We start from the raw sequence: 54,714 nt of genomic DNA, 5'->3' as shown, positions 1-54,714 counted from the left end.
CAATTTAAGGAAAGCATATGGAACAGCAAATGGAAACCACAGCAGGCAATATGGAACAGGAAATTGAGTCTTTTCTAACTAGCGGTGGCACCCTCGCGATGTTGAAAGAGGTTTCTGCTGACGAGCTAGAGCAATTTTATACCCTAGCTTATAATCTTTATCAATCCGGTAAACAACAAGATGCAATGGCGGTTTTTCAACTGCTGTGTATGTTAGATCATTATGATAGCCGTTTCTTTTTAGGTCTAGGCGCTTGTCGCCAAGCAACAGAAAATTGGAGTGCGGCATTAGAAACTTATAGCTTCGCCACTTTTTTAGATGTTAATGATCCCCGATTTCCGTTTCACGCCGCCGAATGTTTAATGCAATTGAGTGATTTCGATGGCGCGCAATGTGGTTTTGAATCTGCGCGTTTATTAGCCACCGATAAGCCGGAATATGAGGATATTATCTTACAGGTTGAAACCATGTTGGAAGTGATTAATATAAAAAGGGAGCAGCAAAATGAGCGCAATCACCACTAAACCGGATACCAGTAGTGTTCAAAGCCTGGTTAATAGTAGCCCTATTACGCCAATAGCAAAAAAGAGCACAGCTAATATTGCATTGGAAAAAAGTCCAGCTTTATCAGCAACAAAGCCATCATTGCAACCTAATCGTGTATTACTGCCAGAACCGAATGCCAATTTAGCTGCAAAATCAACTAATAGTGACACACTGTTAGCAAAATTGAATGTTTTGCAACAGGAGGTAGTACCGGCAATTGATGTGAAATCATCACTGAAACTACTTTCGCTGGCATTAACTTCACCCGCCTCGTTCGAGGTGGAATTAAGTAAAGTGACCAGTGAATTACAGACTAACCAACAAAAATTGAAATTAGAAGATATTCAACGTATTAAACAGCAAAATGCGTTAAAAATGGATGAAAATCAGACTAAAATTCAAGAATCGGAAGATGCCGTAAAGCAGTCGCAAAAATCGGGTTTGGCCGCCAAAATATTTGGTTGGATCAGTACCGCTGTTTCGGCCGTTGTCGGTGCTATTTTGGTCGCCACGGGTGTCGGTGCGGTTGCTGGCGCATTAATGATTGCCGGTGCGGTGGTCAGTGCGGCTAACCAAATTGTCCAAGAAGCGGCTGCCGCTGGGTTGATCAGTCCTGAAACGATGAAATGGTTAGGGCCGACCTTGATGGGAATACAAATTGCCGTGGGTATTGCTTCCATTGCGGTTAGTTTTGGCGGGCCAGCTGCGACCGCCATTGCCCAAGTTGGCGCCAAAATTGGCGGTAAAGCGGCTGAGGTTACCGCTAAATTGCCTGGTATGCTCTCTTCCGGTGTAACGGCGACAACTCAGTCGGTGGCCAATAATGTTAAGACAGGTTTAGAGGTCGGTAACTTAGTCGCTGATGTTGGAGAAACTGCGTCACAACTGGCCAGTTCCATCACGCATAGTATTGCCAGTGACAAAATAGCCGATGCTAAAATGCTCGAAAGTGTGATGACCATGAGTCAAAGTATTTTAGATAAACTCAATAGTGAGTTAGCAAAAATGACCGATGATTATCAGCAGGTGATGGAAACACTGACGCAGATGATCCATGAAAAAGGTGAAGTATTGCGTGAGTTAGCAGTGCGCCCGAAAACAATTTAATAGAAATTAATTGGCTGTCATTAGCTGTTAATAAGGAGATTAATATGGCTACTATCAATAATAATGTGCACCAACGTCCACTGGCTAATACTCACGATGCTGCACCCGTGGTAAAAAGTACAGCGGCAAAAAAAGTGAGGCTGTAAACAAAATCGAAATACAGACGTTACCAAAAACTCAGCCAGCGGCAAAACAATCAACTGACGGTGTCAAATTAGCGGCGCCTAAATTGGATCTAATTAATGCCAGTCAATTGTTAAGTACTGCCACGCAAATGATGGATTGTATTGCTTTGCTGGTTAAAGCCCAGCAACAGGTTCGCCAATCAAATGATGCTGTTGCCAGTAATCAGGCCACTGCGGCAGCAGAAAGTCAGAAAAAACAAGCGCAGGAGATGGACAAAAACTCAGATTGGCAGTTAGCCTTATCGATTGTTTCTGGGGTATTAAACTTTGGCATGACCGCATTAAGTGCGATATCAACTTTTAAAGCCAATAAAACCCAGCAGCAGAAAAATACGTTACAGCAATCAATTAATGAACGTACCGAACTGGTTAAGACCAAAACCAGCCAACTGAAAGATAAAACATTATCAGTCAAGCAAAAAGATAATTTGAAAGTTGAAATAGCTAAATTAAAGGATCTGAATAAAGCTGATAACCTGCAATTGAAAACGTTGAATGATGCTAGCGCAGCGAGTCAAAAGTGGTTTGATTTAGCTAACTCGGCACTTCAGCAAGGAAGCTCATTCGTTGATAAATTTAGTAGCGCAAAGGAGATAAAAACTCAACAGACCGTCACGCAAGAACAGGCTAAAGAAAATAGTGCTCAGCAAGTGCAGCAAAAAAGTCGTAATGAAACCGATTATTTGAACGGTTTAACCACGAAACTAAATCAATTGATGATTCAGCTTTCTCAAGGACAATCTCAGGCATTACGGGCTGCCACTCCGGCTGCTTAATATTTATTAATATCAGTTAAAGGCAGAATATCAATATATTCTGCCTTTTTTTAGTAAAAAAGTAGCAATATTTGACAGAAAAATGACAATTCACAGGTTAGCTTATGACTAAATTGCCGGGAGAGAAATATGGACGTTAAAGATTGCATTGATCAAATTTTTGGCCAGTTTAGTCAGAAATATCAATTGCCACTATTGATGCTTAATCAAGAAGGAATTGCGGCGTTACGCTTTGATGAAAAATTACAGGTTTGTTGTATCTTTCTGCAAGAACAAGAATTGCTTGCGTTGCAGATAGATATTGCTGATTTATCAGAAGTTAGTGAGGGAATTTTTCGTCAGTTAGCCAGTTTTAATCGCTACTGGTATCAATTTAATCTGCATTTTGGTTTCGACGAAACCAGTTTAAAAATACAATTATATAGTCAAATAACGATAGCCAATTTGACATTAGATAAATTTGAACATCGTTTGACGTCAATACTGGATCATGCCGAATTTTGGCAGGAATTATTGTGTGAACCGGTAAAAAAGGCAGTTTATAAAGGTCAATTTCAAGGAATGAAGGTATAATAATTATGCTAATCAAGCCAGTAACTTTAAAGAATGCATCTTATAGTGAGTCGGTTATTTCATCTCAGCCTTTCAATGGCAGAAGTGTATCGGTAGATAGACAGGTAAATCAAAGTAGAGGCCAATTATCTGCGCTGATGCTTGATCTAACTATACAGCAACAACAGCATTTGGCACGTTTACAGCAAGGAGATCACCCATCTCTGGCTACACGCCACATAGAAGTATTATGAAGCATTACGCTATATTAGTTGCTCTATGCTGTTTAAATGGTTGTATTCATTATCAACCAAATGATCCGTTACAAAAAGTTGTAACGGGTAAAGTCACAATGCCTGTGCGATTATATAAAACCGCAGAGGTTAATATTCGCTTTTACGCCCAAACTAATGGGCGGTTATTGCTCATTAATCATTTACAATACCGCTTAGATTTACTACCGCTCGCTTTTACTTTTACTGCATCTGAAATCTACCAAGCGCAGCAAAAAATTTATCTACAGGCAACCTTAGCCTGGTCGGATAGTCAATTTATCCAGGCAACTTATCAGCAAGTTATTGAGAATAAAAAAAAGCTCACTATCAATTTGCAGCCGAAACCCTGTTTTCCAGATTGCCAATATTAGAATCTCCCAGCCGCAGATGTAATAATGGAAAAGGGTTGCCTTCGCCATCTAATTCAGAGCGATCATAAACCTTAAAACCTTGCTGTTGATAAAAATCTATCGCTTGTTTATTTTGTTCATTAACATCGACTTCATTGACGGCGAAATGGGTTACCGCATATTGCAGCAGTGCTTTGCCAATGCCTTTTCTGCGTAAAGTGGGCGCGATAAATAGCATTTCTAACCGATTCTGTTCAATAGCCATAAAACCGGTAATACTGTTTTGCTCATCCACAGACATATAAACCTGCAAATTGGGTAGATAATTATTTAAAATTAGCGGTCGTAATGTGGCGATCATTTTTTCTAGCAGAAAATCATGGGTAGCCCGTACCGAATTTTCCCAAATTAAGATTAATTGAGCAAAGTCGTTGGTAGTTGCTCGTTTAATATGCATATGTTTTACCTTGCTATAAAGTTAGTTATATTACAGTCTATGATTTTAGTTTATGTTCTTTTAAGTTAAATTTTCGTTAATTGTGGTAGACTGGGTTTTAAGGTCAGCAATCCATGTATACAAGCAATTTTACATTGACCGCAACCATCACACTTTACTTCATCAATTATCGGCTCATTTGCTACTGAAAACGAGAGCGCTTGTTGTGGACAATTATGGACACATAAACGGCAACTATTATCAAGGCGACCGAAGCAAAATTGAGCGATATCTGGCCAAAGTGCGGTATCGGGTTTTATTTGCTGATTGAGCGCGCCGGTAGGGCAAACTGGCGTACAGGCTAAACAGTTGTCTGTCGTGCAGTAGCAAAAATCAATATTGATCTCGGCCAGATTATGATTAATTGAGATTAGGCCATAGGGACAAGCTTGCAGGCATTTGTCGCAGCCAATACATTGTTGCAGAAAATCAGTTTCACTAATCGCTTGTGGTGGGCGGCCAACTTGGCGAGCGATAGTCTTATTGGTGAGGTCAGGGATAAATGTCTTACTGGCGCTGAATAATCCTCGCAACAATCCGCGACGGCTCACATAACGATGTGACATGAATGCACGATAGTAGCTTTCATCTTGTTTATCTTTTGCCATACGGCTGACTCAGTAAGAAGGTGAATATTTATCCTTGATTAGTATTATTTTAACTATTTTTATTAACTAACAGGACTAGTTAGATCAATTTTTAGCTAATTTGACTAAAGCCAGCGGAATGTAATAAATCTTTACCGTAAACTTGATATTTCATTGCATAATATCATCTTATAGTGAGTGCCCTAACGGTATTCAGAGCTAAATAAGGCATAAGGATTTATGTATATCCTAATAGGGAATGCGGATTTTTACTTTGTTTACCGTTAGTTTCAATAACGCCTTGGTCTGCTATTAATTTCAATATAAATTGCCTTTCTGTCGTGTTAATCACTATATCAATACCAGCGCCAGTTGATATTCTATACTAGTAGTTCAGTTGCATAATTTCTGGTTAGGTATCATTAATGAGTTTATTAGATAAGAATGAAAACATTTAGCGATAGAGAAAATTTGTGTCTTTATTTTATCTGGTTCCTATGGGTACTAGTCGTGGTCTTGTATATAACAAATATGATTGCGAAGACATGGTTTTTTGTTTTAGTTTTTTCATTCGTTCTCATCCTGCAATTTATCGTTATAAGAGTGAGGTTGATCTCGATGTTTAGAAATAAAAAGTCAGATACTTCAGATACAAATATATTTGTGATGAAAGGTGATAAAAAAAGCGATCCTAAACAAAAAGATGTAACAATTATTTCAGAAGAGAGCTTTTTTAAAGGTAACATTACTATTTCAGGTGATATTCATATCTGGGGACATATTAAAGGTAATGTCACAGTAACGGAAGGGACAATTCACATCATGCAGGGTGGTAAAATTGAAGGTGAAATTGAAGCGCCTGATATGATTATTGATGGTTTAGTTGATGGCGCTTGCTTGGGAATTAATCTAGATATCCTGGAACATGGCGAATTGCGCGGGATCAGTCGTGTCAGTCATATGTCAATTAAGCGTGGTGGCATATTTATTGGTCAGTCTGAAAAAATTGAGCATCACTCTGAAAAAGTGATTAAATTAGAAACCATTGAAGATCTACCTAAAAGTAAATGAGCATTTTTCTGCTAACACGATAAAATGCCATGTCATATTGATGGTAAAATCTTTTTCAATCGGTAGTTAGTGCATGGTTATTATCTTAAACACTCCTCGTCTAATATTAAGGGAATGGCGAGAAGCGGATCGACATCCTTTCCATCGTCTTAATAGCGATCCTGATGTTATGCGTTATTTTCCACACTTACTTTCAAAAATACAAAGTGATGCATTCATTGACAGTATTAGGCAAAAGTTTATCCAACAGCAAGGTTGGGGATTGTGGGCAGTCGAGTTACGAGCAAAGAAACAATTTATTGGTTTTGTTGGACTCAATATTCCTGCTTATGCTCTTCCTTTTATGCCTTGCATTGAAATTGGTTGGCGGCTTGCTAAGCCATTTTGGCGGCAAGGCTTGGCTTATGAAGCCGCCCATCACGTATTAGATTTTGCTTTTCGACAGCGACAAATGCAGGAAATTATCTCTTTTACCGCTAAGATTAATCACCCTTCTGAATGTTTGATGAAAAAATTAGCCATGGAAAAAGATGCGCATAATTTTTTACATCCGGCGTTACCATCGGCTCATCCCTTACAGGAACATATTCTTTATCGGCTCAATCAGCAGCAATGGTTAAAAAAGCGCGCTAATTGATAGGTAAACACGTCGTGAGGATTAACACGCCTGCTGTTTCAGCAGGCGGATTGGCGTTATTTAAGTCTAATTTGTTGGTGAATAATACGCTGTATTTCATCTTTTAAATGAAGCTTTTCTTTTTTTAATTTGATGACTTTATCATTATAGCCTGCGCCATTTGGGCCTTCTAATTCAGTGATCTGTTTATCCAGTTGATGGTGTTTTTCAAATAGTGATTGGAAGCGTGGATGAAAGCGTTTTAGGTGGGAAAACAACTCTTGATCGGACAACAACATATAACCTCCGGCAAAATTATTGAGGGGCAATTTAAGTATAACAATAATTAAAATTTAATAACCATAATCACAATAATTTACATTGTTAAATGCTATACATAATTATTTGATTTTTAAAAATATTTACAAAATAAAGGACTGATTTACTCTTTACGATTTTTTACTTTCTGGCCCGACAGTTATACTAAAATAGAACTTTGATTTAGCTAAGCATAAAACTTATTGTTATCAGTTATAGTTAATATCTCTTTTATCACTATTTATAAAGTAGGATGTGGCAATGAATAAATATACCTTTCCATTACTGGCAATTATCCTAGCAGCACCCTATGCGATGGCAAATGATAATTTGACCAAAATAGCACCATATCCAACCGCTGAGAAAGATATGCACCGTTATGTTATTCAGCTCGCCAAAAAAGAAAATGAAAATAATTTTATGGTGGAACTGGTTATTGGTAAATCCATGCTGGTAGATTGTAATCACCATTGGTTTGGTGGGGATTTTGAGAAAAAAGAGCTGAAAGGTTGGGGTTATGACTATTACGAATTAAAAAAAGTATCCGGTCCAGCAGCAACCTTACTGGCTTGCCCAGATAAACAGCAAACCAAGAAGTTTATTACCACTCATCTCGGTGATGGCAATATTGTTCGTTATAATAGTAAATTACCGATTGTGGTATATGTGCCTAAGGATATGGAAGTTAAATATCGCATATGGTCAGCACCGGAAAAATTAAATAGTGCAGAGATCAAATAACGTTTTAATTTAACCAATAAGCCATCTTAATTAAGATGGCTACAGTCATTGTTGATTTGTTTCAGCGAGCCACTAAAACCGTTATTTTTGCATGACGAACAATGCTAGCTGCGGTTGATCCTAGTAGGTAACTAGAAGAATTGGGGCTATGAGAGGCAATAAGAATTAAATCGGCGTCAATATCTGACGCATAGCTTAGAATTTCCTCTTTTGTCGGGCCAATGCCAATTTTGTAGGTAATTTGCTTAGTCGGAATGTTTACTTTTTTGATGATCTGTTTGAGTAGTTCGAGTGCTACTCGGCTGCGTTCTTGGCAATCTTGTTGAGTCTCTGGTAAGGCCGCAATTTCAATACCAAAAAATATTTCTAAATTGGGTAGCACGGCTAGAAAGTGGACTTCTGGCTTGTTGGATTGGTTAAACGAAACCAGCGTTTCAACATGCTTAATCACTTTCTGATTTAATTCATCCTCAACAATATCGATAGGAACTAAGATCTTATTATACATGATACCCTCGCATCATATTGTTATTTAATTATATTGTAGCAATAGTAAAAAATGATGTCGTAATATTTTTATTTGCTTATTATTTTGCATAATTAACTTAATATGAACAAAGCATATTTAAAATAAGTAATTTATATTGGCTAAATTAACCTAATTGAAAATAAATATTATTTCTATTTAATTATAAATAGTAGTAGAAATAAATAAGCGAATAATTATCAATTATACTTTATTGAACTCCATGAATGTTAAAATGAAAAACCAAGACAAATATCATTTTTTATGTCATATTATAGAAAACTAGATTAATATTTTTTTTGAATAAAATTAGTATTAATAATAACAATATTGTTTTTAAGGTTTACTATTAATTTTTCCCTTATTTTACTGAAAATAATTAACTTTAGAATTTGAATATGACACAAACTAAACCCCGCAAAGAAAAACATCCACTTTTTGTTTCCGATGAGCAACAAATAAAATTTAAAGCTGCCAAAAAAAGCACTATTATTAGTATCGTTGTGAATTTTTTTCTCTCTTTATGGCAAATTATTATCGGCTTTTTGGCACACTCACAAGGTTTAATTGCTGATGGACTTCACTCATTATCAGATTTATTAGCAGATTTTGTGGTGTTGATTGCTAATAAACATAGCCATAAGCAACCAGATGCCGATCATCCTTATGGCCATTTCCGCTATGAAAATGGGGCATCTTTAGTACTGGGAACGATTTTGCTCGTGGTTGGTGGTGGCATGGTATGGAAAGCGATTGAAAAAATACTAAATCCAGCTGAAATTCCCGATGTGCATATTATTGCTTTGGTTGTCGCGCTATTATCACTTATTGTTAAAGAAGGTCTGTTTCGTTATATGCTTTGTGTGGCAAATAGGGTTAATTCAAGTATGTTAGTTGCTAATGCCTGGCATGCACGTTCAGACGCAGCTTCTTCTTTAGTGGTTGCTATTGGTATCGTTGGTAGTTTATGTGGTATTAAGATCTTTGACCCTATTGCGGCCTTAATTGTTGGTGCTCTGGTTATTAAAATGGGGTATAAATTTACTTATCAAGCGTTTAACGATCTGATGGATAAGAGGGCTGATGAACAGACACTTGCGGCTATCCGTAAACAGCTGTTGGCAATGGAAGGGGTGATTGATATTCATGATCTTAAGACGCGTAAATCTGGTGATTATTTGTTGGTTGATGTTCATCTTGAAGTGAATGGTCTTTTAACGGTAGAACAAGGCCATCAAATTGCTGTTGCCGCGAGAAAAAAATTACTTGAAAATCCTACTATCTTAAATGTCATGATTCATATCGATCCGGTTGAAATTCAATAAATCATTTCCTTACTAATAAGCAATGGTGATCCCATAAATATTATTGTCGCCTACTGAGTTTATACTGGCCGTTACAAGATTGATGAATATAATAGCTAATTTATAAGTATAAGAGATTATCTTGCTGAATAGCGAGACAGATTAATTCGCTAAAATGCCCGCTATATCGATAAATAATTGACTCAAAGAGTATAATATTATGCTTATTGTCGGTTATAGAGACAAACAAGCGGTAGGCTAATTTATTTAATTATGAATGAAAAAAGAGGTTAATGTGGAAATATTAGTAACAGGCGGTATGGGTTATATTGGTAGTCATACTTGTGTTCAGATGTGTGCAGCAGGTATGCAGCCTGTTATTTTAGATAATTTGTGTAATGCCAGCAGTGAAGTATTGACGCGAATGGAAACATTAACCGGTTGTCGTCCGGTTTTTTATCAGGGGGATGTGCGTGATGAAAAATTGTTAGACACCATTTTTTCCAACCATTCTATTCAAGCCGTTATCCATTTTGCTGGGTTAAAAGCGGTTGGTGAATCTGTCACAAAACCTCTTGAATATTATGATAACAATGTAAATGGTACACTGGTATTAGCGCGTAGTATGCAGCGAGCTGGTATAAAAAATATTATTTTTAGTTCTTCTGCCACTGTTTATGGTGATCCAGCAACGGTTCCTATCACCGAAGAATTTCCGATTGGCAATACCACCAATCCGTATGGTAGCAGTAAATATATGGTTGAGCGTTGTTTATCGGATCTACAGTTTGCTGATAATAGCTGGTCGGTTACATTGCTTCGCTATTTTAATCCGGTTGGAGCCCATCCGTCCGGCACCATGGGGGAAGATCCGCAAGGTATACCTAATAATTTAACTCCCTATATTACTCAGGTAGCCATTGGCCGGCAGCAGAAACTAATGATTTTTGGTGACGATTATCCTACACCAGATGGCACAGGCGTGCGTGATTATATTCATGTCATGGATCTCGCTGATGGGCATATTGCGGCGCTTAAAACGGTTGGTTTAAAATCCGGTTTACATATCTACAATTTAGGCACTGGTAAAGGCACAAGTGTATTAGCGATGCTGAAAGCATTTGAAGAAGCTTGTGGTAAAAAAATCGCTTATGAAATTAAATCCCGCCGACTAGGTGATATTGCTGAATGTTGGTCAAGCCCACTGAAAGCCGAGAGTGATTTTGGATGGAAAGCCACTCGCTCGATTCAAGAGATGGCTGCTGATGCATGGCGTTGGCAATGTCAGAATCCACATGGGTATGGTAAAAAATAATAGCTAAATTGTGGTTTAATTTTGTAATGGTAAATATCAATGCCCAGCATTTTAGCTGGGTTTTTGTATGGATTATTTATCAAAATTGATCCTTATTATTTGTATTGTAAGTTACAAAGTTATCTGTCTTCTTTTTTACTAATAAGGATTAATTAAATTATCATGTTAGGCGACTATAGTGATTTATCAATTTGCCTAATAAACAAATTTTTATAACATATTTATTTTATTATTATTTTTTATTAGTTGCTGTTTATTTTTGAGAGGTAACCACTCAGATCCTTTAATATAAAATATGTCACTAACTCTAGCAACATTAATATTATTTATTTATTCTTTAGTATATAATTTTTATCAGGTATGCCAGAAATATAAATAAATGGGTTAAATAAGTCATTCTGCAAAGTTAATAACTTTAATAACAATTTATTATTTTGTCTAGATTGAATAACATCTTTATTAAATTTAATAATGAGTTAATCTTTTTTTATATGAAATTACCATTGTTGGGAGTGATTTCTATTATAAATGGGTGCTACAATAAAGTATTTAATATACCAACATTAACAGGTATATTTAAATATCATTAATATGGCTAAAAGTTAGTTTTATTAACAAATTTAAATTTATAATAAAATAATAATCAAATATTTAAAATTAATTTTTACCTAGTAATAAATTATTTTTATTATTTTAAATTAACATAGTGAATTTAATCTTCGAATTTAAATAAAAAACAATAATACAATCATTTATGGAGAGAAAAAATGTTATCTATATATAAAGAAGAAATGGTATGGAATACCGTAAAAGATAAAATAGCCACTCTGTTTCAGTTACCTGCAATAAGTCAATGGACTTATCAGCAATTTAGCCAATCTATCCCGGTTATGGAAAAGAAAGGCTATTTGGCTAAAAATGATCAAAGTCTCCATCTGCTTAATAGTAAAAATAGTTATCTTATTGGATTTACTAGTGGCACCAGTGGCACCTTGAAACGTTGTCTTTATAAAATGAGTGGTGATGTTTATAACGTAAAAGGATGTGAAGAATATAATATATTTTGCTCAACCGATACATGCGCTAATCTTTTTACCATTAACTTACTTTTTTCCGCTCATTGCTTATTTAGTAATGTAGCGAGCGCTTGTGGTGCTAATATTATTTCGATCGGTGATTTTAATGTATTAGCAAGTGAGCATTTTGATGCATTAATTGATGTGAATACGAATGTTTTAATCGGTATTCCTTGTGAAATTATTCAATTTATTCAAGTTATGCAAAAGAAAGAAAAACTTCTTGCTATTAATAAAGTTATTTTTGCCGGCGAGGCGCTGAAAGCTTATCAAAGGGAAATAATAAAAAATACTTTTGGTAATGATGTGCATATTATTGGTGCTTATGCTTGTTCAGAAGCGGGGATAATCGCTTTTAGTTTGGGTGAGGATAACAATAGTTATGAATTACTGACAAACCAATTTTTTATTGAGCGTGATCAGGATCGATTATTAATAACCAGCCTCGATAATATGAATGTTATTCCATTATTACGTTATAATTTGGGCGATAGCGCAGATATTAGTCTAAAAGGTAATATTATTCGATTAACAAATATTAAAAGAAATAATATTAGTTTTAATTTTATGGGATATATTATTGAATATGAAACGATTGTTGCAGTTGTCCATAAATTTCATCCAGCGGATATTAGTATCCAAATCCATTTATCGGTTGCAAAAGATACCAGGGAAGTGATCACGGTGTGGGTTCCTACAGGTATTTTTTCTCCACAGCAAATTAAATTGTTAGAAAAAGAATTAACAGAAATTCCAGATATTTATGAGTCTAAACAGTTAAATCAAGGATATTTAGTCGTAAAAGAGGTTGACCCAATACAATATATCCGTTCTGTTAGAGGTAAAATTCTTTATATTGTCGATAATAGAGATTAAAAATTAAATGAACATCACTAAATTTTTAATATAAGAACCATCATATTTTCATTTGATGGTTTCTTATATTAAGGATTTTATTAAATTAATCATAGCAATATGAAGTAGAAAGCATTGCTAAAGATCAATAGCTTAGTTAGCGTAAGTGAAGTAATAGTTTGATGTAACTTTAATTCCATTTTATCGATATGTTAAAGGATTAACCAAACGGAAATTTTAATAATAATTTATCTTAACTTAACGAAGTCATTTTAAAATAAATGGCTAATGAAAAGTGAATCTAGGCCAAATTTATTTTGTACTATCATTATCATTCGCATGAATAGTGTATAATTCAGGTTCTTCATTACAATTAACGGCCGTTATTTTATTATTGCTAGTTAATAATCTATTAACTGTATAGGCTGTTGAAAACCCGTGACAACATTGAGCAAAGTTCGCATAGGAAGGCAGAGAATAGAATAGTAACAGCATGATAATAATGAAGATTTGAACGGGTGATTTCATAAGTTATTCTCCTAACATAATTAAATATTGATAATATTTTTATGAATGATTATCTGAATTTGCTTATCTGTGAAAAACAAGTGGCTCATGGCATAAAAAAGTAGGCAAAATAGAAAATAACTCTACTTAAATTATTAATGACCCCTCTTTTATGACTATTAAATTAAAATTTTAAACCAATAACGTAAACACTTTGCCTAGCTTTCCCATTTATCGTTTCTATACAATTATGTCCCTCCTTTGCTGGTACGCAGTGAATGTAGTCTTTATTGGGATGATCATTGGCAAGGGAAAAACAACTAAAATTTGAGAAAAAAAGAGCAATAAGTGCTTCTTTAAAAAGTGGCATAAATTACCTCGATTAGGAAGTGACATAAATCGATATTAATAATACGCTTATTATTTAACATTTCAATAACATTCAATTGATTAAATTTTATAGATTGAAGAATAAGCGTATTGAGTTAGGTATCATTGATAGTTAGCGGAGAGGGTATGCAAGTTTTTATGATTTATAGTGATTAAGTTAAAAGGCAAAACAAACTTGCCACGCAGTGTTGCTAATATGGCAGTGAGATTGATTAACAACTTTTCTGTTAAATAAAAAGCGTTACACAAGGCTGTTTTTATCAATTCCAAGCCGTTTCATGCGTGATAGTAATGTCGTGCGTTTTAGCCCCAGCCGTAGCGCTGCACCTTTAGGGCCAGCAATAACACCATTCGTCTCTTTTAGTACACGGACAATACGTTGAAACTCATCTTCTAGCGGATGAAAATCACGATTTTCACACTTTGTCGGAATTTTTGTTTCATTGGTGTTGAAGCACATTTCAGCTAATGAAAGCTGAAGTACATTGCCTCGTGTCAATAAAACAGCACGTTCAATGACGTTTTCTAGTTCGCGTATATTGCCCGGCCAATCCATTTTACTTAATAGCTGTAAAGTTTGTGCAGGAATACTATCAATCTTGCGTCCAAGACGGTTGGCAATTTTAAAAGTAAACGCTTTCACTAATAATGGAATGTCTTTTGCCCGCTCGCGTAGTGGGGGCAGGTAGATAGGAAAAACATTTAGTCGATAATAGAGATCAGCTCTAAATTCACGATCTGCAACCATTTGTCTAAGGTCACGGTTAGTAGCAGCGATAAGACGTACATCTGTCCGAATGATCCTATTGCTACCCAGGCGTTCAAATTCTTGTTCTTGCAATACCCTTAACAACTTAGGTTGAAGTTCTAGTGGCATATCACCCACTTCATCTAAAAATAGCGTGCTTTTATCTGCTAATTCAAACCGACCAATACGCTGGGTATTAGCGCCAGTAAATGCACCACGCTCATGACCAAACAGATCACTTTCAAGTAAGCCCGCTGGCATGGCGGCACAATTAAGTTTTACCATCCGACGATTATTACGACCACTGAGTTTATGAATGGCACGTGCAATCAGCTCTTTGCCGGTGCCTGTTTCGCCTAAAATCAGTACGGTACTATTGCTGTGCGCTACCATTTCAACCTGTTTCATGACCGTTATCATGGCGTCACTTTGACCAACGATTTCACCAAAATCTGTGCTGACATTATTAATTTGTTCTGTCAGCGCTAAATTTTCATCAATCAGTCGCTCCTTTAAACGGCGGATTTCTTGATAAGCAAGTGCGTTATCTACCGCAATCGCAACGCGTTCTGCGATTTGGCGCAGCAGTTTCAGCGTCGAGGAGGTAAAAACCGGCGCTTGAACGTGTGCCAGTTTTAATACACCCAGTACCCGATCGCTAAAAATTAGTGGCAACAAACATAAGGTTTGCTCCTGCTTATCCCATAATTCAAATAGCATGCGAACGCATGCTGAGTGTTTGTCGTAGTGGTGAAGATTTAGCAAAAGCATCTCTTTCTTTTGCATGACTTTTTGGTATAAAGTCCCTTTTTCATCTATCTCACGTTGATCATGTAGCGGAATATTTTTATCGACATAATGGATTGAATATACGCTAAGTTTCCCTTTATGGTTACTGCGTAATACGATGCTAATTGAATCGATAGCAAAATTAGTCTGAATTTCTTGCGCAACCTCGGTGATCAGTTCATCCAAATTTAGCTTGGATAAGACGGCATTAGTGATAGCCACCAACAAGCGATAATCGTCACGTTCACGACATAGTTGGCCATAATTAATATTATTGTTCAACCGCGATTGGATCTGTTCCACTGCCAGGCTGATGATTTGAGCAAGTGTTTGTAGGCGCGAGAAGGCGTGTTCCGTCCAGGGTTCATTTGTGGTGCGCAGAAATTCGCAGCCACCAAATATTTTGCCTTCAGCGGTCAACGGCATCAGACTGTAATAATTGAAGACTGGATAGAGTTTTAATTCATTAAGTTGGGGCCAGGTTTGATTAAATTCTTGGTAGCGGCAATGGAGTACATCTGGACGTGACAGCATATGGCGGATTGGGCCACAGGCTAGCAAAGTTTCATCTTCATAGCGAATATCATGTTGCTGTTCGTCAACACTAAATAGGCAGACTCTCCGGCGTTCAAATTGCCACAGCAGGATATTAACGTGATCGGCCAGTTTCAGTTGCCTGACATGGGTTTTGACGGCTTGGGTTAGCGCACAGAGATCAGGTTGTTGCAGTAAGGTACGAGTAATATCAAATAAACCTTGTTCGTTGCTTATACTCGTCGGTGTATACGACATACCTCATATTCCGAAAGTTAATGGCCAATGAGTGGCGTGATTGGTTAGCAAATTCTGGGTAATGGTTCACTGTAGGGTAGATCAAGTGTACGTTTGATACCATAAAGTCCGGTTAGCTTCACGCCTTTTTGGCTAACGACTTCGCCAATAATTGCCGCGTCTAAGCCCAAAGGATGTTGTTGTATGTGCGTCAAAATACGTTCTGCCGCATTGCGTTCGACTGCGATGACCAGCTTTCCTTCATTAGCAAAATTGAGAGGATCCAGACCTAATAGCTCACAAATACCGCGCACAGCAGGTTTTATCGGTAGCGTGCTTTCATTGAGTTCAATCCCGTAGCCGCAACTGGCAGCAAATTCGTGAACCACGGCATTTACGCCGCCGCGAGTCGCATCTCGCATTGCTTTGATCCCAGGTTCATTATGCAATGTTTTGATTAGCGGGGTTAGCATGGCGCAATCGCTTTGTAAATCGCCTTCCATCCCAAGTTGCTCTCGTAGGTTGAGAATAGTTGCACCATGATCGCCTAGCGAACCCGTTATCAGTAACCGATCGCCAGCTTGGATCTGACGCATACCCCAGTTCAAATGGCAGGGGATCATACCGATGCCGGCCGTATTAATAAATACCTTATCGGCCGCCCCACGAGGAACTACTTTGGTATCACCGGTTACGATGCTTAATCCTGCTGCCTTGGCCGTTGCCGCCATACTATCGACAATGCGTTCCAATGTGGCGATGGTTAATCCTTCTTCCAGGATAAAACTACAAGAAAGCCAACGAGGAAAAGCACCACTCACCGCCACATCATTGCTAGTGCCACAAACTGCCAGTTTACCAATGTCTCCACCAGGAAAAAATAACGGATCAATAACATAACTGTCAGTGGAAAAAGCCAGTCTATCCCCTTGCTGAGTTAATAAATGCAATGGGATCCGCGCCTGATCTTCCTGCTCATTAAGTAACGGGTTATCAAAGGCTTGAATAAAAAGCTGATTGATGAGTTGCTGCATAGCTTGCCCACCACTACCATGGGCGAGAGTGACAGTTTTCATACTTCATACTCCTGAGAACGATACTGGTACCAAGCACTGCAAGCACCTTCGGACGAAACCATCAACGCCCCTAATGCATTTTGGGGGTTACATTGTCGACCAAAGCGTGGACATTGAACAGGTTTACAACGCCCGGTTAGTACTTGGCCACAATAAGTCTGCGGATCATCATAACCGGTTGGTGGACGTAAGTGAAAATGCTGCTCAGCATCAAATTGCTGATATTTTTTATTAAGGTAAACACCAGAGTGCTCTATCATACCAAGGCCACGCCACTCGCTGGTGCCTTTAATAGAGAATACTTGTTGCATTACTGTCTGCGCTTTACTATTGCCGGCGTCAGGTACCACACGGCGATACTGATTTTCTACCCGACTATTAGCCGCTATTTTTTGTTCAATTAACATTAATACCCCTTGCAGCAAATCAACTGGTTCAAAACCGGCGACAACAAGCGGGCGTTGATATTGTGTGGCGATAAAGTTGTAAGCGTAAATACCAATAATCATACTGACGTGTCCAGGCGCTAAAAATGCATCAATACTATTATCAGGCTGTTGTAATAAATTTTTTAGTACCGGGATCAAGGTTATGTGCTGACAAAAGAAATAAAAGTTATCAATGTTAGCTGCTTTTGCTTGTATTAAGGTGAGCGCGGTGGTTGGCATGGTTGTTTCAAATCCAAGACCAAATAGAACCACTTTTTTGGTCGGATTTTGTTGGGCAAGTTTTAGTGCATCCATTGGTGAGTAGATAATCCGTACGTCAGCTCCGCCAGCTCTGGCTGTTAGCAATGAGCCATTTTTGCCCGGTACGCGCATGGCATCACCAAAAGTGCAGAATATGACTTGTGGTTGGTTAGCAATTTCCAGGCAGCTATCAATACGGGCCATTGGCAGTACACAAACAGGACAGCCTGGGCCATGGATAAACTCAACATTTTTCGGTAATAGTTGATCGAGACCAAATTTAAAAATAGCATGGGTGTGCCCACCGCAGACTTCCATAATGCGAAAAGGTCGTTGTTCACTGTAGGGTAGATGCTTAGCGCGCTGGTTAATGATTTCAATAAGCGACATCACTTTTTGTTGATCACGATATTCATCAATAAAACGCATTAGCCCTTCTCCTCACCATATAGTAAAGCACCCACATCAGGCTCTACGGCGTGCATATTTTGTAATGCAGCCAGTGTATCTAACGCTTCCTGTTCATCGATTACGCTCATGGCAAAGCCAACGTGGATTAGCACCCATTGGCCTAGGCGGCTATTACCCCTTTCGTCATGCTTACCAACAAGCGTTAAATCCACATCACGGCTCACCCCACCGATCACTACTTTGGCTAACATAGTGTCAGTTAGTTGACTAATTTTTCCGGGAATACCTATACACATCGCTGATTCTCCAACCAGGCTAACCAGTTGTCCATACCTTTACCCGTAGTGGCCGATACCAGCAAAATTTCAATCTGCGGATTCACTTGATGGGCGTAAGCTAAACATTTTTTTAGGTCAAAATTAACATAGGGCAGTAAATCGACCTTATTAAGCAACATTAGCGAGGCGGCCGCAAACATATGTGGATATTTGAGTGGTTTGTCTTCACCTTCTGTTACCGATAAAACGGCAATTTTGTGTTGTTCGCCTAAATCAAACCCGGCAGGACAGACCAAATTGCCAACATTTTCGATAAACATGATCCCGCCTGCGGCAAGGGGAAGTCGTTGCATGGCATCAAAGATCATCTGTGCATCAAGATGACACCCTTTACCGGTATTTACCTGAATAGCTGGGGTTCCTGTGGCGCGGATCCTTTCGGCGTCGTTAGTGGTTTGTTGATCGCCTTCAATAACTGCGCAAGGAATATCGTTTTGTAACCGCGTAAGTGTTTCTGTCAACAGCGTTGTTTTACCTGATCCTGGACTGGAAACCAGATTTAGCGCTAGCTGTTTGTTGGCGATGATTACGCTGCGCTAATCGGTTGTTTTTGTCCAGTACATCGATTTCAATTTCCAACATTTTGCGCTGACTTAAACCGGGCGCATGGGCACCGGCTTCACCTTGGCCATAATCCAGGTTAGTGGCCTTTGGCTCACTAGCACTGAGGCTAGTTTTATGAATGGCTTTTATTTGTAATGATTGACGAGGCACGAGAGAGAATGGGGCGCTGCGAAAAGCAGAATGTGGATTGCGTTCATCGCCTTCAATATATTGGTTGCCTTGTTCGCAACCGCAGATGGTGCACATGGTTTACTCCTATTCTATTTCTAACCGCATAATTTGTAGCCCATCATCCGCAACAATATGGAGATTATGGCTATTACATTTTGGACAGAGCCTTACACGATGGGTTAAGAGTTTTATAAATTGCTGACATTGACGGCACCAGCATTCTGCCTGCTGTTGTTCTAAATGAAGTTCGCAACCTTCAGCGACCGTATCCCGGCAGACTAACTCAAAGCAAAATTGCAGCGCACTGCTTTCTACGCAGGCAAATGCGCCAATTTTAAACCACACCTGGGTGACGCGTTTTGCATTGCTTTGTGCTACTTGTTGCTCAATAAGTTCCAATGCCTGCTGGCAGAGGGTGATTTCGTGCATAAAGCCTCCAGCATCTGTTTATATTGATTAATGCAATATGGATGCCATTGCTTAGCAATCATAGGCTTTTTATTGACATAAATGGGGATTCAAAAGTGCTATCCAACGATTGTGTAGCCGCTATGCTTAGTTTATTGCTCAAAACAAAATGAACAGCTAAAGGGCCATTAGCAGCCGCTGGCATTTCATGTCTCTGATATCTAAATAACAACTTAAATGGGCCAGCTTTTTGGCTGTTTTATTATTTAATTATATGAAAATAAAATAATTATATTTTGGCATGAGATCTGCTTAGTGAGGTTATTTTTTATAAATTGAGTCAATCACTATGATCTTTTCATCATTAAGCCAGAAAACCGATGTTATGGCTAAACACCTTCTTGCTCGTCTGGTGGCGCGCTATCACAACTATGACGGTTATATTATGCGCCAATTTATCGCGCTTGCAAAAGTAGAGCCTCAGCGCCTTAGCTTTTGTGGTTTTTGGGATGGATTAATTTACCGTTTATTTACTGGCATTTTGATTCTTATCATCTCGCCATTAACTGCCATTCGTCATACTTTGCAGCATACCATTGAAACTGGCAAGGCCTGGCAAACTAGGTTACGGCAAATGATCATGTTGAGTTAATTTACAGCTAGCTAACTAGGTTATTGGATAATGTCGGAAGTGACTATTTCGACATGGTTTAGTCAAAAATGACTATCACTAAAGGATCAAAAATGACTATCACCACAGGATCACCGGTGAATCGTTTTGTTATTGCTGACTCTACGCTTTGCATTGGCTGTCGTACTTGTGAAGCTTCTTGCTCGGAAAATCACCGCTTACAAGGGCTACAAATGCAAGCGCGTCTGAAAGTGATGCGAAATGAAAAACAATCAGCCCCTCAACTTTGTCACCAATGTGAAGATGCGCCTTGTGCGCAGGTTTGTCCGGTTAATGCCATTAACCGTATCAATAATGCTATTCAATTAAACGAAAGTTTGTGTGTCAGTTGTAAATTGTGTGGTCTCGCATGCCCGTTTGGTACTATCGAATTTTGTGGCAGTCGCCCACAGGGTATTCCTGCTGATAGTAATACGCCGATGGCCCCGCCGGCACCACCGGAACCGGCACGTGTTAGTCCCTTTTTAGACTGGATAGCTGGTGTTCGCGCCATCGCTGTTAAATGTGATCTGTGCTATTTCGATCAACGAGGGCCAGCGTGTGTACGCACCTGCCCGACCAAAGCGCTACGTCTGATTGATAACCATGATATTGCCAACGCCAATAAACGTAAGCGTGAGCGGACTATCCAAATGGCGTTAGGCGATTTGTCGTTAATTAACGGTCAAAATGGAGAGTTGTAATGAGTGTCGAGATGTTAATTAACGCAGCAATTTTTACCTTTGTCATCAGCGGGTTGTTAGCCGCATTACTGATGTTCAACAAGTCGTTAAGTGGGTTAATCGCAGGGCTTGGTGGTGTTTTAGCTAATCTTGCTATGCTATTGGCCGGCGGACAAGTGCTGTTGGGCATCGCCAATGCCAGCGATTTTATGTTAGCTGTCGGTAACTGGTCACTGCATATCACGGCACTTAATGGATTATGGTTAGTGGTTTTTGGTTTGCCAGGAATTTTTGTCAGCTTGTTTAATATCAGTTGGCATCGACATCATGCAACGCAGCCTAATGGGTGGTTAATAAATCTGTTATTGGCAGCGGCAACATTGGCGGTGGTGGCTGGGCATCTTGCTATGTTGGTGATGATGGCAGAAATTATGATGCTATGTGCGCTATTTCTGACCGGTTGCCAGCAGGCGAGTAAAGTGTGGTTTGTGTTAGGACGGTTGGGTACGCTGCTATTGGTTATGATGTGCGTCATGATCTGGCGAACTTATGGCACCTTAAATATTGCTGAGCTGCGTCTGTTAATGGTAACGCTACCAATGAGTAGTGTAACTTGGATATTGGGGCTAATTGGGTTTGGCTTATTAGCCGGTATTATTCCTCTGCATGGCTGGGTGGTGCCAGCTCATGCTAATGCTGTCAACGATCACCGAAAACTGATCCACTTTTTATCTAAATCCGATCAATCAAAATTGATCCACTGTTTTACTCAGTTATTGCTCCTGAGCGCCGCTTATCTTTCAATCGGTAGCTTTCACCGCTTAATTGCAGTACATGCGAATGATGAAGTAAACGATCAAGCATAGCGGCAGTTAATGTTGCGTCATCAGCAAAAGCACTTGGCCATTGCCCAAATGATAGGTTACTCGTCAATATGACACTGCCATGCTCATAACGCTTGGCAATCACATTGAAAAACAGGTTTGCTTCTTCTCGCCCAAACGGCAGGTATCCAATCTCATCGATAATCAACAACTTCGGGGCCATCACCGAACGTGATAGATATTGTTTGAGCTTATTTTGTCGTTTGGCAGTTGAGAGTTGCAACATCAGTTCAGCTGCCGTGGTAAAGCGGGTTTTCTTCTTGGCCTGTACTGCTTTTAATCCTAACCCAATAGCTAAATGCGTTTTGCCTACACCGCTTGGGCCAAGCAACACGACATTTTCATTACGTTCAATAAACGTTAATGCGCTTAATTCCTGTATGTGTTGTTTGGGGATCCCCGTTGCAAACTTAAAATCGAACGTATTAAGTTCTTTATGTGCTGGGAATCCTGCCATCCGACTCAAAAGATTACGAGTTCGTTCATCTCGTTGTTGTTGCTCACATTTTAACAGGGACAGTAAAAACTCTCCGTAGCTTTTGTCTTGGGCAATGCATTTTTCGGCAAGTGATGACCAATGAGTCGGAATAGAATTTAATTTCAATGACTCACACAGGTGTTCAATTTGTTCATGCAATAACATGTTCACCTCCCAGTAATGCTTCGTATACGCTGATTGAGTGTTGCAAACTGACAGATTCAAGGGGCGGTACGATAGGGATATTAAGCGTATTAGTCTGTGGGATAGATTGGCAAACCCTTGCTGGTAAGGGTAGAAGAGACTTAACTTCCTTAGCTAATCTATCTGCTGGCTTCTCTAACGTTGTTCCATGAATTCGCTGATGGGCAACGCGTTGTAACCATGGACCCACTTTTGCATTAGCTATTTCAATATCCAGTTCAAGATTATGAGCACGAAGGTCGGTGTTTAATGGCACGATAAAGCTGTTTTTTAAATAGTGGTTAAAGCGCTCTACTTTCCCTTTCGTTTTTGCCCTGTAGGGCTTGCAAGCCTTCAATTTAAACCCGTAATCTTTCGACATTTGAAGCATTTCGACATGTAATTTATGCTCACCTTCTGCATAAGCATCCCGTTCGATGATGAGGGATTTTGCGTTATCACACAATACTTCCTGTGGTACACCACCAAAGTAGTCGAAAGCTTCTCTTAAACCTTGCTGCCACGATTCTGCTCGTTCATTATCAAAGAACTTTACATAACTCGCACGCGAATAGCCTAGCGTTGCAACAAACGCTTTCAGCGATTTTTTACCTCGCCGGATGCTGGTGAAGTCGATTTGCATTTGTTGACCTGGCTGTGTTTCAAAACGGACGACTACTTCGGGAACAATGCTTGGTTTAAATTGACAAACAAATCGGCGTAATTGAGCAATACCACCTTGATAGCCGTTTTCAACTACCTCATCAAATAAGACTGTTGCAGGGATCCAATCAGGTTTAGCCAGTTCAATTCGCTGAAGCAAATAAGGTTTAAAGGGGGATAATTTAGTCGGTTGTTGACTTCTTTTAGCATAAGTTGGCATTGTCTGTTGTTGTAAATGATGTTTTACGGTGTTACGGGATATACCCAACTCACTGGCAATTTTTCGAAGGCTTTGTCCTTGTGCAAAGCGAACATGAATATCCACAAATATCTCCTTGGTTAACATAAATTATCCGTACAAAAATGTGCGAATAATACCAAGTGGATCAGTTTTAGATGATCGTTAGTGGATCAGTTTTGCATGATCGGTGACAATGCTACTGCGCCAGCGGCAGCGCTATTTTCTACTGTGGTATTGAAAGTGGGTGTGTATGGCATTTTGCTACTTTCATTACTCAATGCGACATTACCATTATGGTGGGCAATTGTGGTGTTATTGCTGGGTATGGTCACGGCATTTGTTGGTGGACTTTATGCATTAATGGAGCACAATATTAACCGATTACTGGCTTATCACAGCCTTGAGAATATCGGCATCATACTGTTAGGGCTTGGAGCCGGACTTGTTGGTGTCTCCCTGCATGACCCCCTTTTGATAGCACTTGGCATGGTCGGGGGATTATATCATCTATTTAGCCATAGCCTATTTAAAACTACGTTACTGCTTGGTGCGGGAGCAGTATGGTTCCGTACTGGTTATCTGGATATTGAAAAATTGGGTGGCATTGGTAAACGTATGCCGCTTCTCGCGTTGGCGATGCTGGTTGGTTTAATGTCAATGGCAGCGCTCCCTCCTCTCAACGGTTTTGCCGGCGAGTGGATTATTTATCAATCCTTTTTCCGCCTGGGTGAACAGCCAGCGTTTATCAGCCGTTTGCTAGGGCCGTTATTAGCGACGGGGCTTGCCATTACCGGCGCCTTAGCGGTGATGTGTATGGCAAAAGTGTATGGCGTTATGTTTTGTGGTGCGCCTCGCACGCAAGCAGCTGAAAAAGCCTATCCTGCCCCCTGGTTAATGAATATTTCGCTCGTTGCATTAGCATTTTGTTGCGTTGTCGGTGGGGTAGCTGCGCCTTGGATTATGCCATTGCTCAGCTACGCCGTTCCCCTACCGTTAGTGACTAATCAAACAATGGTGTCGCAGCCGATGATCACGCTATTGTTGATTGCGGCAACGCTATTGCCGGTTGTTCTATTAATTATTTGCAAAGATGGACGTTTGCCATTTCACTCTCGTGGTTCGGCGTGGGTTTGTGGTTATCAATATGAACAGGCGATGAGTATCACTGCATCCGGTTTTGCCCAACCGGTAAAAGTGATGTTTGCTTTGGTATTTAAATTAGGACGGATACTCAACCCAGCGTCGTTGTTACCCGGTTGGCAAACAGCTAGCCTGCCTGTGTTGTTTCGTCGTGTGGCTTTTATCGAACTAGCGGTACTGCTGGTGGTTGTGATTTCTTAGGGAGCCTAATATGAATTCGCTGTTTTTTGCCCTTGTGCAGGCTTTAGTGCTATTTGCGTTAGCGCCACTACTATCCGGTGTCAGTCGAATGGCGCGTGCTCGTCTACATAACCGCAAAGGGCCCGGAGTGTTACAGGAGTATCGGGATCTCATTAAGTTACTTGGTCGCCAAAGTATCGCACCGACAGCATCAGGTTGGCTATTTCGACTTATGCCATTTTTAATGATCGGAGTAATGCTTACCATCGCGACCGCACTGCCCGTGGTGACAATAGCATCACCATTACCTGCGGTGGGTGATCTGATCACATTAATTTACCTGTTTGCTATCGGCCGTTTCTTTTTTGCGGTGGCCGGTCTGGATACCGGTAGTCCATTCACGGGGATTGGTGCCAGCCGTGAAGCGATGTTTGGGGTATTAGTTGAGCCAATTTTACTATTGAGCTTGTGGGTGGTTGCCCAACTGGCAGGTTCAACCCACATCAGTTTAATCACCGCGGCGATTTACCATTGGCCAGTAGAACAAAGCATACCTTTAGTGCTGGCATTTTGCGCCTGTGCTTTTGCCACGTTTATTGAAATGGCTAAGTTACCGTTTGATCTTGCCGAGGCTGAGCAAGAGCTACAGGAAGGGCCGCTTTCTGAGTACAGTGGTGCCAGTTTCGCGTTGTTAAAATGGGGCATTAGCCTGAAACAGCTAGTGATATTGCAGCTGTTTGTTGGCGTATTTATACCGTGGGGACAAATTGAGCATATGTCGATAGCAGGTTTGCTACTGGCACTGGTGGTGGCGTTGATAAAACTGTTGGCCGGAATATTGGTGATTGCGTTGTTGGAAAATAGCATGGCGCGGTTACGTTTTTTAGCCACATCACAAGTTACCTGGTTCGGTTTTGGCTTTGCCTTTTTAGCTTTCGTCTCTTTGTTAGCGATAGGATTTTAGAGAATTACCATGTCTGAAGAAAAATTAGGTCAACATTATCTTACGGCTTTGTGCCAGGCATTTCCCGGCGTTGTGTTGGAGGAAGGTTGGCAGACTAAAGATCAATTAACCATTACGATAAAAATCAACGCATTACCTGATGTGATAGCCTATCTTTACTACCAGCAAGGCGGCTGGTTATCGGTATTATTCGGTAATGATGAACGCAAATTATGCGGTCACTACGCGGTTTATTATGTACTTTCTATGGAGCAGGGAAGCAAATGTTGGCTCACTGTTCGGGTTGAGGTGGATGCCGATAAACCCGAGTTTCCATCGGTGACACCACGCGTTCCGGCAGCAGTATGGGGTGAACGTGAAGTCCGCGATATGTACGGTTTGATCCCCGTTGGTTTGCCCGATGAGCGTCGTCTGGTATTACCTGATGACTGGCCGGATGATCTCTATCCATTGCGTGAGGATAGTATGGATTATCGTCAGCGTCCTGCACCGACCACTGACAGTGAAACTTACCAATTCATTAATGAGTTGGGTAATAAGAAAAATAATGTGCTGCCCATTGGCCCATTACACGTCACTTCTGATGAACCTGGGCATTTTCGTTTATTTGTTGACGGCGAAAATATTATTGACGCTGATTATCGTCTGTTTTATGTCCACCGTGGGATGGAAAAACTGGCGGAAACACGGATGGGTTATAACGAAGTGACATTTTTGTCTGATCGGGTCTGTGGTATTTGTGGTTTTGCTCACAGTACGGCTTATGCCACCTCTATTGAAAATGCAATGGGAATTGTGGTTCCAGAGCGAGCTCAGATGATCCGCGCCATATTGCTGGAGATCGAGCGGTTGCATTCCCATTTGCTTAACTTAGGCTTAGCCTGCCATTTTGTTGGCTTTGATTCAGGTTTTATGCAATTTTTTCGGGTACGTGAATCTTCGATGAAGATGGCTGAAATCCTGACCGGGGCACGTAAAACCTATGGACTTAATCTAATTGGCGGTATTCGCCGTGATCTGCTGAAAGATGACATGAAAAAAAACCGCCAATTGGCCCAGCAGATGCGGCGTGAAGTGCAAGAACTAGTAGAGATATTATTAACGACCCCCAATATTGAGCAACGTACCGTCGGCATCGGACGTTTAGATCCGCAAGTCGCGCGCGATTTTAGTAATGTTGGCCCTATGGTACGCGCCAGTGGCCATGCGCGTTATACGCGCAGGGATCATCCTTTTATCGGTTATGGTTTACTACCGCTAGAGGTGCATAGTGAACAGGAATGCGATGTACTTGCTCGCCTTAAAGTTCGTATCAACGAAGTCTTTACCTCACTCAATATGATCGATTTTGGTTTAGATAATCTACCTGGTGGTGCATTAATGGTAGAAGGATTTACCTATATTCCGCACCGTTTTGCTTTAGGTTTTACTGAAGCACCCCGCGGCGATGATATTCACTGGAGTATGACCGGCGACAATCAAAAACTATGGCGTTGGCGCTGTCGGGCGGCAACTTATGCCAATTGGCCGACACTGCGCTATATGCTACGTGGCAATACTGTGTCTGATGCCCCACTGATAATTGGCAGTCTTGATCCGTGTTATTCCTGTACTGATCGTATGACTGTTGTCGACGTGCGTAAGAAAAAGAGTCAAGTGGTGCCTTATAAAGAACTAGAACGTTACAGCATTGAACGTAAGAATTCACCGCTGAAATAACTTTTGCTTTTGCGGCGGCGGTTTACCCCTGAACGTATTAGGGTTATGGCAAGCCGTTTATGGCTAACTAGCGCAATCTCTTTCGTCAGTTGCGTACAGTCAGTAAAAGCCAACTGGAGTTATCATGTTTAATTTTATTAAGAAAGCTTTAAAAACTGGGATAGTTACCGAAGATTATCCACTGACGCCAATTAAAGTGGATAAAAACTTTCGCGGTAAACCGCAACATAATCCGCAACAATGTATCGGTTGTGGGGCATGCGTCAACGCTTGTCCATCTAATGCACTGACCGCCGAAATTGATTTGCCAAAAGGCCAACTGTTCTGGCAATTGAACCTTGGTCGTTGCATTTTCTGTGGTCGTTGTGAAGAGGTTTGTCCAACGGCGGCCATTCGTTTGTCACAGGAATATGAACTAGCAGTATGGCGGAAAGAAGATCTTTGCCAGCAGGCACGATTTGCTATCTGTTATTGCCGGGTATGTCAGCGTCCTTTGGCAGTTAAAAAAGCGATCAACTATGTTATCGAGATACTGAAACATAATGGCGATCAACGCGCTGAACACCATCGAGAAAGCTTTGAAACTTGCCCTAATTGCAAACGCTTACAGGGATTGACTCCGGCAGATAAAATCGATTTAAGCCGTGAAATGAAGGAGACTATTTGATGAGCCAGTTTTTGGCATCGCGTGATCAGCAAGGTATGCCGGTACCGGTAGCAATAGAAGAGTCTATCGCAAGTATGAAAGCATTATTGTTGAAGAAAATTAAACGCTCTGCTTATGTTTATCGGGTTGACTGTGGCGGTTGTAATGGCTGTGAAATTGAAATTTTTGCCACCCTTTCTCCCATGTTTGATGCCGAGCGTTTTGGCATTAAAGTCGTTCCTTCCCCACGTCACGCTGATATATTGCTGTTTACTGGGGCGGTTACGCGCGCAATGCGGACGCCAGCATTACGCGCCTGGCATTCAGCTCCTGATCCCAAAATTGCCATATCCTATGGCGCATGTGGTAATTCAGGTGGCATTTTTCACGATCTGTATTGTGTTTGGGGCGGCACGGATAAGATCGTGCCTGTCGATGTTTATATTCCTGGCTGTCCACCGACACCGGCTGCGACCTTATATGGTTTTGCCATGGCTTTAGGCTTGCTGGAGCAAAAAATTCATCTGCGTGAACCCTTTGAAGAGGATAATCAACCGGCAGAAATTCTCCATTCAGATATGTTACAACCGTTGCGAGTCCGTATCGATCGTGCTGCCCGACGTTTAGCTGGCTATCGCTATGGTCGTCAGATTGCTGACAATTTTATCAATTATCTCATGCAGGGTGAAGATTGCGTGGCGCAATGGTTGGCTGACGAAAATGATCCGCGCTTAAATGAAATTGTTGCCAATCTTAGCCAAATTGTTGAGCAGGAGCGGATTAAATGAGTGATAAGGTGGTGTTCAGTCAGCTAAGCCGTAAATTTATTGATGAAAATGAGGGCACGCCACCGTAGGCACAGCAAGTTATCTATTATGGACTTGCCATTGGTCACCATTTAGGCGTGATAGATTGTTTACAAGCTGTACTTAGCTGTCCCTGGCCAGAATATCAGCTCTGGATTGCTACTCTCGAAGCAGGAAGTGAAGCGCAGCGAAAAATGGCGGGTGTTGCTCGTTATGGCGAAATTGTTATTGATAATAGCCATGTGGCAATGCTGGCAAAGGCTTTTAGCGCGGCGCTAAGCAAACAGACTAACCAACAGCAAAGTTGGAGCCAGCAGATGCGGAACATGCTAGCTAATATTCACCAAGAGAGTGCTATCTATTTGATGGTAAGGAGGGAGCGTGGCTGATGTCTTACTCTGTGTCGGCAATAGTATGATGGGTGATGACGGCGCAGGGCCATTGCTGGCAGAGATGTGTCGTAATACACCCCAAGGGGCATGGATAGTCATTGATGGCGGTAGTGCGCCAGAAAATGATATCGGGGTTATTCGCGAATTACAGCCAAATCGTTTGTTGATTGTTGATGCGACTGATATGGGACTGGCGGCGGGTGAAATTCGGCTGATCGATCCACAAGATATCGCTGATATGTTTATTATGTCGACCCATAATATGCCACTTAATTATCTTATTGAGCAGCTAAAAGAGGATACTAACGAGGTGATTTTCTTAGGTATTCAGCCAGATATTGTCGGCTTCTATTACCCGATGACGGCAGCGGTAAAAATAGCCGTTGAAACAGTTTATGCCAGTCTGGCTGATAATCAGCAGCTAAGGCAGTTCCGGCCACTATAAATATTGCATCGCATTGAGTAGCAAAAATGGGCTTGGCTAACGCAATTTTCTGGTTTCAGGCCCGCATTTTATTCTACTCATACGATCTAACTGTATTGCGCCAATATTTGTCATTGTCAATCGTGATAATGACAGGCACGTGCCAATTTTTTGTTAACTTAAAATTGGCACAGTTTATGAATATATTTCGCTATTGACTGTCATTGCTGGAGAAGTGAATGAATTGTTTCATTATTACTAATGCCAATAAATGTATTGGTTGTCGTACCTGCGAAGTGGCTTGTGTGGTATCTCATCAGGAAACCCAGGACTGTGCTTCACTCACACCGAAGACTTTCTTGCCACGTATCCATGTTATTAAAGGGGTTAGTGTCTCAACCGCCACGACCTGCCGCCAATGTGAAGATGCGCCCTGTGCCAACGTTTGTCCTAATGGTGCGATTACTCGTGAAAGCGATTTTGTCCACGTTCATCAAGCGCGTTGTATTGGCTGTAAAACTTGTGTTGTTGCTTGTCCTTATGGTGCGATGGAAGTGGTTTCACGGCCAGTCGTACGCAATAGTGGGGCTGGGTTGAATCTTGTCGTCGAGAAGGCTGAGGCAAATAAATGTGATCTTTGCCATCATCGCGCGGAAGGGCCGGCTTGTATTCAGGCTTGTCCTACCAACGCAATTATGTGTGTTGATCGTAACAAACTGGAACAACTCAATTTTGAGAAGCGCCGGCGGGCAGCGTTAAATGGTATAGCTAATCAAATTTTCTAACTAGTCAGCGCGGCATTAACCAACATGATAAGTGAAAATGGTACCTTATTGCGGATCTATGGCAAAGTTCAAGGGGTCGGATTTCGGCCCTGGATTTGGCAATTGGCGCAACGACTAGCCCTTAAAGGGGATGTTTATAACGACGGTGCCGGTGTAGTTGTGCGTATTGTTGGCGATGCCAGCAGGTTACTTGCTCAATTGCCAATCGATTGCCCGCCACTGGCTCGTATTGATCAAGTGCAGCAATTTCCCTGGCACTGGCGTCAATTGCCGCAGGATTTCACTATTCAGCATAGCGTGCCAGCAACGATGGCAACCCAAGTTGCTCCTGATGCAGCTACTTGCCAGGCATGTTTGCGAGAAATGAATGATCCAAACCAACGTCGCTATCGCTACCCATTCATTAATTGTACTCACTGTGGGCCGCGTTTTACCATTATTCGCGCGATACCCTATGATCGTCCGTTTACCGTTATGGCGGCTTTTCCGCTATGTGCGCCTTGTGCAGCAGAATATCGTGATCCTGCTGACAGGCGTTTCCATGCCCAACCTATTGCTTGTGCTGATTGTGGGCCGCAGGTGCTCTGGCTGGCAGAAAATGAGCGACAAGAAAAAGAGGCGGCAATTCAGGCCGCCATTAACGCATTGCAAAAGGGTAAAATTATAGCGATTAAAGGGATAGGTGGTTTCCATCTGGCTTGTGATGCTAATAATCCAATAGCAGTAAAGCGTTTGCGTCAGCGTAAACAGCGACCGTCAAAACCCTTAGCTGTGATGATCACTGATGCAATGGCCAGCCTTCTGCCTAAACAGGCTCAGTCACTTTTGCAGTTACCTGCGGCGCCAATTGTATTAGTGGATAAACAATGGCTATCGTTAGTTGATGAGATCGCACCACAGCTTAACGAGGTCGGTGTCATGCTGGCGGCAAATCCGTTACAACATCTATTAATACAGACTGTCGCGCGTCCCTTAGTGATGACTTCAGGCAATCTCAGTGGTTGTCCGCCGGCATTGAATAATGAACAAGCATTGACTGACCTAGTTGATATTGCGGACGGCTGGCTATTACACAATCGGGATATTTTACAGCGGATGGATGATTCCGTTATGCGCGTCTCGGGTGAAATGCTACGTCGAGCCAGAGGTTTTGTGCCCGACAGCTTGCCTTTACCGCCCGGTTTTAGCAAAGTACCCCCGTTGTTATGCTTAGGTGCCGATCTAAAAAATACTTTCTGTCTGATCAGGGATCAACAGGCGATTCTCAGTCAGCATCTGGGCGATCTCAATGAGCAAAATATTGAAGCTCAGTGGTGGCAGGTCGTGACCAGGATGCAGCAGATTTGGCAGTTCACGCCACAAAAAATCGTGACTGATAAACATCCGGCCTATCGTACACGACAACTGGCGCAGCAAATGTCTTTGCCGATAGTCACAGTGCAGCATCATCATGCCCATGCTGTCGCCTGTTTGGCTGAGCATCTTTGGCCAAGGCATGCAGGCGATGTTATTGCATTGATCCTCGATGGTATTGGTTGGGGAGATGATGATCAGCTATGGGGTGGGGAATGTTTGCGTGTCAATTATAATGAATGTGAAAAATTGGCGGGATTGCCTGCAGTAGCGTTGCCAGGGGGTGATTTGGCTGCACGCTAGCCCTGGCGGAATTTATTGGCCCAGTGGCTAGCATTTGTACCAGACTGGCAAATGCGTTCGGAAGCCAAAATATTGGCAGATAAACCCTGGCAGCCATTAGCACGAGCGATAGAACGAGGCATTAACGCACCACTTGCTTCTTCTGCCGGACGCTTATTTGACGCGATTGCGACAGCGCTTGGCTATGCGCCGGCGCAACAAAGTTATCAAGGCGAAGCCGCTAGCAGATTAGAGGCTTTGGCGCTAACCGTCAATCATATCAACCACCCAGTAACGCTACCGGTTAAAGATAACCAATTAGATATGATGACATTTTGGCAACAATGGCTCGATTGGCAGGCACCCGATGCTTGGCGCGCCTGGGCCTTTCACGACGCGTTAGCTAGAGGATTGGCTGAACTGGCCACCTATCATGCGCTGTTGCGAAAAATCACCACCATTGTTTGTAGTGGCGGTGTATTGCATAATCGCTTACTGCGTCAACGGCTACAGTTTTGGTTAACTGATTTTCAACTATTGTTACCAATGAATTTACCTGCTGGTGATGGCGCCATTGCTTTTGGTCAAGCGTTGATTGCCGCAGCAAAATTTTCTTAATCGCCGGTGCTAAACGTCAAAAGATTACCCATCCATTGCGGTGACAACAGCAGTTTTATTCACGCTGTCATAACGGTAGTTTGTTAGTGACTTGTTTGTCATGTCATTTATGTCGAACGAATGACACTATCAGTCAGAATTAATATTTTTTCTTTATTTTCCAGCTAGTTAATCATTTTGGTATGAGTGGCACGCTTCATGCATCTTAATGCTTAATCCTTTTCCAATTATGAAGTTAACAGGAGTAATGCGGATGAAAAAAGTCGTCACGGTTTGCCCCTACTGTGCATCAGGTTGCAAAATCAACCTGATGGTTGATAAAGGCAAAATTGTCAAAGCGGAGGCGGCGCAGGGGAAAACCAATCAAGGTACTTTATGCCTAAAAGGTTATTACGGTTGGGATTTTATCAATGATACCCAAATCCTTACCCCGCGCTTGAAATCACCGATGATCCGCCGTCAACGAGGCGCTAAGCTGGAGGCTGTTTCATGGGATGAAGCACTGAACTATGTGGCTAACAAGTTGGGTGCAATTAAAGCCCAATATGGGCCGGATGCCATTATGACAACGGGTTCCTCCCGTGGCACTGGCAATGAAACCAATTACATTATGCAAAAATTTGCCCGGGCGGTTATCGGAACCAATAATGTTGATTGCTGCGCGCGCGTCTGACATGGCCCATCGGTTGCAGGTCTGCACCAGTCGGTCGGAAATGGCGCAATGAGTAATTCGATTGTCGGTATCGAAGATACTGATTTAGTTTTTGTTTTTGGTTATAACCCAGCTGATTCTCACCCTATTGTGGCTAATCGGGTGATCAAAGCCAAGCAAAAAGGTGCCAAAATTATTGTTTGCGATCCGCGCAAAATCGAAACTGCCCGTATCGCTGATATGCATTTAGCTTTAAAAAACGGCTCTAACATCGCGTTATTGAATGCAATAGGACATGTCATCATTGAAGAAGATCTTTATGATCATGCCTTTGTCGCTGCGCGAACGGAAGGTTTTGCCGAATATTGTAAGATTGTTGCCGGTTATACGCCAGATTCAGTAGAAGCGATCACGGGGGTTAGCGCGCAGGATATTCGCCAGGCCGCGCGACTTTATGCGCAAGCGGAACGAGCCACCATCCTCTGGGGCATGGGGGTAACCCAGTTCTATCAAGGAGTGGAAACCGTGCGTTCACTGACCAGCCTGGCACTGCTAACGGGTAATCTGGGCAAACCCAGTGTCGGTGTCAATCCAGTACGTGGGCAAAACAATGTGCAAGGTGCCTGTGATATGGGGGCATTGCCGGACACCTATCCCGGTTATCAGTATATTAATGTAGCAGAACATCGTAACAAATTTGCCGAAGCTTGGGGTGTTGAGAGTCTACCGGCAAATGTGGGTTATCGCATTAGTGAGTTACCTCATCGGGTAGAACATGGCGAAGTTCGTGCTGCTTATATTATGGGTGAAGATCCATTACAAACCGATGCTGAGTTACCTGCGGTACGTAAAGCATTTGCTGATTTAGAATTGGTCATTGTACAGGATATCTTTATGACCAAAACTGCTGCTGCGGCCGATGTGATCCTGCCTGCGACTTCTTGGGGCGAGCATGAAGGCGTTTATACTGCGGCAGATCGGGGTTTTCAGCGTTTTTTCAAAGCGGTAGAACCAAAATGGGATCTAAAAACTGACTGGCAAATTATTTGCGAAATTGCTACTCGCATGGGTTATCCGATGCACTATAACAATACGCAACAAATTTGGGATGAATTGCGGCGTTTGTGTCCTGATTTCTATGGTGCTACTTATGAAAAAATGGGTGAACTAGGCTATATTCAATGGCCATGCCGTAGTGAATCTGATGATGATCAGGGAACGGATTATCTGTTTGAAAAAACCTTTTCCACACCCAATGGCTTGGGGCAGTTCTTTACTTGTGACTGGGCACCACCCTTAGATCGCATCAACGAAGAGTATCCGCTGGTACTATCCACCGTGCGTGAAGTGGGGCACTACTCCTGCCGCTCGATGACCGGTAACTGTGCGGCATTGGCCGCTTTAGCCGATGAACCGGGTTATGTACAAATCAATACGGCGGATGCTAAAAAACTGGGTATTGAAGATCAAACCTTGGTTTGGATCCAGTCACGGAAAGGGAAAGTGATCACCCGCGCGCAAGTCAGTGAGCGTCCTAATAAAGGTGCAGTATATATGACTTATCAGTGGTGGATTGGGGCTTGCAATGAATTGGTGGCAGAAAATTTAAGCCCGATAACTAAAACACCGGAGTTTAAATTCAGCGCTGTTCGGCTGGAGCCTATCGCCGATCAACGAGCTGCTGAACAATATGTGATTGATGAATATCATAAGTTGAAAAGACAACTGCGTGAAAGCGCTTTAGGTTAGATAAAGATTGGTTGTTTTATTTAGTCAGATAAACAACCCCAATTGGGGTTGTTTATGTTTGTGGGTTTAAATTATATCGACCGCTATTAATAAAGTTAGCCAAATACTGACCCAATTTGCTTTTTCCCCCTTTGCATTGGTTTAATTGTTCTCTTTCTTGTCAGGAAAGTTTTTTAAAAATAAGGCAAAGCGGTTAATAAATTTGGGGTTATCACATTGTGGTGAATTATTAAATTTCTTCATACATATGTCTTTAATTTTGTCGTGTTTATTTTCTTGTAAGTTTATTATCTCTACTAAGTCGTCATTTTGATTTTCGGTAGTATAAATGAATCTACTATCGTTATTATTTGCCGAAGAAAGTGAGCTAAAACCGACTAACAAACTAATGGTAAAAATTTTCAATCGCCATTTCATCGTCTATCCTCCTAAAAGAGTAAAAATGAATATTGATAATAATTATATTTTTAACATTTTCATTACTATTTTGGTGTGTGGCTAGTTTTACAAGCGAAAAATAGAACATAGTACTCAACAAGTTAAATAGCGATAGCTCATTAGGTTACCAGCAATTAACGCTTAAAACAGAGATAAGTTTTGCCTTATCTCTGTTAAAAGATTGCTTAATATTATTTAATCTTAAATGAGTTTTTTGCTAGCACATAGCAAAGCAATTTACTCTGCTATCCGAACATCAATACAGCCTTCGCCGCCATATTCTTTAGTGGCAGAATTACAACTTGCCTCTACGGCTTTATCATCATCCTTAAAGACAATGGTATCTTTATCATCATCATCTTTAAAAATGATTGCATCACTATCTGTTACAGTGCTGTTGCTAGGTGTTTTGTCACCGGCTAAAGCAAAAAAGTTAGCGGACAAAAGCATAGTAAGAATAAGAATTTTGATGGTTGATTTCATAATTAATCCTCCGATAGATAGGTAAAAATTATGATATATATCACACTTATAATTTTAACATAAAATTAACATTTATGTTAATTGTTTTGGTGGTTATTGTTATTTTTGGTATATATTTCTGTATTGGATTTAGTGGGGTGGGTTATGGGGGTTTTTGGTGGTGCATGGGTAATTTGGTATTAGGGGGGAGATGTTTTAACTACTATGTTTTTTTTCTATTTATGGCGAAATTTTTAAAACTGATAAATTGAAAATATTAATCGAAAATCAATTTATTATTTTAATGATGAGTAGTAAGCAATTATTTTAATGTGAATCTGGTCTAATATTAGCTGAAGTAGATACTTTTAGTCTCAGTGGCGCTAAAGACTAGTGCAAAGTCAGAAAGCCAGAATTATGTAAACCAGGCAATAAAAGAGTTAAACATAACGCGCGTGATAATCGCCCACAGAGAAACTACTATTTCATCAGTAGACAGGGTGATCTCGCTTAATGCACTGCCCGTCAATTAAAATACCTAAAAAAGTATAGGGAATACATCCTATAAACAGTGCGGGACAGCGGTTTATACGACTGGATTTTATTAACTTATTGATTTTAAAGTATTCATGTTAATATTAATAAATTTTTGCGATCGAGGTGTCAGCACCTGAGCAGACTGACTTAGAAAGACAGCCACAACTGTTCTGTATTGACAATAAAATCAAATTAGAATCCGGCAAAACCAGTTCAGTATATGGTTAGGTTGCTGTTAAAAGTATAGCCCTAAAACCATGCTCAGCGAGAGAAAATGAACGCTACCACTAAACTGAAAACTAAAACGGCACAGTAGAAAAGGATGTTACCTGAGTATTGAGATAGGGCATTCAGATGCGCGCTACCTTGCTTTTTTAGTTTTTGAATAGCATCTTTTTCATTATTTGCTTCTATTGTGTAAGGATATTTAGTAAATCCCTTGCTTTTCATTTCCTTGGAAAGCTCACGCGTCACAAGATCCGCTGTAATTACTTTTGATTCTTTGTCTTTAATAAAAATTATATAGTTATTCATCGTCCCACCTAATACCAGAAAATATTATCCAACAACCCTCTGAACAAGCACTACTGTTTGTATTATCTTTAAGATCGCCGTTAAAGACATTTTTTATCTGAAGCGGATCCCCAGGCAGTAAAAGTTACCCAGCTCCCGACTCTTTTTTCTCCAGCGAGAAAAAATAACCTTTTAGTAAGTATTGTTCGTGAAATTTACCATCCCTTTTAGGGTTTAAGTAGTCAAGATACAGAATACCCTCCTTAATCAGAAGAAATCCAAAACTATATTCCGTGATCGAAATCACAAAAAAGTTTTTATATTTTCACCTGATACACTACTGGGCGAATAAATGTAATTGGAACAGGTAAATCAACATAAGGAAATGTATTATGAAAGAAATTTTAAGTAACCAGTATGACGACGTATCTGGTGGTTGGGCAGATAAGGATGGAAGTAGTCACAGTTCAGCAGACGATGGCGGATCTCGCTCCGGTGATGGCGGTAACGACAAGGGGGCCTCATCCCTTTTAGACAGAGCTGTTTCTGTATATTACAGCAACCCTTATGGTAGCGGTGCTGGTGCAAGTGGTTTCTGGGAAAACGGAAATTCCGAGAAATCCGGTAGTGGTGGTTACAATGGAAATGGCACAGGTTCTCTCGAGAGATAGCTTAGTGGTAAAAATCATTGATGCTACAGAAAAAAGTGCAGGCTGTCAGTCTGTGCTTTTCCAAAACCACAGTGAACAACGCCTACTACAAGACGTCTCATCATTCAGGGTCTGGGACAGTTAGTATTAAAGGTCCTCAGGTTCGGCGGTCAGTTTTTTACACTGAAAAAGATCAGATAGGTTTGGTTGACCTACTCCCTTTCTTTTAATATACAGTGATATGAGTGTACGAAAAAGCATTGTTTGACTACTGTATTAATAGATACTCAGCTTAGAGAAATTTTATTATATCCCGACAAAGACAAAGTTAAAAAAACAATAATGTTTATGAGCAAAATGGATAGAACCGTTGCGCTTAATATGCTATTGAGTTGATTGGTAGTGTCCATTTGAGTATAAGTAGTGGAAACAAAGTGGGCATTATATAATGCAAAAGGGCTACGTTTTCACGCAACCCCTTGATTTATTTGGTGGAGCTGGCGGGAGTTGAACCCGAGGGTAAAATCATATATCTTATTGATATTAAAAGTTTTTATATAAAAAATATATTGTAAGTGAATTTGACGTGCATTATATAGTCTGTTTGTAGGTGTATCATAGTCATTTTTTTGCTGATGCTTTTACGCTTTTTGTAGCATTGCCATCATATTCTTTTAGATATGATCCATAGTGTCTGAATAACATTTCAGGTCCCTTATGTCCCATTTGCGCAGCTAGCCAAAATAAATTTGCACCTTGGCTAATATGTCTGGTAGCAAAAGTATGTCTTGTTTGATAAGGGTTACGATATCTAATTCCAGCTTTCCTTAAAGTTGGCATCCATGCCTTCTTTCTAATCGCGTCCGCTCCAGCCCAAGGTTTTTTTGTTTTTGGATCTTCAAATATTTCTTTTGTCTTGAGAAAAGTGAATGGTTTCTGATTTTGTAAAGCTAAAATTGCCTGATCATTTAATTCTACTTTTCTTGTCCCTGATTTAGTTTTTGTTCCCTTAATAATACCTACAACACTAGCAGATGAGATATAAGCTAATCTTTGAACGAAATCGATATCATCCCAACGTAAAGCGCATAATTCGGAACTACGTAATCCAGTATTTATTGCAAACTGGAATAAATTTTCCCATTGCTTGTATTTTGTTGCTGATAATAGAAGCTCCACTTCGCTTGGGGAAAGTGGATCAATAACATATATACTTTCTTTACTTGTATTGTTTGAGTGATATCTTGCTGCGGTAACTTGACTAACAGGATTTATATTGATAAGTCCATCAGTTATTGCCTCATCTATAGCACTACGAAGAAACGACAGTTGATTTCTAATTGTTTTCAATGTTGTATTTTTTCTCTGTATCCAGTTTTTTATTACAGCTGGAGTTAGCGATCTTACTTGTATGTTATGTAATTCCATTAAAGCATTAATACATTTTTTATACCCATTAATTGTTGATGGTGATAGTTGTCTTTTTTTACAGATCATAATATATTCATTTAAATAATCGATAACACGCTTTTCCTTGGTTGATATTCCAAATAAAATTAATTTTTTTGAATGAGGAAAATATTTAACATAATTAAAATTATTAAGCTTTATATTATTCTGTATTTCTCCTAATAGCCTTTCTGCGTACTTTATATTTTTATTATTTACCTGTAACCCTGAAAGAGGTTCTCTACATAAAATCCCTTTATATGTAAAAGTTAAAACTATGGTTTCGCCTTTTTTATGTTGACGAATAGTTATACCTCTTGGCAATTTATTTTGTTCTTTCTGGCCCATTTGTTTACCTCCCTAATATCAATCCAGCGCTCTTTTGAACCTTCAACTTTTAAGACTTGCACACCTTCTTGCCAAAATTGCCTTTGCAAACGTTTATTTATTGCTTCGGTTGATTCACCAAATAACTCACAATATTTTGAGATTGGTACGCATTCGTAAAACATATTTACCTCTGTACATTTTCAGATGTATATCATTCAAAAACTCACACTATTCTCAGGCGCTTCATTGCCCCATAGATCCCAGCCCTGTACTTTGTCACAAGCAAAAAGTTCGATACGCTTCACATCACCGTAGAGCTTCTCTAATCGGTAATGGACTTCTTTTGGTTTTTGGCTATGTTCACCGAGACAGGCGTAGATAACTTGTTTGATGGAAGCGTCCTTGCGTTCTAGTCCTTTTCCCTTGATGGCAATTAAACAATCTTCTGAATTACTGCGGGTGTAGTTACCGCCATTCATGCGTGTTTCAGCATTGAGTAATGTCAGAAAGTCATCAGCATCAGATAGCTCAGCTTTTTTGATAGCTTTGGAGATCCGCTCTTTGGCTAACTTATTGAGCTTGACCCAGGTAAATCCCTTCATGGTTTTGACTTTAAATCCCCATGCTTCCGCCAACCGGATAGCTTCCAGCGCAAAGTTACCCGTATACCACATGCAGAGTACGGAGTTATCATTAACGATGGTTTCTATAGGTAGTCGAGTAAGGGAGTAAAAGTCAGTGGTGTTGTAGTGATTGTGTGCTGCGCCGTTTGATGCTTTGTTTTGGTATTGCCAGGGTGGGTCTGCGAGTATCAGGTCATACTTCACGTCATCTCCTAAACATACCCGCTTTTACTTTTATGCAAGTCGTCTATTTTTTCTAACACAGTGATTTTATTACCGCCATTTCCGGTTAATGTTCCGTTTTCTCCATCGGTATCAAATTGATATATCAATCCTTTGTTTGTTAATTTTTTCTCCTTCAATCTAATTATTTTCATCCTTTCACCATGATAAATAACCTGCATCCCTGCTTTGACATGGTGTAACGTTGTTCTGTATTCCTGGGTGTTATTCATACAGTTACGCCCATTACCAATCAAATGATTACCATTCTGATCAAAATTTGATCAACTTCAGTTAATTATGATATATTCATACCGTTGTGTGTTCGTAACCACAACATTTCCCTAATATTGCCAGCCTTGCGCTGGTCTTTTTTTGAGTGATTCAGAAATACCAAATAGTGGTCAATCTCTAGTGAATACGTTGGCTATTAGCAAATAACGATTTCAGATTGATACCGTATACCTGTAGCCATGATTCAGCAGGCCATGACTTAACCTGACCATAACGAATATCGGGTACTTCGGTTGCCTCCATCTGGTTCTCACGGCACCATCTGCGAAGTGGGGCAAATTTATACTCTTTTCCTGTGGCATTCTTTACTGCTGTGATAGTGGCATGTTTAACACTTTCTCCTAGTCGTTCTGTCAGTTCCTGATTTTTACGTGTAGCAACACTGAGTTTACCCATTGCAGAAGCTTCACGAGTGCGACTGATTTGTGATTTTGTCCTAATTGCTTTATCACGTTCATCTGAAATAACCAGTTTTTCTTTTTCTGACTCAACTAGCGCTTCCAATGCTTGAATATAATTTCCAGGTAATGTTTTTTGGTATTGGATAGGACGGAAATAGGCGTTTTCCATTTTTTCAAAGAAAGCCCACGCTTCGTCAGTATCAACAATTTTTGACATACGAGCTGCGCCTTTCTCTGTCCATAATGTCAACGATGTTGTATGTTTATTAACCGAGTCGTTAATAGTCACGCGGTTTCTAAATTCATGTAATTCCTTACCTTCCAGCTTAAATACATGAACTCCTTCTATAAATCTATTTCGATTACGTGACAGATTTTTTCTAATTCCTGCTTCTGATATAGCATACCCCTTAGCAAGGGTTTCAGTAGTTACCACTCGAACATTTTGCCACTCGATAACGGGTAATTGATTTGAATCGATAGTAATTAAATTTTGCATATAGCAATTCCTCAATAGTTAAAATTGATGAATGAATATAGATGTTGACTCAGTGGAATAGGTAAGGTGGGGTAATTACTTCTTAACGCAAATCGCTTTGGCATCTATATCTTTGAAAGTCTCAAATTCACGTTCAAACTGCTTAGCGGCGAATTGGCACATATTTTCAGTGTCAAATTCTTGAGTATGAACACTTGCAAAGTCATTTGACGCGTAAGGGCTGGCGTACATGGATAGGATTAAAACCCACATGGTAGGAACTCCTTGTCTAAAAAGGATTAAACTCATTATTTACTGGCGTATGGGTTGGTCTACGCTCGTCTCTATCTTTTAGAGTACGCAACAGGTTTTTAACTGCTTGAGCGGGTTTGTTTTCAACTTTTTCTAAAAGCGTTTGTCCAGTGTTTGCTACAAATGGCATACGGATATCAAAGCTGTAACTTTCATCGCCATTTTTCTTCGTTCTTAGAACTTTTAGCAAAACAAGTCCTACTTTTTTGCCATGGAATTCTGGCGCAACCAGGTTATTGTTGTGGACAACCGAGGTTACTCGCTGAATTCCAATACATCCCATCATGGCATTGACCATATTTTGACCGAAAGGGTTTACCGTGCCGTCATTTTTCTTACAACAAATACTTAGATAGTTAACTTTTCTGCCATCCTCCGATTCACCAGAGAATTCAATAAACTCAGCGCCTTTTTCACTTTTGCTTAATTTTGCCTCAGTAATCGTGATTACATATGCGCCTGATTCATTAATGAAACCTCCTTGATAAGCAGCAAGGGCAGATTCTTCTGTATAAGTAAAAATAATGTTGTGATTCATACTTTATTTTCCTCTTGTTGTGATGTAATGCCATAATAGTTGCAGATGACTTTATCTATTTTATTTAAGTCATTTTCAATGAGTTGAGAATCAAACATTCCCATAGGGCTTTTGCAGCAATCACTGCCATTTGATTGAGTTGAAAAAGAGTAAGAGCCGTTTGATACATGTGTTCGTAAAACGATAGTAAAATATCCTTCGGGTACAAGCGTTGAATCAACTAATTTACCGACCGTTTTCATCCGAACGCTGCCGAAGTCATCGGTTTGAGTGTGAGACAGGATGTAAACCCGCCGATGCTCAGAACCCTCACCAGCAGCTCTAAACACATCCCAGGCATTCTTACCAATAGAAGTGAATTTGTCGTATCCTCGTTCATTACATTTAGCCATGAGTTCATTAACCATCACAGCCTGATAGTCATCAATAACAATAATTTCATGTGGAGCTTTTTTAAGAACGGCTACGATATTATCGGTTTGGTCAGTGCGATATATATTGCCATCAGGATTGTCGCTATTTCTTAATTTCCATTGTTTTGTGGGAAATGGCAGCGGTTTATTTATGCATTGAACGATTAACGTTTTACTTGCATCAAGATTTCTTAAACTAGTGCTTTTACCTGTTCCTGATTCACCTAGGATTAAAGTTGCTGTTCCCATTTTAATCACCCCTTATTTTTCCGCCTAATGGTCCATCTCTTAGTTCCTGACCAATAAAAGGATTGTATTCTTTATTTTTAGTTTCTATCGTTTGGTGAGTATTTATCGATGACTGACTTATTAATTTTTCTAGCGCTTTTGCTTCTTTATCGTACATTTCCATTGCTTGACGTTTTTCTTTCATCGATGGCGATAAAGGTTCTTTTCCTTGCCTGATTGCGTCCATCTGTTGTATTGCATAGGCAATAGCGTCTTCTTTTGATAGGCATCTCCTTTTATCCGTTAGCCTCGGCATTTTCATGTAAAATCTCCTCGAAAATCCTGCCAGCTAACAGGGACGTTTAGGTGTCCAAGTACTTCACGTTGATGTTCATATTTGTTATGCTCCTTAAGCTCATTGCTTTTTCTTTGCACCTTGAGCAACTGAGTCAACTCAAATAAAGTCATCGGTTATTCCTATCTTGCTAACAGTAAAACGAGGGTTGCCAATGCGATGATTAGCACGGTGGGGATAATTTTTATGGCGTCTTTTCTGGCGAAGCTGTCACTATTTAAGACGTAGCGAAGCTCCTGCTGCTTAAGCTGGTTCATGTTTTTGGCTCTTAATTGATATTCAGATGTGATTAATTTGTAGAATACGGTCTTTATTCGTCCGATTTCTTTGATTGATATTTAAGTAGTGCCTGTGTTGCTCTGCGGTGTCGACGATGTGCGTTATAGAGTTCACGCTTTTTCTTCATTAACGCCCTATAGTGGGGCTTTGTATGCTCGATGACGCCTTCGTATTCTGGTTTTTCTGGGCTAAGTGAACCACAATGCGCTCTAGGGTCACCATTTTTGAGTAAATATTGGCGTATGGCAGAATGATAAATATCTTTCAGCGTCACGATGGCTTTTTCGCAAGCAAAAATATCTTTGGATGCCGCAATGATACGAGCAATAATAACGTCCTGATTCATCGTCATCTTAGGCCACCTGACTATATTTGTCGTGGGTGAATTCACCATTCCAGTCTTTCTTCATCGGTAGCTTACCTTTAAAGTATTGGTTATATAGCCATGTAGCCCCCTTTTTTAGCAGAACGATTTTGTAACACTGACGTTGCCCGTAATCGTTTGTCATGATGAAGGGGGATTCGGTTAGATACGTGTCTCTCGCATAGGAATGAACACGCCAGACATGAGCCTTGCTGATATCCTTTTCTGCATCGTAGAGAAAATGACGCGATTCGAGAAATAAATTAACCTGGTTAATGTTTACGCCATTAAGCTGCTTGCAAAACTGAACGGGTGTCATCCCAGCCTGAAACAGGTTTTTTAAACAATCAATTTCGGTTTTTTGTTCCTTGTTAACTAACGATAAGTGTTGAACTTTCTCTGCCATTTCAGCAGCAAGCCGTAGTGCATCAGGAAGTGTTTGTGGAATAACATGTGTAGCCGTTTTTGCCTGTCTTTCGCATTCAATGAAATACTGTCTGGCCTGTTTGCCTTTTTCATTACGCTCAACCATTGATAACTCTTTCGCCATATCGAAGGAAATGTGGTATTCCTTCGCTGGACGACCTCCGAAGGGGTTTTCGCCAGAATTGGCGAAAACTATATAGTCGATATTTTCTACAAATCCGTACTGCTTAATACGGTCTTTAATCCAATTTGAAAAATCCTTGCCAACTTCTAGAAATTGATGTAAGTCACGAGCATTGACTGTTTGGATTAATTCGCCGTTAATGTTTTTAGTTTCTATTGCAATCAGTTGATGTAATTTAGACATAAAAATATTTCTCCGTAATTAAACGAATTAAGGTGTTAACGTGAAAGATTTTGCAGATTGACCCCTAAACCCGTTATACTTACCAAAAAGGAGGATTTCCTATGGGTCAGGTTGCATTTGATACATTAAAATTTGTTGAAACGCTTGAAAGTGCTGGTTTACCAAAAAATCAGGCTAAAGCGATTTCTTTAGCTGTACGTGAATCACATGAAGCAGTTGATGTAGCGACTAAAGCTGATATTGCTGAAGTAAATCGCAATATTGCTGATGTTCGTAAAGACTTATCTGCTGAGATGAATTTACGTTTCGAAAGAGTAGACGCTCAAATATCTGATGTTCGTAAAGATATGGCGGTGCGTTTCGAGAAAACTGATGGTCAGATAGCGTTGATTCGTAAAGACGTTGAAACTATTGCTACTGGACTACTTTTAAAACTTGGTGGTGTAATCGTTGTGACTATTAGTGCTGCAACGGCAATACTCAAATTCTTCTAATTCTTCTAATTCTTCGATTGCAGGTTCAAATCCTGCACAGCCCGCCAATTTCACGATATATCTTCATCAGCCTACGATTCTCTTTCTCAAGACGATCATTTTCATTTGTTAAGCACCTGATAATTTCTTTGAAAGTGCGTATTTCTCTGTCATCATCATCACGAATATCAATACTGCTTAAGTATATTGAATCGCTCAAATCACGACTGCCATTAGTTACGCCAACCAGATTACCCATATTAGGGTGTTTTGCTGTTAAAATGCGTGGATTGTCCAGTCTCATCATTTGTACTCCTTTGTTTATTCTAATTATTTATTGCTGTGTTAGTACCCAATTCCAATGGCACCCCTACAATCTGGTGGGTTACTGGTTAAATCGCGATTTTGTTTTTCACGAATACTCATATTTGCACATTGACCAAGAATTAACTTATTATTTTCTAAGGCTACAAATGCGTCTCTAATCTTGTGGCTTAGAGTATTAATATCAACTTCGTTTAATGATAAATCGCGTTTGTAATTAATTTCTAACAGATTAGCTAAAACTTCACGTGCTTTGTCTTGTGATTTCTCACTTAATTCTTCAAATTTCATACTTCCTCTTAAATATTAATAAGCTTAAGGATGTGTGCCCAAGTGCCTCTTGGTGTCCGCTTACAGTCATCACGGACGGGTAAACGCAATCAAACTATATTTAGCTATATAAATAGATAATTTATAGTGTGTTGACTGTCCCACGAGCGCAGAGCCGCATTCACACATCCTTAAATTGATTATGGGTTAAAAATAATGCAAGTTTATTAATTACCCTGATTTAATTTTAACCTTACTATAAATAGGGAGGTTATTTTGTGTAATATACGATAAGTGATTAAGCGAGCTGTGATTTGGGCAGGAAAGTTACTGCAATTAGAGAATAATCATCAATACTAGTATTTTTATTTATTCTTCTTTGTAAGCTGGAAGCAAAGCGTATAGGGTTTTTTAGTGTTTCGATAGAGAATCTGGGGCGCTTTTCCCAAAAATGATGGGCACCATCTGACATGATGTACAAATTCAAAAGCCCATTATTTTCAATAAGTTCAGAAACTGGATAGCATAGCTTCTGGTATTGAAGCTCAACAATTCTTGATATAGCCGTTGTGAGTTTATTTTTTCCTTTAATATTTTTTAACTCTTTTTTTGTATATATTTTTTCATCTAATAGACTTTGATGTACGGTATGGTCTTTAGATAATTGGATTAGTTTATTTTTATTTTTTACATAAATTCTTGTATCACCAATATGACCTATATGGACATTATCGTTGTTAACATAACAAAAAGTTAGGGTTGTTGCAGAATGATATAAATCAGGATTTTCATCTGATATTTTTAATATCTCATCTTTGATAGTGCTGAATATAGAATCTATATCTATATCATGATCTAAAACCATTTTTGATAGGTTATTAATAGCTATTTGAGAAGCTAATTTAGCACCTTTATATGAACCGACACCATCAGCTATCGCAAAGATATAACCATTCCCTATTTTTAAAGGAGGTAAAATAGAATCCTGATTTTCCTTGAAATCGTCTTTACCATAAGAAAAGAGACCACAATTTAACAGCTCGATCATTGATTCCTCCTTTCAATTACGTTGTTTAAAGCAGCTAACATTTCTGAAACAGATTGGTACCTATCTTTACATCTTAGATTAGTACTCTTACGTATAATGTCATCAACACCGTCAATCGCTGAAATATCCATTTCTTCCATTATAACGCCAAGTGCGTAGATATCTGACTGTATACTATATTCTCCCTTCTTCGCTTCAGGTGACATATACTCTACAGTTCCTAACGCAATCTGAATCTTTGTTAATATCTCTGATTCAGATTCGTTATTTGAGTTTTTTATTAGGCCGAAATCTGATACTTTATAAACATCATTGTTAAATTTTAGAATATTAGCGGGTTTTAGATCTCTGTGAAGATAACCTTTCTGATGAACATAATTGACTCCCTTTAAGATCATTTTTGTTATTTCCATTTTTTTATTTATATCTAATATATTTTCAGAGAGTTCTTTTCTGAGGTCTGTTTGCGAAAGTTCCATGATAAACCAAGGATTTTTGATTTCCATGTGATGCATGCATATATAGACAACATTAGAATGTTTACAATTAGCTTGATAAAAAACTTCTCGTTTAAATCTTCTTCTCAATTCATCATGAGTAAATATTGAGCCAACATATTCTTTTTGAACGGATAACGTTTTTCTAGCATATTGCCCAGCTAATTTTCCATTCAAATTAAATAATTTTATTAATTCAACTTTCCCAAAAGTACCATTCCCAATTTCTTCAACTGGTTCTATTAAATAGTTCCCTTTTCTTTCCATACTTTTAGCCTTTTTTAAGTATGGACATAATTTACTATTAAATTAATGAGTAACCTGTTAATTAATTGCTTCAAAATTTTGCTGTAGCTTCCCTAGACATCAGAAAAGGGCGGCGTAGTTTTGGTTTGACTGAATACAAAGCTACTTTTGGCAGACAACAATTATCAAAAGAATCATAAACTTTAGTAGGACGAATTGAAATTGCCTTTTCTACACGATTAATCACTTTTCTTTTTAGTGAAAGGATAGGGCGTTTAGTGTTTGTTGGTGTTTGTTGCTGAGAGGGTTTGCTTCGATTTAAGGCTGCTTTCAGTGCCATATTAAGTGCTTTGTTATATTCATAAGCTGCCTGTCTGGCTTTTCTACGCTCATGTCTTCGACTACGAGCATTATCATAACCATGAAAGTTACACATATTACCTCCTGACAATGGGTTTTGGTGGTGTGTGCCGGAGGTATCCGGATTATATTTACAGTCATATTGGTAGTACCCTGGTGTTGGTTTTTAACTTAGCGGCTGTATTTTGGTTATTTCACACACCCCAAAACCGACTGTTTGGGTGTTTTGTGGTTACGCTTTTTCAGCGAAAGAGTGTTAAAGAGCGGTACTGCTTAATTGCATTTAAATTTATTGCGCCTGTCTTTTCACCACATCAGGCTCGGTGGTATCCTTGCTGTTCTCTACAACAACAAAGAAGAAAAAATTATGTCTAAAAAAAATGATATTCCCACGTTTCCTATTGCTGGTTGGAAAATCGGTCCTTTACCAGGTTACGATGCGCTGGCGTTGAAATTTCAATTTCTTTCGTCGCCTATGCAGTCAATTAATGAAGCTCAGGAAACTCAGTTCTTTATTATTAATCCACAGATGGCTCGAACACTCATTGCTGATCTAACCAAACATATTGACACCTTGGAAAAGGCTGCCATTCAATCTCCTCAAGGAGATACCCACTAACTAAAAACACAGTACTAACCGCTTTTTGTTCAAAGCGCCTAATTTCATAGGTGCTTTTTACATTCGTCATATCTTAAATCCTTTTGAATTACTGTCGTCACTTGCCTTCATGTTCATATGCCTCAGGCTGGCTACTTAGCAACGTCTGGCAAGGTTTCAGATAACTCGGAGTCTTGTCTGGCGTTTGCCTGTTGCAGTGAGTTGATGTGATAAATGTAATTTAAATTACATTTTATGTCAATCTTTAAGTAATAATAATTACACAGCAAGGAATAAAAAAGCTCCTTTCGAAGAAGCTTTTAATTTTTATTCTATTGTAATTCTTGAATTATTTTAGTAACACGTCCTTTAATGGTGTAGTTACCTTCTAGTTCAATTATTTTAAATGAGGGATTTAGAGGGATTAAATATTTATTAGGTCCATCTATAGATAGTTTTTTTATGGTTGGCTCTTTCGAGTCCTCTAACTGAATAACAATAATCTTACCATTGAGATCATCAATATCACCATAATCAGGATCTACTAAAACCTTAGAACCATCTGGTATTGAGGGTGATCCGTGAGGGTTTGCCATTGAGTCGCCTTTTACTAACATCATAAAAGTATTGGCTGATACATCAGACATGACTTCACTCCAAACTGTTACGTCACTTATTTCAGCAAAAGGAGTTATTCCATCCCACTTGCTGATCTGCTCCCCTGTTAATAAAGGGATCCTTTTAAAGGTTGCAGAAGATAAGCGATATAACTTTGTATCATCTTCAGAGCGTGAATCTTTGCCATAAAGCAGCCACTCTATATTGCATGCTAATACTTTTGTCAGTATATGAAGATTTTCTCCATCAGGTTTTGTGTCTCCATTTTCCCATTTTGTTACTGAAACACGACTGACACCGAGAGCTTTTGCTATCTCGTTTTGGGTTAGTCTTAATTCTTTTCGCCTATCGCGAATGCGGTTGCTGATGCTGGTACTGGTTTTCATGTAATCAATGTTACCATTATTGCTTGTAACATGTATTGACATATTAATGTAACTACTGTTACCATTTTCTCAGCTAAGTAATTCAGGAGGGAAGGAGTGAAAAAGAATGAAGTAATTAGATACTTTGGGGGCGTTCGTAATACAGCAAAAGTATTAGGGATAACACATGTTGCTGTTTCACGGTGGCCATTAGTTATCCCTGAAAAAAGAGCCATGCAATTAGAGCGCTTGACTAAAGAAAAGCTTAAATATGATTCTTTTTTATATAAAAAATAGACGAGTATTTTCATAAAAATTAATGAGTTATTAGATAAAATTTTTGAGATTTAGACTTTATATAAAAACAACCGCTCTTTAACAACCTGGCCTCCCTGAAATTGGGAGATTTTAAATTCCCAGCCCATCGGGAGGGATAACTATTATCTGAAACTTATGGAAGTAATTATAGACATGGAAACCACGATTACACGCAAATCAAATGCAAAAAACATTGAAGCCAAAATACGTAATGGCATTCAGGCACATTCAGCAATAAGAATTGCTGAGGCTATTGGCGTAAATCCATCTCAAATCACGAGATGGCAGTCAGAGGATGGAATAATTCCGAAGATGGCAAAACTGCTTGATTGCATTGGCTACGATTCACCGAAGCAAGATTTAGTCATAACAAATATCTCAGGTGAAGAGATACGCAAGCTGATTGACATGCTGGAGCATTTGAGATTGCCAAAAAAAGAAGCTTCAAGGCTAAAAAACGATGAAGCTTGTGAATATTTCAAGGAGCTTTGTATTTAATTAGAGATTTCAGGAAGTTTAATGAGAAGGGAAACTGCAAATTTCCCTTTTTTCTTTCAATTTCAGCGAGGTCATTATGGCAAAAAAACGCCGATTTATCAATAAAAACCATGAAGAAAAAGCTCATCCAGATAGTCCTGATGGGCTATTGGTTGCTGCATCAAAAAATAAAGATTTTGCCCGTCGGTTAGTATCAGAATTCAGGAAGTTACAAGGAGATAAAAATGGCTGCAACAGTCACCAGTCTTGATGATTACAGAGTTAAAAACGAAGTCAGGGAGAATGCCGTGGCTGAGATTGAAAATGGGTATACCAGAATAGCGAATGAGCTACTTGAAGCGATAGCAGGTGCTGATTTAACTGTCAGACAGATAAAAATCTTACTCACTATAGTCAGAAAAACTTATGGCTTCGGCAAAAAGCTTGATCGAATTACGAATACACAAATTGCAGAAATAACAGGTATACATCATACCCATGTTTGTAAAGCAAAGAATGAAATGATTTCAATGAATATCTTAATCTTGGAAAAGGGAAGAATAGGAATTAACAAAAAAATATCTGAGTGGAATTTTAATATTAGCCAAAATAGCAAAACATTAGCCAATTCAGCTAATGATAATAAATTAGCTAAGTCAGCTAATAAAAGTTTAGCCGAGTTAGCTAATGTTAGATTAGCTGAGTCAGCTAAACACAAAAGAAATCTTTTAAAGAAAAGAAAATACCCTTACCCCTCACGAGGGAATGATGAGAAATTAATTTCTAACAATCGAAAAAACAAAATCCCCTATCAGGAAATTCTACAGGTTTACAACGAGACAGTAGGTGACAGATTACCCAATGCTGAATCACTGAACGACAAACGAAAACAGGCTATTGGTAAATTCTGGAAAGAACTCAAAAACCCTTCGGTTGATGCTGCCAGAAATTATTTTGAAGTATTTGTTGAAACCGCTAATCCTTGGTATTTCGGTGAAAATGACCGAGGCTGGCGAGCAAGTTTTGATTATCTGCTAAGACCTGACACAGTAACCAAAACGAGGGAGGGTGCGCTATGATAAATCAGGTTCCCAATAACTTACCTGCTGAACAAAGTGTTATCGGCGGCTTGCTGATAGACCCCATGAGCGACAATGCCTTGAAGGTGTTTTCACTGCTAAGCCCTGATGATTTTTATGCAACACACCACCGATTGATTTATGCAGAAATGAGCGCGATGAGCCGGAAACGTCAGGCAATTGATATTATCACAGTGGATGAAGCGTTGTCTAAATCAGGGATGGCGCAAAAAGTGGGTGGATTTGCCTATCTTGCTGAGATAGCCAAAAATATCCCGAGTGCCGCAAACATCGTCAGTTACGCAAAAAGTATCAAAGAGTGTGCGGCAGGGCGTTATACCGTTGAAAAAGCCATTGAGATACAAAAACTGTTTATTCAGCCTAATGCTTTAGGATTTACTGATAAAATCGACATGGCGCAACGTCTAATTGATGAAGCGGCAAAGTTTGGCAAGATTGGAAATAAGGCAGGACTTCGTCGGATTGATGACGTACTGGATGGCGTATTCACAGATATTTGTGACCGTCAGGACAACCCTGAGAAACACTGTGGACTCAAAACAGGGTTTAGGGACTTTGATGACTTACTGAAACCTAAGCAAATCGTTAATGGCTCGTTGTTCGTGGTTGGCGCACGCCCAAAGATGGGTAAAACCACCGTGTTGACTGAAATGGCGAAAAACGTTTCCAATCAAGGGAAAACAGTATTGTTATTTAGTATGGAAATGACCGATTGTCAGTTAGCCGAGCGAACATTAAGCCAACAATCCAATCTTAATTCAAATCGGTTTTATGAGAAGCTGGAAGAGCATGAATGGGATGAGTTATGTAGTGCGATTGGTCGACTCAAACAGTGCCCAAATATCTGGATTGATGATACGCCAGCGATGACTTTGCATCACATACAATCAGAATGTCGAAAAATAAAACGTAAAACAGGCGATATTGGGTTTATTGGCGTTGATTATTTAACATTGATGCAGACTGAAAAAGCGGACAGAAACGATTTAGCCTACGGAAATATCACCAAAGGGTTAAAAGTCTTGGCAAAAGAACTCAATACTGTTGTCGTGTTATTAACACAATTAAACCGAAGTTTAGAACAGCGCACCAACAAAAGACCCATGCCCAGTGACAGCCGCGATACGGGGCAAATTGAGCAGGATTGCGATTATTGGTTAGGGATTCATCGGGAATCGGTTTATGACACGGAAGCAGATAAAACTCTAACAGAACTCATACTACGGTTAAATCGACATGGTAAAACAGGAACGGTTTACGTTGACCAGAAAGGACTAAGTATTTTCCCTGTTGACCAGCATGTAGCCGCAGCAAAAAGCCAACCACAAAAAGAACCTAAGCGCTATTCCGAGAAGAAATTCTAATCAGGACGCCCCCAATGAAATACCAAATTGAAGCAACCCTTGTTAAGGATGGTGGCGAGCCTGTGCATTGGTATCGCTTTAGCGACAAAGCACTATCAGAAAAAGATTGCCTGAAAATGTTATCCCAGCCGTCCATGTTCAAAATGCAATTTAGAGAGCTGGATTACTACTGGACTGTTGGCAGTGGCAAGGCTGGAAAATGTGACAAATTGCCAAAAGTGGTCATAGAAAATTTCACCTGTAATCCGCTAAATCCCACCAAATAAAAATCAAATAGGCAAAAATATGAACATGCAAAACATGGTGAATAACCGTGAAGTGCTTCTTTGTGCCCAAAGTGAGGACTCCGGTATTTTAATTCAACATAGAACGGAGCCAAGAATAGATAGCCGTCTGTTTGCCAAAAGGCTAAGTATTAAACATAAACATCTTTATGAATTAATTAGAAAGAATTCAAAAAACTTACGTGAGTTTGGCATCCTTCCGTTTCAAACGGAGCGATTAAATACTGTTCAACTGGGTGTGCGTGAACATAAGTATGTTCTACTCAATGAAAACCAGTTTGATTTTATGTGTCGCATTGTTCGTGGACGTAATCACGAGAAAATGACGCAATTTAAACTGGATGTCACAAAAGCATTTGCTAAAAAACGAGCCGCTGAACCTATTAGAAGGGAGTATTTACCGCATTACCATGAGTCCCGTGATGCTTTACGTGATTTAGGTGCGGAGAAACATCACTACATCAATCTGGCAAACATTGAGAACCGTTTAGCGGGTTTATGTTCAGGTGAGCGAAGTAAAGCCAATGACCAACAGCTTGGTATTTTGCTTTGTATGCAGAAGATAGAGCAAGCAACGTTTCAGTCAGCTGTCAACGATCACCGAAAACTGATCCACTTTTTATCTAAATCCGATCAATCAAAATTGATCCACTGTTTTACTCAGTTATTGCTCCTGAGCGCCGCTTATCTTTCAATCGGTAGCTTTCACCGCTTAATTGCAGTACATGCGAATGATGAAGTAAACGATCAAGCATAGCGGCAGTTAATGTTGCGTCATCAGCAAAAGCACTTGGCCATTGCCCAAATGATAGGTTACTCGTCAATATGACACTGCCATGCTCATAACGCTTGGCAATCACATTGAAAAACAGGTTTGCTTCTTCTCGCCCAAACGGCAGGTATCCAATCTCATCGATAATCAACAACTTCGGGGCCATCACCGAACGTGATAGATATTGTTTGAGCTTATTTTGTCGTTTGGCAGTTGAGAGTTGCAACATCAGTTCAGCTGCCGTGGTAAAGCGGGTTTTCTTCTTGGCCTGTACTGCTTTTAATCCTAACCCAATAGCTAAATGCGTTTTGCCTACACCGCTTGGGCCAAGCAACACGACATTTTCATTACGTTCAATAAACGTTAATGCGCTTAATTCCTGTATGTGTTGTTTGGGGATCCCCGTTGCAAACTTAAAATCGAACGTATTAAGTTCTTTATGTGCTGGGAATCCTGCCATCCGACTCAAAAGATTACGAGTTCGTTCATCTCGTTGTTGTTGCTCACATTTTAACAGGGACAGTAAAAACTCTCCGTAGCTTTTGTCTTGGGCAATGCATTTTTCGGCAAGTGATGACCAATGAGTCGGAATAGAATTTAATTTCAATGACTCACACAGGTGTTCAATTTGTTCATGCAATAACATGTTCACCTCCCAGTAATGCTTCGTATACGCTGATTGAGTGTTGCAAACTGACAGATTCAAGGGGCGGTACGATAGGGATATTAAGCGTATTAGTCTGTGGGATAGATTGGCAAACCCTTGCTGGTAAGGGTAGAAGAGACTTAACTTCCTTAGCTAATCTATCTGCTGGCTTCTCTAACGTTGTTCCATGAATTCGCTGATGGGC

68 protein-coding genes and 4 pseudogenes (2 of these 72 only partly in view) are annotated in these 54,714 nt (G+C 39.9%); 36 read left to right on the top strand and 36 right to left on the bottom strand.

The genetic code is table 11. The features are described from left to right. The 7 genes from ArsFIN_RS14400 to ArsFIN_RS14370 all read left to right on the top strand — a co-directional run. Positions 1-8, top strand: the final stretch of a protein-coding gene (locus ArsFIN_RS14400) for a virulence-associated V antigen (protein WP_051296962.1). It extends 952 nt beyond the left edge of the window; only the last 8 of its 960 coding nucleotides appear in the window; its start codon lies off the left edge, out of view; the stop codon is at positions 6-8. A gap of 9 nt (positions 9-17) precedes the next feature. Continuing rightward, a complete protein-coding gene (locus tag ArsFIN_RS14395) occupies positions 18-524 on the top strand; it encodes a SycD/LcrH family type III secretion system chaperone (protein WP_071846853.1) in 507 nt (168 codons plus the stop codon). Beyond that, positions 505-1,653 carry a type III secretion system translocon subunit SctE gene (sctE, locus tag ArsFIN_RS14390; protein WP_051296963.1) on the top strand — a complete coding sequence of 383 codons (1,149 nt, stop codon included), beginning with the start codon at positions 505-507 and terminating at the stop codon, positions 1,651-1,653. The genes ArsFIN_RS14395 and sctE overlap by 20 nt, the downstream gene beginning before the upstream one ends. A gap of 151 nt (positions 1,654-1,804) precedes the next feature. Next, positions 1,805-2,614: a type III secretion system translocon subunit SctB gene (gene sctB / locus ArsFIN_RS14385; RefSeq protein ID WP_135677915.1), complete on the top strand. Its 810-nt coding sequence runs from the start codon at positions 1,805-1,807 to the stop codon at positions 2,612-2,614. A 129-nt stretch (positions 2,615-2,743) separates the two neighbouring features. Further along, positions 2,744-3,187: a type III secretion system chaperone gene (locus tag ArsFIN_RS14380; RefSeq protein ID WP_026822315.1), complete on the top strand. Its 444-nt coding sequence runs from the start codon at positions 2,744-2,746 to the stop codon at positions 3,185-3,187. 5 nt (positions 3,188-3,192) lie between these two features. After that, positions 3,193-3,420, top strand: a complete 228-nt coding sequence (locus tag ArsFIN_RS14375; protein WP_026822316.1) for a hypothetical protein — start codon at positions 3,193-3,195, stop codon at positions 3,418-3,420. Continuing rightward, the gene (locus tag ArsFIN_RS14370; RefSeq protein ID WP_051296964.1) at positions 3,417-3,812 is read left to right on the top strand and encodes a YscW family type III secretion system pilotin; all 396 of its coding nucleotides are present in this window, start codon (positions 3,417-3,419) and stop codon (positions 3,810-3,812) included. Before ArsFIN_RS14375 ends, ArsFIN_RS14370 begins: the two co-directional genes overlap by 4 nt. Here ArsFIN_RS14370 and ArsFIN_RS14365 read toward each other — a convergent pair. Continuing rightward, entirely contained in the window at positions 3,769-4,248 is a 480-nt protein-coding gene (locus ArsFIN_RS14365) for an acetyltransferase (RefSeq protein WP_051296965.1), read from the bottom strand. The two genes, ArsFIN_RS14370 and ArsFIN_RS14365, sit on opposite strands and share 44 nt — an antisense overlap. A gap of 65 nt (positions 4,249-4,313) precedes the next feature. Beyond that, positions 4,314-4,895 carry a 4Fe-4S binding protein gene (locus tag ArsFIN_RS14360; protein ID WP_026822317.1) on the bottom strand — a complete coding sequence of 194 codons (582 nt, stop codon included), beginning with the start codon at positions 4,893-4,895 and terminating at the stop codon, positions 4,314-4,316. A gap of 597 nt (positions 4,896-5,492) precedes the next feature. On the opposite strand from ArsFIN_RS14360, the gene ArsFIN_RS14355 reads away from it, so the two are divergent. Together ArsFIN_RS14355 and ArsFIN_RS14350 are read left to right on the top strand one after the other, a co-directional pair. Beyond that, entirely contained in the window at positions 5,493-5,945 is a 453-nt protein-coding gene (locus ArsFIN_RS14355; protein ID WP_034249382.1) for a bactofilin family protein, read from the top strand. Positions 5,946-6,018: 73 nt separating this feature from the next. Further along, entirely contained in the window at positions 6,019-6,582 is a 564-nt protein-coding gene (locus ArsFIN_RS14350; protein WP_034249383.1) for a GNAT family N-acetyltransferase, read from the top strand. Positions 6,583-6,638: 56 nt separating this feature from the next. Here the strand turns inward: ArsFIN_RS14350 and ArsFIN_RS14345 are convergent, their stop codons facing one another. After that, entirely contained in the window at positions 6,639-6,860 is a 222-nt protein-coding gene (locus ArsFIN_RS14345) for a DUF465 domain-containing protein (RefSeq protein ID WP_026822320.1), read from the bottom strand. Between the two features lie 280 nt (positions 6,861-7,140). Between ArsFIN_RS14345 and eco the strand changes: the two genes are divergently transcribed. After that, entirely contained in the window at positions 7,141-7,620 is a 480-nt protein-coding gene (eco, locus tag ArsFIN_RS14340; protein ID WP_026822321.1) for a serine protease inhibitor ecotin, read from the top strand. A 61-nt stretch (positions 7,621-7,681) separates the two neighbouring features. On the opposite strand, the gene ArsFIN_RS14335 is transcribed toward eco, so the two are convergent. Continuing rightward, the gene (locus ArsFIN_RS14335) at positions 7,682-8,128 is read right to left on the bottom strand and encodes a universal stress protein (protein WP_026822322.1); all 447 of its coding nucleotides are present in this window, start codon (positions 8,126-8,128) and stop codon (positions 7,682-7,684) included. A 416-nt stretch (positions 8,129-8,544) separates the two neighbouring features. Here ArsFIN_RS14335 and ArsFIN_RS14330 point away from each other — a divergent pair, with 416 nt between their 5' ends. The 3 genes from ArsFIN_RS14330 to ArsFIN_RS14320 all read left to right on the top strand — a co-directional run bounded on the left by ArsFIN_RS14330 (position 8,545) and on the right by ArsFIN_RS14320 (position 12,717). Then, complete coding sequence (locus ArsFIN_RS14330; protein ID WP_026822323.1) at positions 8,545-9,471, top strand: cation diffusion facilitator family transporter; 927 nt, start codon at positions 8,545-8,547, stop codon at positions 9,469-9,471. A 274-nt stretch (positions 9,472-9,745) separates the two neighbouring features. After that, entirely contained in the window at positions 9,746-10,765 is a 1,020-nt protein-coding gene (gene galE / locus ArsFIN_RS14325; RefSeq protein WP_026822324.1) for a UDP-glucose 4-epimerase GalE, read from the top strand. Between the two features lie 767 nt (positions 10,766-11,532). Beyond that, entirely contained in the window at positions 11,533-12,717 is a 1,185-nt protein-coding gene (locus tag ArsFIN_RS14320; protein ID WP_051296966.1) for an AMP-binding protein, read from the top strand. Between the two features lie 670 nt (positions 12,718-13,387). Here ArsFIN_RS14320 and ArsFIN_RS14315 read toward each other — a convergent pair. The 7 genes and pseudogenes from ArsFIN_RS14315 to hypA all read right to left on the bottom strand — a co-directional run bounded on the left by ArsFIN_RS14315 (position 13,388) and on the right by hypA (position 19,579). Continuing rightward, positions 13,388-13,573, bottom strand: coding sequence for a hypothetical protein (locus tag ArsFIN_RS14315; protein ID WP_026822326.1), 186 nt, complete (start codon positions 13,571-13,573; stop codon positions 13,388-13,390). 261 nt (positions 13,574-13,834) lie between these two features. After that, on the bottom strand, positions 13,835-15,922 hold the full coding sequence (flhA, locus tag ArsFIN_RS14310) for a formate hydrogenlyase transcriptional activator FlhA (protein WP_026822327.1): 2,088 nt from the start codon (positions 15,920-15,922) through the stop codon (positions 13,835-13,837). 44 nt (positions 15,923-15,966) lie between these two features. Next, a complete protein-coding gene (gene hypE / locus ArsFIN_RS14305) occupies positions 15,967-16,977 on the bottom strand; it encodes a hydrogenase expression/formation protein HypE (RefSeq protein ID WP_026822328.1) in 1,011 nt (336 codons plus the stop codon). Further along, positions 16,974-18,095, bottom strand: coding sequence for a hydrogenase formation protein HypD (gene hypD, locus ArsFIN_RS14300; RefSeq protein WP_026822329.1), 1,122 nt, complete (start codon positions 18,093-18,095; stop codon positions 16,974-16,976). Before hypD ends, hypE begins: the two co-directional genes overlap by 4 nt. Continuing rightward, on the bottom strand, positions 18,095-18,373 hold the full coding sequence (locus tag ArsFIN_RS14295) for a HypC/HybG/HupF family hydrogenase formation chaperone (RefSeq protein ID WP_026822330.1): 279 nt from the start codon (positions 18,371-18,373) through the stop codon (positions 18,095-18,097). The genes hypD and ArsFIN_RS14295 overlap by 1 nt, the downstream gene beginning before the upstream one ends. Next, positions 18,364-19,225, bottom strand: a pseudogene (gene hypB / locus ArsFIN_RS14290) (hydrogenase nickel incorporation protein HypB). Before hypB ends, ArsFIN_RS14295 begins: the two are co-directional and overlap by 10 nt. Positions 19,226-19,234: 9 nt before the next feature. After that, positions 19,235-19,579 (bottom strand): hydrogenase maturation nickel metallochaperone HypA, encoded by a 345-nt coding sequence (hypA, locus tag ArsFIN_RS14285; protein ID WP_026822331.1) that lies wholly within the window; start codon positions 19,577-19,579, stop codon positions 19,235-19,237. A 328-nt stretch (positions 19,580-19,907) separates the two neighbouring features. Between hypA and ArsFIN_RS14280 the strand changes: the two genes are divergently transcribed. The 3 genes from ArsFIN_RS14280 (at position 19,908) to ArsFIN_RS14270 (ending at position 21,777) form a co-directional block, all read left to right on the top strand. Then, complete coding sequence (locus ArsFIN_RS14280) at positions 19,908-20,210, top strand: hypothetical protein (RefSeq protein ID WP_026822332.1); 303 nt, start codon at positions 19,908-19,910, stop codon at positions 20,208-20,210. Positions 20,211-20,326: 116 nt separating this feature from the next. Continuing rightward, on the top strand, positions 20,327-20,932 hold the full coding sequence (locus ArsFIN_RS14275; RefSeq protein ID WP_026822333.1) for a 4Fe-4S dicluster domain-containing protein: 606 nt from the start codon (positions 20,327-20,329) through the stop codon (positions 20,930-20,932). Next, positions 20,932-21,777: a hypothetical protein gene (locus ArsFIN_RS14270; protein WP_026822334.1), complete on the top strand. Its 846-nt coding sequence runs from the start codon at positions 20,932-20,934 to the stop codon at positions 21,775-21,777. The genes ArsFIN_RS14275 and ArsFIN_RS14270 overlap by 1 nt, the downstream gene beginning before the upstream one ends. Here the strand turns inward: ArsFIN_RS14270 and istB (ArsFIN_RS14265) are convergent. Next, entirely contained in the window at positions 21,677-22,438 is a 762-nt protein-coding gene (istB, locus tag ArsFIN_RS14265; RefSeq protein WP_135677409.1) for an IS21-like element helper ATPase IstB, read from the bottom strand. The genes ArsFIN_RS14270 and istB (ArsFIN_RS14265) overlap by 101 nt on opposite strands. Continuing rightward, positions 22,425-23,465, bottom strand: coding sequence for an IS21 family transposase (istA, locus tag ArsFIN_RS14260; protein WP_135677651.1), 1,041 nt, complete (start codon positions 23,463-23,465; stop codon positions 22,425-22,427). The genes istB (ArsFIN_RS14265) and istA (ArsFIN_RS14260) overlap by 14 nt, the downstream gene beginning before the upstream one ends. A gap of 87 nt (positions 23,466-23,552) precedes the next feature. Here istA (ArsFIN_RS14260) and ArsFIN_RS14255 point away from each other — a divergent pair. The 10 genes and pseudogenes from ArsFIN_RS14255 to fdhF all read left to right on the top strand — a co-directional run. Next, positions 23,553-24,701: pseudogene (locus tag ArsFIN_RS14255) on the top strand (proton-conducting transporter transmembrane domain-containing protein); the annotation flags it as partial. A 10-nt stretch (positions 24,702-24,711) separates the two neighbouring features. After that, the gene (locus tag ArsFIN_RS14250) at positions 24,712-25,644 is read left to right on the top strand and encodes a respiratory chain complex I subunit 1 family protein (protein ID WP_026823430.1); all 933 of its coding nucleotides are present in this window, start codon (positions 24,712-24,714) and stop codon (positions 25,642-25,644) included. A gap of 9 nt (positions 25,645-25,653) precedes the next feature. Then, the gene (locus ArsFIN_RS14245; RefSeq protein WP_026823431.1) at positions 25,654-27,363 is read left to right on the top strand and encodes a hydrogenase large subunit; all 1,710 of its coding nucleotides are present in this window, start codon (positions 25,654-25,656) and stop codon (positions 27,361-27,363) included. A gap of 124 nt (positions 27,364-27,487) precedes the next feature. Beyond that, a complete protein-coding gene (locus tag ArsFIN_RS14240) occupies positions 27,488-28,030 on the top strand; it encodes a formate hydrogenlyase complex iron-sulfur subunit (RefSeq protein WP_026823432.1) in 543 nt (180 codons plus the stop codon). After that, complete coding sequence (locus ArsFIN_RS14235) at positions 28,030-28,797, top strand: NADH-quinone oxidoreductase subunit B family protein (RefSeq protein ID WP_026823433.1); 768 nt, start codon at positions 28,030-28,032, stop codon at positions 28,795-28,797. Before ArsFIN_RS14240 ends, ArsFIN_RS14235 begins: the two co-directional genes overlap by 1 nt. Next, positions 28,794-29,204 (top strand): annotated as a pseudogene (locus ArsFIN_RS14230) (formate hydrogenlyase maturation HycH family protein). Before ArsFIN_RS14235 ends, ArsFIN_RS14230 begins: the two are co-directional and overlap by 4 nt. Next, complete coding sequence (gene hycI / locus ArsFIN_RS14225) at positions 29,197-29,652, top strand: hydrogenase maturation peptidase HycI (RefSeq protein ID WP_051297089.1); 456 nt, start codon at positions 29,197-29,199, stop codon at positions 29,650-29,652. The pseudogene ArsFIN_RS14230 and the gene hycI overlap by 8 nt, the downstream one beginning before the upstream one ends. A gap of 218 nt (positions 29,653-29,870) precedes the next feature. Next, complete coding sequence (hydN, locus tag ArsFIN_RS14220) at positions 29,871-30,416, top strand: electron transport protein HydN (RefSeq protein ID WP_026823434.1); 546 nt, start codon at positions 29,871-29,873, stop codon at positions 30,414-30,416. Positions 30,417-30,440: 24 nt separating this feature from the next. Continuing rightward, positions 30,441-32,669: pseudogene (gene hypF, locus ArsFIN_RS14215) on the top strand (carbamoyltransferase HypF). Between the two features lie 253 nt (positions 32,670-32,922). Further along, complete coding sequence (gene fdhF, locus ArsFIN_RS14210; RefSeq protein ID WP_081700678.1) at positions 32,923-35,070, top strand: formate dehydrogenase subunit alpha; 2,148 nt, start codon at positions 32,923-32,925, stop codon at positions 35,068-35,070. A gap of 141 nt (positions 35,071-35,211) precedes the next feature. Here the strand turns inward: fdhF and ArsFIN_RS14205 are convergent, their stop codons facing one another. The 3 genes from ArsFIN_RS14205 to ArsFIN_RS14195 form a co-directional block, all read right to left on the bottom strand. Further along, entirely contained in the window at positions 35,212-35,487 is a 276-nt protein-coding gene (locus tag ArsFIN_RS14205) for a hypothetical protein (protein WP_026823437.1), read from the bottom strand. Between the two features lie 258 nt (positions 35,488-35,745). After that, positions 35,746-35,991 carry a hypothetical protein gene (locus ArsFIN_RS14200; protein WP_026823438.1) on the bottom strand — a complete coding sequence of 82 codons (246 nt, stop codon included), beginning with the start codon at positions 35,989-35,991 and terminating at the stop codon, positions 35,746-35,748. Positions 35,992-36,768: 777 nt separating this feature from the next. After that, positions 36,769-37,041, bottom strand: coding sequence for a hypothetical protein (locus ArsFIN_RS14195; RefSeq protein WP_026823439.1), 273 nt, complete (start codon positions 37,039-37,041; stop codon positions 36,769-36,771). A 371-nt stretch (positions 37,042-37,412) separates the two neighbouring features. On the opposite strand from ArsFIN_RS14195, the gene ArsFIN_RS14190 reads away from it, so the two are divergent. Beyond that, positions 37,413-37,691: a hypothetical protein gene (locus tag ArsFIN_RS14190; protein WP_026823440.1), complete on the top strand. Its 279-nt coding sequence runs from the start codon at positions 37,413-37,415 to the stop codon at positions 37,689-37,691. A gap of 600 nt (positions 37,692-38,291) precedes the next feature. Here ArsFIN_RS14190 and ArsFIN_RS14185 read toward each other — a convergent pair. The 12 genes from ArsFIN_RS14185 to ArsFIN_RS27565 all read right to left on the bottom strand — a co-directional run bounded on the left by ArsFIN_RS14185 (position 38,292) and on the right by ArsFIN_RS27565 (position 44,749). Next, positions 38,292-39,467 carry a site-specific integrase gene (locus tag ArsFIN_RS14185; RefSeq protein WP_026823441.1) on the bottom strand — a complete coding sequence of 392 codons (1,176 nt, stop codon included), beginning with the start codon at positions 39,465-39,467 and terminating at the stop codon, positions 38,292-38,294. Next, a complete protein-coding gene (locus tag ArsFIN_RS14180; protein WP_026823442.1) occupies positions 39,428-39,631 on the bottom strand; it encodes a hypothetical protein in 204 nt (67 codons plus the stop codon). Before ArsFIN_RS14180 ends, ArsFIN_RS14185 begins: the two co-directional genes overlap by 40 nt. 33 nt (positions 39,632-39,664) lie before the next feature. Next, on the bottom strand, positions 39,665-40,276 hold the full coding sequence (locus ArsFIN_RS14175; RefSeq protein WP_135677913.1) for an MT-A70 family methyltransferase: 612 nt from the start codon (positions 40,274-40,276) through the stop codon (positions 39,665-39,667). Between the two features lie 8 nt (positions 40,277-40,284). Then, the gene (locus ArsFIN_RS14170) at positions 40,285-40,527 is read right to left on the bottom strand and encodes a hypothetical protein (RefSeq protein ID WP_135677912.1); all 243 of its coding nucleotides are present in this window, start codon (positions 40,525-40,527) and stop codon (positions 40,285-40,287) included. A 178-nt stretch (positions 40,528-40,705) separates the two neighbouring features. After that, on the bottom strand, positions 40,706-41,488 hold the full coding sequence (locus ArsFIN_RS14165; RefSeq protein WP_135677910.1) for an ORF6N domain-containing protein: 783 nt from the start codon (positions 41,486-41,488) through the stop codon (positions 40,706-40,708). Between the two features lie 75 nt (positions 41,489-41,563). Next, positions 41,564-41,740, bottom strand: coding sequence for a hypothetical protein (locus ArsFIN_RS26465; RefSeq protein ID WP_167876698.1), 177 nt, complete (start codon positions 41,738-41,740; stop codon positions 41,564-41,566). 16 nt (positions 41,741-41,756) lie between these two features. Further along, positions 41,757-42,317, bottom strand: a complete 561-nt coding sequence (locus tag ArsFIN_RS14160) for a DUF669 domain-containing protein (protein ID WP_135677908.1) — start codon at positions 42,315-42,317, stop codon at positions 41,757-41,759. Further along, positions 42,314-42,979, bottom strand: a complete 666-nt coding sequence (locus tag ArsFIN_RS14155) for an ATP-binding protein (protein ID WP_135677906.1) — start codon at positions 42,977-42,979, stop codon at positions 42,314-42,316. The genes ArsFIN_RS14160 and ArsFIN_RS14155 overlap by 4 nt, the downstream gene beginning before the upstream one ends. Before the next feature lies 1 nt (position 42,980). After that, positions 42,981-43,280, bottom strand: a complete 300-nt coding sequence (locus tag ArsFIN_RS14150; RefSeq protein ID WP_135677904.1) for a hypothetical protein — start codon at positions 43,278-43,280, stop codon at positions 42,981-42,983. Then, a complete protein-coding gene (locus ArsFIN_RS26460; RefSeq protein WP_167876649.1) occupies positions 43,277-43,426 on the bottom strand; it encodes a hypothetical protein in 150 nt (49 codons plus the stop codon). Before ArsFIN_RS26460 ends, ArsFIN_RS14150 begins: the two co-directional genes overlap by 4 nt. Positions 43,427-43,623: 197 nt before the next feature. Beyond that, on the bottom strand, positions 43,624-43,944 hold the full coding sequence (locus ArsFIN_RS14145; protein WP_135677441.1) for a hypothetical protein: 321 nt from the start codon (positions 43,942-43,944) through the stop codon (positions 43,624-43,626). Position 43,945: 1 nt separating this feature from the next. Then, a complete protein-coding gene (locus ArsFIN_RS27565; protein WP_246067245.1) occupies positions 43,946-44,749 on the bottom strand; it encodes an antA/AntB antirepressor family protein in 804 nt (267 codons plus the stop codon). 101 nt (positions 44,750-44,850) lie between these two features. Between ArsFIN_RS27565 and ArsFIN_RS14130 the strand changes: the two genes are divergently transcribed. After that, a complete protein-coding gene (locus ArsFIN_RS14130; RefSeq protein ID WP_135677497.1) occupies positions 44,851-45,243 on the top strand; it encodes a CCDC90 family protein in 393 nt (130 codons plus the stop codon). Between the two features lie 25 nt (positions 45,244-45,268). Here the strand turns inward: ArsFIN_RS14130 and ArsFIN_RS14125 are convergent, their stop codons facing one another. The 5 genes from ArsFIN_RS14125 to ArsFIN_RS14105 all read right to left on the bottom strand — a co-directional run bounded on the left by ArsFIN_RS14125 (position 45,269) and on the right by ArsFIN_RS14105 (position 48,043). After that, complete coding sequence (locus tag ArsFIN_RS14125; RefSeq protein ID WP_135677498.1) at positions 45,269-45,529, bottom strand: hypothetical protein; 261 nt, start codon at positions 45,527-45,529, stop codon at positions 45,269-45,271. A gap of 38 nt (positions 45,530-45,567) precedes the next feature. Then, positions 45,568-45,837: a hypothetical protein gene (locus ArsFIN_RS14120; RefSeq protein WP_135677792.1), complete on the bottom strand. Its 270-nt coding sequence runs from the start codon at positions 45,835-45,837 to the stop codon at positions 45,568-45,570. A 277-nt stretch (positions 45,838-46,114) separates the two neighbouring features. Next, a complete protein-coding gene (locus ArsFIN_RS14115; protein WP_135677500.1) occupies positions 46,115-46,864 on the bottom strand; it encodes a PP2C family protein-serine/threonine phosphatase in 750 nt (249 codons plus the stop codon). Further along, positions 46,861-47,628, bottom strand: a complete 768-nt coding sequence (locus ArsFIN_RS14110) for a serine/threonine-protein kinase (RefSeq protein WP_135677753.1) — start codon at positions 47,626-47,628, stop codon at positions 46,861-46,863. Before ArsFIN_RS14110 ends, ArsFIN_RS14115 begins: the two co-directional genes overlap by 4 nt. 70 nt (positions 47,629-47,698) lie before the next feature. Further along, positions 47,699-48,043 (bottom strand): transcriptional antitermination N peptide, encoded by a 345-nt coding sequence (locus ArsFIN_RS14105; protein WP_135677902.1) that lies wholly within the window; start codon positions 48,041-48,043, stop codon positions 47,699-47,701. A gap of 201 nt (positions 48,044-48,244) precedes the next feature. Between ArsFIN_RS14105 and ArsFIN_RS14100 the strand changes: the two genes are divergently transcribed. Next, positions 48,245-48,586, top strand: a complete 342-nt coding sequence (locus ArsFIN_RS14100) for a bssS family protein (RefSeq protein WP_246067244.1) — start codon at positions 48,245-48,247, stop codon at positions 48,584-48,586. Positions 48,587-48,897: 311 nt separating this feature from the next. Here the strand turns inward: ArsFIN_RS14100 and ArsFIN_RS14095 are convergent, their stop codons facing one another. Further along, positions 48,898-49,611, bottom strand: a complete 714-nt coding sequence (locus tag ArsFIN_RS14095) for a S24 family peptidase (RefSeq protein WP_026824104.1) — start codon at positions 49,609-49,611, stop codon at positions 48,898-48,900. Between the two features lie 54 nt (positions 49,612-49,665). On the opposite strand from ArsFIN_RS14095, the gene ArsFIN_RS14090 reads away from it, so the two are divergent. The 7 genes from ArsFIN_RS14090 to ArsFIN_RS14065 all read left to right on the top strand — a co-directional run bounded on the left by ArsFIN_RS14090 (position 49,666) and on the right by ArsFIN_RS14065 (position 53,848). Beyond that, a complete protein-coding gene (locus ArsFIN_RS14090) occupies positions 49,666-49,845 on the top strand; it encodes a Cro/CI family transcriptional regulator (protein ID WP_026824103.1) in 180 nt (59 codons plus the stop codon). Positions 49,846-50,019: 174 nt separating this feature from the next. Further along, on the top strand, positions 50,020-50,364 hold the full coding sequence (locus ArsFIN_RS14085) for a CII family transcriptional regulator (protein WP_167876697.1): 345 nt from the start codon (positions 50,020-50,022) through the stop codon (positions 50,362-50,364). Positions 50,365-50,440: 76 nt separating this feature from the next. Next, positions 50,441-50,614 carry a hypothetical protein gene (locus ArsFIN_RS26455; RefSeq protein ID WP_167876694.1) on the top strand — a complete coding sequence of 58 codons (174 nt, stop codon included), beginning with the start codon at positions 50,441-50,443 and terminating at the stop codon, positions 50,612-50,614. Beyond that, positions 50,589-51,422: a replication protein gene (locus ArsFIN_RS14080; protein WP_135677898.1), complete on the top strand. Its 834-nt coding sequence runs from the start codon at positions 50,589-50,591 to the stop codon at positions 51,420-51,422. Before ArsFIN_RS26455 ends, ArsFIN_RS14080 begins: the two co-directional genes overlap by 26 nt. After that, complete coding sequence (locus ArsFIN_RS14075) at positions 51,419-52,807, top strand: replicative DNA helicase (protein ID WP_246067242.1); 1,389 nt, start codon at positions 51,419-51,421, stop codon at positions 52,805-52,807. Before ArsFIN_RS14080 ends, ArsFIN_RS14075 begins: the two co-directional genes overlap by 4 nt. A 14-nt stretch (positions 52,808-52,821) precedes the next feature. Beyond that, positions 52,822-53,073 carry a DUF1187 family protein gene (locus ArsFIN_RS14070; protein WP_135677896.1) on the top strand — a complete coding sequence of 84 codons (252 nt, stop codon included), beginning with the start codon at positions 52,822-52,824 and terminating at the stop codon, positions 53,071-53,073. Between the two features lie 19 nt (positions 53,074-53,092). Then, positions 53,093-53,848 carry a Rha family transcriptional regulator gene (locus ArsFIN_RS14065; RefSeq protein WP_135677894.1) on the top strand — a complete coding sequence of 252 codons (756 nt, stop codon included), beginning with the start codon at positions 53,093-53,095 and terminating at the stop codon, positions 53,846-53,848. Here the strand turns inward: ArsFIN_RS14065 and istB (ArsFIN_RS14060) are convergent. Then, positions 53,748-54,509: an IS21-like element helper ATPase IstB gene (gene istB, locus ArsFIN_RS14060; protein WP_135677409.1), complete on the bottom strand. Its 762-nt coding sequence runs from the start codon at positions 54,507-54,509 to the stop codon at positions 53,748-53,750. The genes ArsFIN_RS14065 and istB (ArsFIN_RS14060) overlap by 101 nt on opposite strands. Then, on the bottom strand, positions 54,496-54,714 hold the 3' end of the coding sequence (gene istA / locus ArsFIN_RS14055) for an IS21 family transposase (RefSeq protein ID WP_135677651.1). 822 nt of this gene lie beyond the right edge of the window; only the last 219 of its 1,041 coding nucleotides appear in the window; its start codon lies off the right edge, out of view; it ends in the stop codon at positions 54,496-54,498. Before istA (ArsFIN_RS14055) ends, istB (ArsFIN_RS14060) begins: the two co-directional genes overlap by 14 nt.

This window comes from Arsenophonus nasoniae (assembly GCF_004768525.1).
GTDB lineage: Bacteria > Pseudomonadota > Gammaproteobacteria > Enterobacterales > Enterobacteriaceae > Arsenophonus > Arsenophonus nasoniae.
Note: the sequence above shows the minus strand (reverse complement) of the source record. Positions and strands in the feature narration are given on the sequence as shown.

Excerpts from the sequence above, each read along its gene's own strand:
- istA (WP_135677651.1), bottom strand. The coding sequence starts at position 23,465 with ATGTTAACCAAGGAGATATTTGTGGATATTCATGTTCGCTTTGCACAA.
- ArsFIN_RS14360 (WP_026822317.1), bottom strand. The coding sequence starts at position 4,895 with ATGGCAAAAGATAAACAAGATGAAAGCTACTATCGTGCATTCATGTCA.
- ArsFIN_RS14270 (WP_026822334.1), top strand. The coding sequence starts at position 20,932 with ATGAGTGTCGAGATGTTAATTAACGCAGCAATTTTTACCTTTGTCATC.
- ArsFIN_RS14095 (WP_026824104.1), bottom strand. The coding sequence starts at position 49,611 with ATGTCAATACATGTTACAAGCAATAATGGTAACATTGATTACATGAAA.
- ArsFIN_RS14120 (WP_135677792.1), bottom strand. The coding sequence starts at position 45,837 with ATGAAATTTGAAGAATTAAGTGAGAAATCACAAGACAAAGCACGTGAA.
- ArsFIN_RS14235 (WP_026823433.1), top strand. The coding sequence starts at position 28,030 with ATGAGCCAGTTTTTGGCATCGCGTGATCAGCAAGGTATGCCGGTACCG.
- ArsFIN_RS14280 (WP_026822332.1), top strand. The coding sequence starts at position 19,908 with ATGATCTTTTCATCATTAAGCCAGAAAACCGATGTTATGGCTAAACAC.
- ArsFIN_RS14155 (WP_135677906.1), bottom strand. The coding sequence starts at position 42,979 with ATGGGAACAGCAACTTTAATCCTAGGTGAATCAGGAACAGGTAAAAGC.
- hypE (WP_026822328.1), bottom strand. The coding sequence starts at position 16,977 with ATGAAAACTGTCACTCTCGCCCATGGTAGTGGTGGGCAAGCTATGCAG.
- ArsFIN_RS14245 (WP_026823431.1), top strand. The coding sequence starts at position 25,654 with ATGTCTGAAGAAAAATTAGGTCAACATTATCTTACGGCTTTGTGCCAG.
- ArsFIN_RS14105 (WP_135677902.1), bottom strand. The coding sequence starts at position 48,043 with ATGTGTAACTTTCATGGTTATGATAATGCTCGTAGTCGAAGACATGAG.
- ArsFIN_RS14080 (WP_135677898.1), top strand. The coding sequence starts at position 50,589 with ATGGCTGCAACAGTCACCAGTCTTGATGATTACAGAGTTAAAAACGAA.
- ArsFIN_RS14125 (WP_135677498.1), bottom strand. The coding sequence starts at position 45,529 with ATGATGAGACTGGACAATCCACGCATTTTAACAGCAAAACACCCTAAT.
- ArsFIN_RS14330 (WP_026822323.1), top strand. The coding sequence starts at position 8,545 with ATGACACAAACTAAACCCCGCAAAGAAAAACATCCACTTTTTGTTTCC.
- ArsFIN_RS14110 (WP_135677753.1), bottom strand. The coding sequence starts at position 47,628 with ATGGAAAGAAAAGGGAACTATTTAATAGAACCAGTTGAAGAAATTGGG.
- ArsFIN_RS14170 (WP_135677912.1), bottom strand. The coding sequence starts at position 40,527 with ATGAATAACACCCAGGAATACAGAACAACGTTACACCATGTCAAAGCA.
- ArsFIN_RS14350 (WP_034249383.1), top strand. The coding sequence starts at position 6,019 with ATGGTTATTATCTTAAACACTCCTCGTCTAATATTAAGGGAATGGCGA.
- ArsFIN_RS14065 (WP_135677894.1), top strand. The coding sequence starts at position 53,093 with ATGAACATGCAAAACATGGTGAATAACCGTGAAGTGCTTCTTTGTGCC.
- ArsFIN_RS14335 (WP_026822322.1), bottom strand. The coding sequence starts at position 8,128 with ATGTATAATAAGATCTTAGTTCCTATCGATATTGTTGAGGATGAATTA.
- eco (WP_026822321.1), top strand. The coding sequence starts at position 7,141 with ATGAATAAATATACCTTTCCATTACTGGCAATTATCCTAGCAGCACCC.
- ArsFIN_RS14180 (WP_026823442.1), bottom strand. The coding sequence starts at position 39,631 with ATGTTTTACGAATGCGTACCAATCTCAAAATATTGTGAGTTATTTGGT.
- ArsFIN_RS14160 (WP_135677908.1), bottom strand. The coding sequence starts at position 42,317 with ATGAATCACAACATTATTTTTACTTATACAGAAGAATCTGCCCTTGCT.
- ArsFIN_RS14185 (WP_026823441.1), bottom strand. The coding sequence starts at position 39,467 with ATGGGCCAGAAAGAACAAAATAAATTGCCAAGAGGTATAACTATTCGT.
- ArsFIN_RS14150 (WP_135677904.1), bottom strand. The coding sequence starts at position 43,280 with ATGAAAATGCCGAGGCTAACGGATAAAAGGAGATGCCTATCAAAAGAA.
- flhA (WP_026822327.1), bottom strand. The coding sequence starts at position 15,922 with ATGTCGTATACACCGACGAGTATAAGCAACGAACAAGGTTTATTTGAT.
- ArsFIN_RS27565 (WP_246067245.1), bottom strand. The coding sequence starts at position 44,749 with ATGTCTAAATTACATCAACTGATTGCAATAGAAACTAAAAACATTAAC.
- ArsFIN_RS14240 (WP_026823432.1), top strand. The coding sequence starts at position 27,488 with ATGTTTAATTTTATTAAGAAAGCTTTAAAAACTGGGATAGTTACCGAA.
- ArsFIN_RS14355 (WP_034249382.1), top strand. The coding sequence starts at position 5,493 with ATGTTTAGAAATAAAAAGTCAGATACTTCAGATACAAATATATTTGTG.
- ArsFIN_RS14370 (WP_051296964.1), top strand. The coding sequence starts at position 3,417 with ATGAAGCATTACGCTATATTAGTTGCTCTATGCTGTTTAAATGGTTGT.
- ArsFIN_RS14320 (WP_051296966.1), top strand. The coding sequence starts at position 11,533 with ATGTTATCTATATATAAAGAAGAAATGGTATGGAATACCGTAAAAGAT.
- hypD (WP_026822329.1), bottom strand. The coding sequence starts at position 18,095 with ATGCGTTTTATTGATGAATATCGTGATCAACAAAAAGTGATGTCGCTT.
- hydN (WP_026823434.1), top strand. The coding sequence starts at position 29,871 with ATGAATTGTTTCATTATTACTAATGCCAATAAATGTATTGGTTGTCGT.
- ArsFIN_RS14145 (WP_135677441.1), bottom strand. The coding sequence starts at position 43,944 with ATGACGATGAATCAGGACGTTATTATTGCTCGTATCATTGCGGCATCC.
- ArsFIN_RS14295 (WP_026822330.1), bottom strand. The coding sequence starts at position 18,373 with ATGTGTATAGGTATTCCCGGAAAAATTAGTCAACTAACTGACACTATG.
- ArsFIN_RS14205 (WP_026823437.1), bottom strand. The coding sequence starts at position 35,487 with ATGAAATGGCGATTGAAAATTTTTACCATTAGTTTGTTAGTCGGTTTT.
- ArsFIN_RS14395 (WP_071846853.1), top strand. The coding sequence starts at position 18 with ATGGAACAGCAAATGGAAACCACAGCAGGCAATATGGAACAGGAAATT.
- ArsFIN_RS14365 (WP_051296965.1), bottom strand. The coding sequence starts at position 4,248 with ATGCATATTAAACGAGCAACTACCAACGACTTTGCTCAATTAATCTTA.
- ArsFIN_RS14315 (WP_026822326.1), bottom strand. The coding sequence starts at position 13,573 with ATGCCACTTTTTAAAGAAGCACTTATTGCTCTTTTTTTCTCAAATTTT.
- ArsFIN_RS26465 (WP_167876698.1), bottom strand. The coding sequence starts at position 41,740 with ATGTGGGTTTTAATCCTATCCATGTACGCCAGCCCTTACGCGTCAAAT.
- ArsFIN_RS14115 (WP_135677500.1), bottom strand. The coding sequence starts at position 46,864 with ATGATCGAGCTGTTAAATTGTGGTCTCTTTTCTTATGGTAAAGACGAT.
- ArsFIN_RS14075 (WP_246067242.1), top strand. The coding sequence starts at position 51,419 with ATGATAAATCAGGTTCCCAATAACTTACCTGCTGAACAAAGTGTTATC.
- hypA (WP_026822331.1), bottom strand. The coding sequence starts at position 19,579 with ATGCACGAAATCACCCTCTGCCAGCAGGCATTGGAACTTATTGAGCAA.
- ArsFIN_RS14165 (WP_135677910.1), bottom strand. The coding sequence starts at position 41,488 with ATGCAAAATTTAATTACTATCGATTCAAATCAATTACCCGTTATCGAG.
- ArsFIN_RS14375 (WP_026822316.1), top strand. The coding sequence starts at position 3,193 with ATGCTAATCAAGCCAGTAACTTTAAAGAATGCATCTTATAGTGAGTCG.
- ArsFIN_RS26460 (WP_167876649.1), bottom strand. The coding sequence starts at position 43,426 with ATGACTTTATTTGAGTTGACTCAGTTGCTCAAGGTGCAAAGAAAAAGC.
- sctE (WP_051296963.1), top strand. The coding sequence starts at position 505 with ATGAGCGCAATCACCACTAAACCGGATACCAGTAGTGTTCAAAGCCTG.
- istB (WP_135677409.1), bottom strand. The coding sequence starts at position 22,438 with ATGTTATTGCATGAACAAATTGAACACCTGTGTGAGTCATTGAAATTA.
- ArsFIN_RS26455 (WP_167876694.1), top strand. The coding sequence starts at position 50,441 with ATGGCAAAAAAACGCCGATTTATCAATAAAAACCATGAAGAAAAAGCT.
- ArsFIN_RS14200 (WP_026823438.1), bottom strand. The coding sequence starts at position 35,991 with ATGAAATCAACCATCAAAATTCTTATTCTTACTATGCTTTTGTCCGCT.
- istB (WP_135677409.1), bottom strand. The coding sequence starts at position 54,509 with ATGTTATTGCATGAACAAATTGAACACCTGTGTGAGTCATTGAAATTA.
- ArsFIN_RS14085 (WP_167876697.1), top strand. The coding sequence starts at position 50,020 with ATGGAAACCACGATTACACGCAAATCAAATGCAAAAAACATTGAAGCC.
- ArsFIN_RS14070 (WP_135677896.1), top strand. The coding sequence starts at position 52,822 with ATGAAATACCAAATTGAAGCAACCCTTGTTAAGGATGGTGGCGAGCCT.
- ArsFIN_RS14195 (WP_026823439.1), bottom strand. The coding sequence starts at position 37,041 with ATGAATAACTATATAATTTTTATTAAAGACAAAGAATCAAAAGTAATT.
- ArsFIN_RS14345 (WP_026822320.1), bottom strand. The coding sequence starts at position 6,860 with ATGTTGTTGTCCGATCAAGAGTTGTTTTCCCACCTAAAACGCTTTCAT.
- ArsFIN_RS14190 (WP_026823440.1), top strand. The coding sequence starts at position 37,413 with ATGAAAGAAATTTTAAGTAACCAGTATGACGACGTATCTGGTGGTTGG.
- ArsFIN_RS14130 (WP_135677497.1), top strand. The coding sequence starts at position 44,851 with ATGGGTCAGGTTGCATTTGATACATTAAAATTTGTTGAAACGCTTGAA.
- ArsFIN_RS14250 (WP_026823430.1), top strand. The coding sequence starts at position 24,712 with ATGAATTCGCTGTTTTTTGCCCTTGTGCAGGCTTTAGTGCTATTTGCG.
- ArsFIN_RS14380 (WP_026822315.1), top strand. The coding sequence starts at position 2,744 with ATGGACGTTAAAGATTGCATTGATCAAATTTTTGGCCAGTTTAGTCAG.